The sequence below is a fragment of the Streptosporangium sp. NPDC004379 genome (assembly GCF_042873875.1).
GTDB lineage: Bacteria > Actinomycetota > Actinomycetes > Streptosporangiales > Streptosporangiaceae > Streptosporangium.
In genome coordinates this window covers 477,628-534,393 of the sequence record NZ_JBIAMC010000004.1, presented here as the reverse complement: position 1 = coordinate 534,393, position 56,766 = coordinate 477,628, and the positions used below count along the sequence as shown (strand labels likewise).

Genomic DNA, 56,766 nt, shown 5'->3' with positions numbered 1-56,766 from the left:
CCGTCACGGTCGGTCACAGCCGTGACGCCGTCTCGACGGCCGCCGCGGCGGCGTTCGCCGACGCCTGGGACGGGGAGATCCTCGCGGTGGTCGACTGGCCGGAGGAGGCCGCCTCCTGGCTGCGCCCGGCCCGGCGTTTCACCGAGGGCGCCCCGGACGCCTGGGTGGTGGCCGGCATCCCCCTCGGCTGGGCCCAGATGAGCCGCCGCCTGCGGCACAGCACCGGCTGGCGGCCGGAACGGACCTTCGGCTTCGCCTCCGTCACGCGAAGCGCGTCGCTCGCCGGTCCCGGAACGCTGCGGGGCCTGCGTGGTGCCGCGTTCGACGGCGGCACCTGGGAGATCGGTCTCGACCTGATCACTTTCTTCCCTCCGGAGACCGCGCGGTGACCGTGACACGACGCCCGCGCGGTCACCGTCACACAACACCCACTCGGTGACCGTCACACGACACCCACTCGGTGACCGTGACACGGCACCCGCGTGGTCACCGCCGTACGACGCCCGCGCCGTCACCGTCGTGCGGACCGCGCGGTGACCGGTTCCGCGGCGCCGGAGCCATAAACGCCTGGGTTCCCGGCCCGGGAGGGCGTTAGGATCCTTCCGTGCTCATGCTGATCGTTTCTCCGCCGACCGCCCGCTGACGCGGGCGGTTCCCTCTCCTGATGACCGGATCCGAGTGGTCCGGTGGGTGGCTGCCGCCCGCACACGTGCGGCTTGACGACCACCTTTTTCATTGGAGAGAACTCCATGACGCACGTCTCCGTACGGCGGGGCCTGCTGTACGTCTCCATCGCGGCGACCGCCTGGGGCACCGGCGGTGCGGCCGGTGCGCTGCTCCGCCTCTCGGGCGGGCTCGACCCCGTATCGATCTCTTTCTGGCGGTTCGCCGCCGGGGCGGCGACGCTCCTTCCGATCCTCCGTCTCCTCGGCCGGGACCGGAACCATGACCGGGACCAGAGCCGGGACCGGGACCAGAGCCGGGACCTGAGCCGGAGCCGGGACCGCGGGGCCCGGCGGTACGGCCGGATCGCGGCCACCGGCGTGGCGATGGCCGTCTGCCAGACGGCCTACTTCGCGGCCGTCGCCTCCACCGGCCTGGCCGTCGCCACCGTGGTGACGATAGGCGCGACCCCGGTGTTCGTGGCCGCCGCCGCGCGGCTGCTGCTGGGCGAACGGCTGGGCGCGGCCGGGCTCGGCTCCGCCGCGGTCGCCCTGGCGGGCCTGGTCATGTTGGTCCTCGACGGCGGCCCGGCGGCCTTCTCGGTGGCGGGCACCGGCTGGGCGCTGCTGTCCGCGGCCGCCTACGCGGCGGTGACCCTGCTCAACCGGGCCTTCTCCGCCGAGCCGTACGCCGCGACCTTCGGCGGCTTCGCCGTCGGCGGCCTGTGCCTGTTGCCCCTGGCGCTGTACGGCGGGCTGTTCCCGGCCGGTGACCCGCTCGTCTTCTGGGGGGCCGTCGCCTACCTGGGCGTCGTCCCGACGGCCCTGGCCTACGTCCTGTTCTTCACCGGACTGGGATCCGTACGGGCCACGACGGCCTCGGTGATCTCGCTCGTGGAGCCGGTCGGGGCGGCGGCCCTCGGGATCCTCGTGTTCGGCGAACGGTTCACCGCGCAGGGCGTGGCGGGCGCGGCCCTGCTGCTCGCCGCGGTGGCCCTCCTCGCCCTGCGGGAGAGGAGGGAACCGGCGCCGGTGACCGGCTGATCCCCGCTGCGGTCCCGCGCCCGCCGCCCGGCGGGCGCGGGACCGCACACCGGGACCGCACACCGGGACCGCACACCGGGACCGCACACCGGGACCGCACACCGGGACCGCACACCCGCACCGCACACCCGCACCGCGCGGGGCCTCCTCCGGCCGGTGTCAGCCGAACATCTCCGGCTCGGCCGCGCTGATCTGGTCGTAGAGGGGCTGGAAGTTGATCCAGCCGACCAGGTCGTTGCCGATCTGCCCGTGGGTGAGCTTGGCGTTCTCGTGCTCGATCGGGACGGTCGGCCCGGCGGCCTTGGCCAGCAGCTGCGCCTGGCACGAGCGCTCCAGGGTGATGAACCACCAGGCGGCGGCGTCCACGGTGTCCCCCACCGTCAGCAGACCGTGGTTGCGCAGGATGACCGCCTTGTTGGAGCCCAGCGCCGCCGCGATCCGGCGGCCCTCCTCCGCCTCCAGGACCACGCCGGTGTAGTCGTCGAACAGGCTGATGTCCTCGTAGAAGGCGCAGGCGTCCTGGGTCAGCGGCTCCAGCAGCGTGCCGAGCGACGACAGGGCCTTGCCGTACACCGAGTGGCTGTGGGCGGCGGCGACCGCGTCCGGCCGGGCCTGGTGGATCATCGCGTGGATCGCGAACGCCGCCTGGTTGACGTGGTAGCGGCCCTCGACGACCTGGCCCTCGTGGTTGACGAGGATCAGGTCGCTGACCTTGATCCGCTTGAACGACATGCCGAACGGGTTCACCCAGAAGTGGTCGGGGTGCTCGGGGTCGCGGGCGGTGATGTGCCCGGCGACGCCCTCCTCGAAGCCGAACCGGCCGAACAGCCGCAGCGCCGCCACCAGGCGCTCCTGGCGGTGGCGGCGCTCGTCGGCCACGTTCTCGAACTTCTGCGGCAGCCGGAAGGTGAGCTGGTCGGTGGGGACCGGCTTGAGGTCGGACAGACTCATCGTGCCTCCAGGGCGGGCGCGTCGGGATGGGCGGGAACGGGGCGGGGGGAGATCATCGGGCCGCCGGGGCGGACCGGCCGGAGTGCGGGGTCCTCGTCGCGGCGGGTCACCGGGCCGGCGAGGCCCGGATCACCGCGGATCCCCAAGGCTTCGGGGCCCGGATCGCGACGGGTCACCGGGCCGCCAGGACCGACGGGTCGAGGTCGGCGGGCGTGCGGTGTCCCGCGAGGCCGAGCGTGAGGTCGAGTTCGGCGAGCAGGCTCCGCACCACGTGGCGCACGCCGTCCTCGCCGCCGGCGGCCAGCCCCCAGACGTACGGCCTGCCCAGCAGCACGGCGCGCGCCCCGAGGGCCAGGGCCTTGAAGATGTCGGCCCCGGTGCGGACTCCGGAGTCGAACAGCACGGTGAGCCGGTCGCCCACGGCGTCGGCGATGCCGGGGAGGGTGTCCAGCGCCGCCACGGCGCCGTCGATCTGCCGGCCGCCGTGGTTGGAGACGACGATCCCGTCCATCCCGGCGTCGGCGGCGCGCAGGGCGTCGTCGGCGTGCTGGATGCCCTTCAGGACGATCGGTCCGTCCCAGTTGTCGCGCAGCAGCGGCAGCTGGTCCCAGGTGTGGGAGCGGCCGTTGAACATCGGCGCCCACTGCATGATCGCCGCGTTCAGGTCCTCCTCCACCGGGCGCGCCAGCCGGGAGCGGAAGGCCGGGTCCGACAGCGGGATCGCCAGGCCGGTGCCGCGCAGGAACGGCAGGTACGCCTGGTCGAGGTCGTTGGGCCGCCAGGCAAGGGTCCAGGTGTCCAGGGTGACGACCAGGGTGTCGTAGCCGCCGCGGGTCGCCCGGTCGAGCAGGCTGAGCGTGACCTCGTCGTCGTGCGGCCAGTAGAGCTGGAACCACCGCGGGCCTTCGGGGCCGGCGGCCTCGGCGACCTCCTCCAGCGTGTGGGAGGAGGCGGTGCTCAGAACCGTGGGGACGCCGAGGGACGCCGCCGCCCTGGCGGTCGCGAGCTCTCCGTCCGGGTGGACGATCGACTGCACACCCACCGGGGCGAGCGCGACGGGGGCGGGGTAGGTCCTGCCGAACAGCTCGGTGCGCAGGTCCCTGACCGAGGCGTCGCGCAGCATCCGCGGCACGACGCGCCACCGGTCGAACGCCTCGCGGTTGGCCCGGTCGGTCGCCCCGGTGCCGGCCGAACCGGCGACGTACCAGTAGGGGCCGGGATCGAGCTTCTCCCTGACGGCCTGTTCGAGCCTGCCGACGTCGGTCGAGTACGGCGGGAGCTGCCCGGCCAGCCCGTTCAGGTAGATCTCGTACTGGTAGTCAGAGAAGTTCACGGGCCAAGCCTGTCCCTGAAAGAGGCGGATGTCCATATTCGCCGCGGGTCTACGACCTCCTGCGTTCACCGTGGGCCCACGGCCCTCCACCGGAGCGGGGAGCCGGGAAACCGGCTTCGCTAAAGCTGCTTCAAGAACCGGAAAGCGGGTGATTCGGTCCATCGCTCCGGACGTTCGCCTTCTTAGCGTGGTCGCCGAATACGGCCGCCGGGCGACCTTCGCCCGCGGCCCGATCACGGGGAGGAACCCATGTACGGCAAGAGAGAACTGACGGCGCTCGGCGCGACGCTCCTCGCCTCGCTCGCCATCGGGGCGGTCTCGGTCTCGCCGGCCTCGGCCGCGCCGGCCCCCGCGGACGCCGCGAGCGCGTCGCAGGGCGCGGTGCGGTCCGCGGTCGCACCCAACAGCGACGAGTACTGGCGGGGCTACCGGGACGGCTACCGCGCCGCAGGCCAGGACTGCGCGTCGGCCCGTGCGAACGCGCTCAGGTCGACGGCGACGCCCTTCGGCATGACCCGGATGAGCGACTACGACAGGGGCTGGCTGGACGGCTACGACGACGGCTTCGCCCGCTTCTGCAGGGTGCCCCCGAGGTAGCCGGCTCCCGCCCCGGCGAGAGGGGCGGTCCCCGCGACCGCCCCTCTCCCGGCCCGCCGGACCCCGTCCGGTCGTCCCTCCCCGGCGCGGCGCGCGGTGGTCGCCGTTCTCCGGCACGGCGGCACGGCGAGCGGCCGCATCGAGCCTCACTACAAATCACGAAAAAGCGGCTTAATGGCCTATTTGGAGCGTTCCTCCGCGACAGGTGATCCATCCCCTGGGTACGGTGAGGCGACAGCGGAACCATGGCCCCGGAAGCGGGCGTTGGAGGGAACGTGGCCTCGATAACCGCACGCATCAGACGATTCCTGGAGCGCCCCGGCTCGATCGACCTCGCCCCCTTCCAGCGGGTCGTCGCGGCGGCCGGGGAACGCGAGGACGAGTTGCGGGCGACGGACGAGCTGCCCAGGCCCTCCACCGACGACCTGGCCGGGTTCTGCGCGATCATGCGCGAGGCGGCGCGCCGTACGCTGGGGCTGCGGCCGTACGACGTGCAGCTCGTCGGCACCCTCGCCATGCTGTCCGGCAACGTCGCGGAGATGGCCACCGGCGAGGGCAAGACCCTGTCCGGGGCGATGGCCGCCGCCGGGTACGCCCTGCAGGGCAAGCACGTCCACGTGATCTCCGTCAACGACTACCTCGCCCGGCGCGACGCCGAGTGGATGGGCCCGCTGTACGAGGCGGTGGGCGTGTCGGTCGGCTGGATCTCGGAGTCCGCCACCCCGGACGAGCGCCGCGCCGCCTACGCCGCGGACGTCACCTACGGCTCGGTGAGCGAGATCGGCTTCGACGTGCTGCGCGACCGGATCGTCACCGACGTGGCCGACCTGGTCGTGCCCGAGCCGGACGTGGCGCTGGTCGACGAGGCCGACTCGGTTCTGGTGGACGAGGCCCGGGTGCCGCTGGTGCTGGCCGGGGCCGCCGACCCGGGCGACGCCGCGCCGGAGACGGCGGCGCTGGTCCGCCGGCTCGTCAAGGGCTACCACTACGAGATCGACGACTCCGAGCGCAACGTCCACCTGACGTCCAAGGGCATCGACACCGTCGAGGAGGCCCTCGGCGTCGACCTGTACGACACCCCCGCCACGCTCACCGAGGTCAACCTCGCCCTGCACGCCCACGCGCTGCTGACCAGGGACGTCGACTACATCGTCCGCGACGGCCGGGTCCACCTGATCAACCCCTCCCGGGGCCGGGTGGCGATGCTCCAGCGCTGGCCGGACGGCCTGCAGGCCGCGGTCGAGGCCAAGGAGGCGCTCGCCCCCTCCGAGACCGGCGAGGTCCTCGACTCCATCACCGTCCAGGGGCTGATCACCCGTTACCCGCAGCGGTGCGGCATGACCGGCACCGCCGTCGCGGTCGGCGACCAGCTCCGGGAGTTCTACGACCTCAAGGTGGCCGCCGTCCCGCCCAACCGCCCGTGTGTGCGGACCGACGAGCCGGACCGGTTGTTCGAGTACGCGATGGAGCGGGACCACGCCCTGGTCGACGAGATCGCCGAGGTGCACGCCACCGGGCGGCCGATCCTGGTCGGCACGCTCGACGTCGCCGAGTCCGAGCGGCTGGCCGGCAACCTCGCCGGCCGCGGCCTGGACTGCGTGGTCCTCAACGCCAAGAACGACGCCGAGGAGGCCGCGATCATCGCCCGCGCCGGGGAGCGCGGCGCGATCACCGTCTCCACCCAGATGGCCGGGCGCGGCACCGACATCCGCCTCGGCGAGGGCGTGGAGGAGCTCGGCGGCCTCTACGTCATCGGCTCCGGCCGGCACGCCAGCAGCCGCCTGGACGACCAGCTCCGCGGGCGCGCCGGCCGCCAGGGCGACCCGGGCGGGTCGGTCTTCCTCGTCAGCGGCGAGGACGACCTGATCACCCACTACGTGGCCGACGAGTACGCCAGGGGCGTGCCCGACCGCGACCTGGTGGGCCACGCCCAGCGCGTCGCCGAGGGCGTGGACATGGAGATCCACCGCAACACCTGGCGCTACACCCGGCTGCTCGAACAGCACCGCGCCATGGTCCTGGGACTGCGGGAGAAGGTGCTGCGCGGCCGTTCGGCGAGCGACGCCCTCGCGGGGGCCGCCCCGGAGCGGTGGACGGAGCTGTCGGAGCGCGTCGGCGAGGACGTGCTCGACGAGGCCGCCCGGCAGATCGTCCTGTTCCACCTCGACCGCTGCTGGGCCGACCACCTGGCCTACCTCGGCGACCTGCGCGAGGGCATCCACCTGCGCGCGCTGGGCCGGCTGAGCCCGATCGAGGAGTTCAACAAGGAGGCCAAGCCGGCCTACGAGCGGATGCTGGCCGAGATCGAGTCCCGCTCGGTCGAGGCGTTCGAGGCCGCCGAGATCACCGAGGACGGCCTCGACCTCGACGGCGCGGGCCTGAAGCGGCCCACCGCCACCTGGACCTACCTCGTCCAGGAGAACCCCTTCGGCACCGAGTGGGAGCGCATCCTCAACCGCCTGGCCACCAAGGTCCGCGGCCGCCGCTGACCCTCGCGCCGCCCGCTGGTCTCCACGCGCCCGCGCCCGCACCCACGGCCGGGCGCCCCGGCGCACCCGGGGGCCGGCGTTCCGGCCCGGCGGCGCCCGGCAGCGGTCACGGCACCCTGCGGCGGCCACGGCCGCCCCGCGGCCCCTACGGGTTCCACGCCTCCGGCTCGGCCACCCAGCCGGCCGCCAGCACCAGGCCGCTCACCCGGTCCGCGGCGAGGAATCCGAAGGGCCGGGTGAGATCGACCTCGACCCTCCGCACCCGGTGGGCGGGCCGGGTCACCGCCGCGGCCGTGACCATGCCGAAGGCGGTGACGGCCGCCGCCTCGAACCCGGTGGCGGAGAACGTCGCGACCGCGTCCTGCCTGGCCTGCCCGACGGCGAGCGGCTCGTCGCCGATGCCGGGGAAGTGCCCGCGGCTCGTGTCGGTCACCGTACCCAGGCCGAACACCTCCGGCAGCGCCGTCAGGTCGTGCGAGGAGGCGACGGCGAACCGCGGCACCGTGACGGCCAGCAGGTCGCCCGGCTCGTGGGAGCGTTCGCGGGAGACGGTGACGCCCGGCCCCGCGTCCCCGTCCGCCAGGGCGTCGCCGTCCACCGCCGCGTGCCGCCCGGCCAGGACGCCGACCCCCGCCGCGAGGACCTCGCCGGCCGTGCGGGACTCCTCGCCGAGGAGGAGGTGCACGTCGGCCTCTCCGTCCCCCTCGATCCGGAGCACGGTCAGCGGCCCGGCCGGGGTGCCGGCGACCCGGACCGGCTCGGGCGCCCGGGTGGTACGGCGCAGCACCGCGATCGTCCGGCCGGCCCACGGACCGGAGGAGGGCTCGGCCCCCTCGTCGAGGAACGGGTGACGCCAGGCGGTGCGGACGGTGAGCGCGCCGGCCAGCACCAGGCGCGTGTCCCCGGTCACGGACACGGGCAGGGACCGGACGAGCCCGCCGGTCCGGTCCGCGGCCCAGGCGTCCAGCGCGGCCCGGTCGTCCTCCGGGACGCCGGTCAGCTCGCCGCGCAGGTGCTGCGGCAGCGCGGCGGTCCACGACGGCCGCAGCCGCAGCCCGTGCCCCGTCCACAGCCCGAGCGCCGCGCGGACGGCCGGCGAGCGGTCCAGGATCGCCAGGACCTCCCCCGCCGCCCGGGCCGCGCCACCGGCGTCCACCCCGACGGCCCGTTCCAGCTCCCCGCGCCCCGGCCCGTCGGCGGCCGAGGCGAGATACGCCAGCAGCGGCCAGACGCCCGCCCCCGCCAGCACGGTCGACGGCTCCCCGGAACAGGCGGCGGCCCAGCGCGCGGTCAGCGCGTTCACCGCCGCGACGAGTTCCCCCTGCGATCCGCCGAGCACCATGCCCACCTCCGAGCTGAGAGACCGTCGGAAGGCGCGATCATCTCACCACCTCCCATACCGGGCAATGCCCCCGGAGGCCACCACCCCACCCGTGACACACCGCCGGGCCATGCACACTCACGAGGAGATCGATGCGATTTCTCACGCGCTCAGTTGATCGACCCGGGACTTCGACAGTTCGAGCAGGGCCGCGCTGTCCCGGACCGAGATGCCCGCCGCTCGGAGAGCGGCCACAGCCTCTCTGGCGCTCTCTCCCAGTCTGGTGGTCACCTGATCGCGCTGAGCGCGAAGCTCTCGGTAGGTCTCGAGCACCGTGGGAGGAACGCCGTCCACCTCATACAGATAGGTCACGACTATCTCGGCCTCGGCTGGAGCGTCGAGGATGAAGTGCTTGGCCGCTTCCACCTCTTCGTACAGTTCCACCAGCGTGTCACCGGAGACGCCCCCCCTGATGGGGGCGTCCACCGGAAGTGCGATCCAGTAGTCGGACTTGCGTACGGCCCGCATGGTGAGCTGCAGAGGTGTGGAGTTCATCAATCCATCCGTCCCTTTCCGAACACCCCCTCCAGGTCATAGGCGAGGGCTGCGAGCAGGTCGGGGTCCATATGCCGCAAGGGGACCCTGGAGCGGGCCACCACCATCTGCTCCGAGTTGTGGAGGAGAAGGGATCGCATGGTCCGCCCTGCATCGACCCAATCGGGCCGTAAAGAATGCCGGCGCGCGAGCTCGTAGATCCGATCGCGGATCTCCTGGTAGGTCTGAAGCACGCACGGAAGTTAGCGTACTGGACAGGGGGTGTCCAGCGAACTGGACATCTTATCGACGACTTGTAAAGGTATGGCCGGATAATTCTTCAGCCCGCCCCTTCATGGAGGTCATACGGCCCGCGCCCACACTTACCGCCTCCCTCCGCAGGAGCGGCACTTCACCGGAGCCGTGATAGCTGAGCGTCCGCCGGCCTCGCGGACAGGCCCTCCCCGGCGAGGCGTGCGGGCGGGGGACCGTTACGGTGGGGCGGTGCAGGCGGTGATCGCGGCGTTCGCCCCCATCTGGCTCATCGGCGCCCTCGGCTGGCTGGCCGCCCGGTCCGGGTGGGCGGGTGAGGAGTTCCAGCGGACGCTCACCCGGTTCGCGTTCAACCTCGCGATGCCGGCCGTGCTGTTCGGCACGCTGAGCCGTACGCCGCTGGACCGGATCCAGCCGCGCCCGCTGCTGGCCTTCGCCGTCAGCACGCTCGTCGTCGGCCTGGCCGCGTTCGCGCTGTGGCGCGGCAAGCCGCCCGAACGGATGGTCGCCGCGATGTCGTCGGCCTACGTCAACTCCGGTAACCTCGGCATCCCCGTCGGCCTGTACGTCCTGCACGACGCGACGTTCGTGGTGTCGGTGATCGTCTTCCAGGTCACGCTGATCGCGCCGCTGGTCGTCCTCTGCATCGGAGCGGAGCGTCCGTCCCTGCTCACGCCGCTGCGCACCCCCATCGTGATGGCCTCGCTCCTCGGCCTGGGCGTGTCCGCCCTCGGCCTGCACCCGCCCGGGCTCGTGGCGAAGCCCCTGGAGGTCCTCGGCGGGGCCGCCGTGCCGCTGGCGCTCTTCTCGCTCGGCATGTCGCTGAACGGCTCGGCCGTCGCCTGGCGGGACACGTCTCCGGTGGTGGCGCTCAAGCTGCTCGCCCAGCCGCTCGCGGCCTTCCTCGCCGGGCGCTTCCTCCTCCACCTCGACGGCCACGCGCTCTTCGCGGCCGTCCTGTTCGCGGGACTGCCCACCGCGCAGAACACCTACGTCTACGCCGTCGAGTCCGGCCGCGCCGCCGACCTCCCGCGCGACGCCATCCTCCTCTCCAGCGCCCTGTCCCCCCTCACCCTCGCCGCCATCGTCCTCACCGCGTCCCCCTGATCCGTCGCCTGGCCCCGGAGTCCCGGCCGACTCGGATCGGCGGTTCACAGGCGGCCGATCCGGCGTAGTTCAGCCTCCACTTCGGCCTTCGGGGTAGGTGCCTCCCACTTCCAGGTCGGCCAGCCCCTCGCGGATGGCCTCCACCGCCTCCGCCGAGGAGAGGATGCCGAGCATCTCGCGCATCGTCTCGTAGTCGTCGGCGGCCAACAGCACGACTGCGGGCATACCGTCACGGGTGATCACGAATCGTTCACGCGTGCGGACGGCGGACTCGACGATGCGGGACAGTCGCGCACGAGCCTCGGCCAGAGGAAGAACCGTCACATGAATGATTACGCCACGGCTCTTCACCGGAGACGGGTGAAATCGCCGACTCCGGCAATTGGAGACGGCCGGGATCCGGAGGGAGCGACGTCGGAGAAGCACGCGGTGACGGCCGTTCGGGTCCCGGGCGTGGCGGTGACTTCAAGGTCACGATTACGCTCCTGGTAATGGTTTCGCCTACGGGGCCGGGACTATCGTGTGATCGTGACCACCACCAGCGCGTCCCGGCCGGTCGGCGAGCTGCTGCGCCAGTGGCGGGAACGCCGGCGGATGAGTCAGATGGACCTCGCCCTGCAGGCCGACATCTCCACCCGGCACCTGAGCTTCGTGGAGACCGGGCGGTCCAATCCGAGCCGCGACATGATCCTGCGGCTGGCCGAGGAGCTGGACCTCCCGCTGCGTGAGCGCAACCACCTCCTGCTGGCCGGGGGTTTCGCGCCGGTCTACTCCGAGACGCCGCTCAACTCCCCGCACATGACCTCGGTGCGGGAGGCGCTCGGCCAGGTGCTGCACGGCCACGAGCCGTACCCGGCGGTGGTCGTGGACCAGCGGTGGAACCTCGTGGACCGCAACGCCGCCACCGGCGTGCTGCTGCGCGGCGTCGCGCCGGAGCTGCTCGACCCGCCGGTCAACGTGCTGCGGCTGAGCCTGCACCCCAAGGGGATGGCCCAGCGGATCATCAATCTCGGCGAGTGGCGGGCCCACCTGCTGCACCGGCTGCGCCGCCAGATCAGCCTCACCGCCGACTCCGACCTGGCCGCGCTCTGGCGGGAGCTCGACGGCTACCCCTGCGACCAGCCCGAGCCGGAGATCGAACGGCCCGGCCCCGGTGACATCGTGGTCCCCCTGCGGCTGCGCCGCGGCTACCGCGAGCTCGTCTTCTTCAGCACGATGGCCACCTTCGGCACCCCGCTGGACATCACCGTCGCCGAGCTGGCCATCGAGGCGTACTTCCCGGCCAGCCCCGAGACCGCCGCCTACCTGCAGCACCAGCACCACCCCGACTGACGCCCCGTACGGCGGTCGACCCCCGCCCCGTACGGCGGGACCCGGGTGCGGACCGGTGCCCGCTCTCAGCCGGTGACCGGGACGATCCGCGCCTCGGCCAGCGCACCGTCCTCGACCCGCAGCAGCCCGATGGTCCCGTACGGCTGGCGGCGCCGGTCGGTCGGCGAGCCGGGGTTGAAGATCCGCAGACCGCCCACGTCCGCGCCGCCGCTCTCGTCGAGCGGGATGTGGGAGTGGCCGAAGACGACCAGACCGGCGCCGGGGAACCGGCGGCGCATCCGGGCCAGGCGGCCCTTCGCCGCCCCGCTGTCGTGGATCATCGCCACGCGCAGTCCGTCGAGGTCGAGTTCCAGGGTCTCGGGCGCCACCACGTCCGGCCCGTCGTTGTTGCCCTTGACCGCGCGCACCGGCGCGTAGCCGGCCAGTTCCTCCAGCACCTCGGGGACGCAGACGTCCCCGGCGTGCAGGATCAGGTCGGCGTCGCGCAGGTGCCCGGCCACCCGCGGCGGGCACGACTTCCACCGCCGCGGCGCGTGCGTGTCGGACAGGACCACGACCTTCATCCCCCCATCCTCCCCGCGGGGGCCCGCCGCATGCCCGCCGCCCGGTGAGCGTGCGGCCCCCGTACGGTTCCCGCCCGCAGGAGGCCCGGAACCCGCGCCGGGCGGATCCGGGCAGGGACGGAATGGACGAGCGGGAAACAGCTCACAGGAAACGAGTCCCCATCAGACGGGAAAAGGCCGATCGTTCACCACGTGTTTCATGACGAGGGTGGAATTCAGGCGCTGCACACCGGGGAGCGCGGACAGGACGTCGTCCTCCAGTTCCTGGTATGCGGTCAGGTCGGCGGTGACGATGCGCAGCAGGTAGTCGGGGTCGCCGAACAGCCGTTGCGCCTGCACCACCTCGGGTATCCGTGCGACGGCGTCCTCGAAGCCCAGGAGGGTGTCGCGGTCCTCCTGGCGCATGGTGACGAAGACGAGGGCCTGGAACCCCAGGCCGAGGGCGCCCGCGTCGACGACCGCGCGGTAGCCGCGGATCGTCCCGCTGCGTTCCAGCTCCCGCAGCCGGCGGTGACACGGCGAGACGCTCAGCCCCACCCGCGCGGCGAGTTCGGTGATCGTCAGGCGGCCGTCCTCCTGGAGCACGGCAAGAATTTTGCGGTCGATTCCGTCCACCCGGGAAATCCTTCCACGAATACCGCCGCGTGGAGAGATATACGCAAACACATTCGTTCATATCCATCGTATTCTTCCCGCATCCGCTGTTCAGCCGAGAGGAACTCATCAATGGCCGCCGGTTCCCTGCTCGCTTTCTGGGTGGTCGCGTTCCTGCTCATCGCCGTCCCGGGTGCGGACTGGGCGTTCACCATCGGCGCCGGACTCCGGGACCGGTCCGTGTACCCGGCGGTGGGCGGCCTGGTCGTCGGCTACGCCGTGATCACGCTCGTCGTCGCGGCCGGGGTCGGGACGCTGGTCGCCCGGTCACCGGCCGTCCTGACCGGACTCACCCTCGTCGGCGGTCTCTACCTGGTGTGGCACGGCGTGACGACCTTCGCCCGCCCCGCCGCACCGGCCGTATCGACCTCACCGGCCGACGGGCCGGACGGCACCGGCTGGGGGACCTTCCTGCGCGGCATCGGCGTCAGCGGCCTCAACCCCAAGGGCCTGCTGATCTTCCTCGCCCTGCTCCCGCAGTTCACCGATCCGCGGGCCGCCTGGCCCGTCGCCGGGCAGATCGGCGCCCTCGGCCTGGCCTTCATGGTCACCTGCGCCCTGTTCTACCTCTGCCTGGGCACCCTGACCCGTACCGTCCTGCACGCCCGCCCCACCCTGGCCCGCCACGTCAGCCGGCTGTCGGGGGCCGCCATGGCCGGCGTCGGCGCCTGGCTGCTCATCGATCACCTCGTGAGCTGAGGCGCACCGGACACGGGAGTTCCACCCTCACGGTGGATCGGCGGACCGGGCGACTCGGCGGCGAGGCCCGTCAGGGTGCCGGTGATGCCGAAGACCGGCCAAGAATGACGTATGGTCAGGCCGGCCCGAAGGTCACTGCACCGGCCCCGCCGGTTCATGCGCCTGTTCCCGCCTTTCGCGACCCCATGTAGTACATAGGTAGTACAATCGAGGCATGGAAACCACGGCGCGCGAGTTCAACCAGCAGTCCGCCCGGATCCTCGCGGCGGCCGAAAACGGGGAGACGGTGGCGGTGACAAAGAACGGACGTCATATCGCCACGCTCGTTCCCGTCGACAAGGCGGAACTCCCGCCCCCGTTCCCCACCGATCCGATGGGAGACGAGGACCTGCCTCTGTTCGACGGGCCGCCCGACCTCTCGGCTCGCACGGAGGCGCTTCTGGCCGAGGGTTTCGGCCGGTGAGCACGACGGTCGCCATCGCGGGCACTTCCGCGTTGCTGGCACTCTTCAACCGCCGGGACATGGAACACCCGGCCTGTGTCAAGGCCCGCGCCCAGGTGGCCCACCTGGTCATCTCCCCATTGGTGCTGGCCGAGCTGGACTATCTCCTCAACAGCAGGATCGGACAGCACGCCGCGTTCATGGTCCTCGACCACATCATGAGCAAGATCGATGTGAAGCGGTACGAGATCCCGGAGGTATCGCCGCACCTGCGCACCGCCCGCGCCCTCATGGAACGTTACAGAACGATGGACATCGGACTGACCGACGCCATGAACGCGGCACTGGCCGCCGAATTCCGCACGGACGCCGTTTTCACTCTGGACCGCGATCACTTCCGGGCCATCCGCCCGTTGACCGGCCACGCCTGCTTCCGTCTGCTCCCGGATGACCTCTGACACGGGAAACATGGTCACGAGACCGGTCCACCATACGTAGTGATCGGACCACGGAGCCCGTGACGCGACAACCTTCAGGACGAAGCCGTACGGCCCGGCCGGGACGGGGGGTCGCCGCCCGGGTGGCTCCCGTGTACCCGGGCGGCGGGCGTCACCGGGACGCCGGGCGGGGGACGCGCAGTGTCGGCAGGCCGGGGGGCGCGGGGTCCGCGAAGCCCTCGGTGAGCATCGTGGAGACCGTGTAGAGATGCCAGGCGGCGTCCACCCGCCGGGCGGGGAAGGCCGCCGACAGCGTGGCCGCCCCGGCCTCGTCGAAGATCCCGGTGAGCTGTTCGGCCACCACCTCGCCGCGCGCGTCCGCGATGCCCGTTCCGAGGAGTTCGGCCAGCTCGCCGGTGGGGTTCAGCCGCCAGTTCCACGCCTTCGCGGCCGGTGCCCGGGAGACGTCTCCCCCTGGCCCGTTCCCGGGACGCCCGCCCGGGGCCGGGGGACGGAGGCGGCGGCGGACGCGGTCCAGCAGCGTGGTCTCGGTGCGTTCGGCCTCGAAGCGCCACGGCTTGCCCTCGATCGGGACGTCCCGCAGCCGCGGCGCGAAGACGCCGATCACCCCGTGGACGACCTCCTCGGAGCGCCGCCACACCGGGTCGATGGACAGCGCCGTCCGGACGACGCGGTTGTCCAGGAAGGGCGGGACGGGCGTGCCGGTGCGCAGCAGCGACGCGCGTGACGCGGCGTGCCATCGTCCGACCCGGTACATGAGGTAGAAGTGGTCGAGCGTCCGGGGGCCGTCGGCGCGGCAGCGTTCCCGCCAGGGGGCGGCCAGGATCTCGGCGTGCTCCCTGCCCTCCCGGGTCAGCAGGTCGGCGTTCCTGGTGAAGAAGCCGTCCACCCTGCGCCGCAGGGCCCTGGGCTCCAGGTCCTCCTGGTTCTGCAGGAACCCGCCCCGCAGGATCTCCCCGCCGTGCCCGGACATCCGGGGGACGGGGTCGAACCGCGTGGCGGCGGGGACGTTCTCGTACGCCGAGAGCATCCCCTCGCAGGCGGACAGCACGTTGCGGGTCCGCGTGAGCGGATGGGGCACGACCAGGTCCGCGCCGTCCTCGGAGCGTTTGGGACGGGTCACGCGGTGCTCGACGCCGAGGGCGGAGGCGACGCGGCGGGCCAGCACCACGTCGGGGTGGTCGTCCTCGCCGGCGGTCGCCGCGGTGAACGGGATGCCCGCCCGGTGCAGCAGCGCGGCGAGCAGGCGGCTGTCGCGGCCCCCGGTGAGCGACAGCCGTACCGGCTCGGTCGTGCCCCGCAGCGGCTCCACCGCGGCGAGCAGCGCGTCGGCCAGCTCGTTGACCTGGGCGCGCATCGCCCGCCTGGACGCGGGTCTGGGACGCGCCTCGGGCAGGGGCGCCACGGTCACGGTACGGCGGCCGGCCGCGACCCTGATCTCGGCGGCCGGCGGCAGCGCGCCGACCCCGTCGAACGGGGTCTCGTCGGACAGGAAGTAGCCGATCCGCACCATCGACTCCAGCGCCGGCACGTCCCAGACGATCCCGGGACGCTCCGACCCGGTCTCGGCGGCCCGCGCGGCGAGGTGGACGAGCAGGGCCCGGCTGCCGAACACGTGGACCTCCGAGGTCTCGGCGAAGAAGACCGGGCAGGCCCGGGTGAGGCCGGTGGCCGCGCCCACCTCCTCGTCGGAGGCCCGGAAGACCGAGAAGCAGCCTCCCGCATGGGCGGCCACCTCCCCCAGCCGGGGCGCGGCCAGCAGCCGGTCGGCGTCGGCCGGGTCGGCCAGGTGGCCGGTGAGGCCCGCCACCCGGCCGCCCCCGGCGCACATGACCGGCGTTCCGTGGCCCTCGGGCTCGTTGGACCACGAGAGCAGCGCCGCGTCGCCTCTGGCCGAGAGCCACTCGCGCGCGGTCACGGTGGCGGGCGGCACGGGGAAGGCGCAGGTGATCCCCTCGCGTGCCGCGGCGAGCACCGCGGGGGGCAGCGGGACCCCCGGGCGCCTGGCCGCGACCACTAGATGTACGCGCAATGGAAACTCCGGATGGGTGGGAGAAGGGCGGCGGCCGTTCCGCCGTCCGTGATCTCATACACATCCCGGTCCCGCGGGGTTGCCCGGGGATGTCGTGCCGGGTCGGGTGGGGGCGTCATGTAGCGGATGTCCTTTCTGCGGCCCATACCCCTTGCTCCGCCGATCCCGCGATTCCCTTTCACGCTCCCGGCGCGTCTCCCGCGGGCGCGTCCTCCCGCCGAGTACGGTCAGGCCCCGTACGTACGGGTTCGCCCCCCGCGGAAGGGACCTCGCATGTCGTCCACGGCACCGGCCGGATCGGGAGACCGGGCCCCCGCCGGGCGACGGATCGTCGCGTGGCTGATCGACTGGCTGTGCGTCCTGGTCCTGCCGCTGCTCCATGCCGCCGTCGGCGTCGCCGCCGGCGGCATGGGGCTCCGGCTTCCCGCATGGGGGTGGAACGTCGTCTCGTTCCTGATCCTGATCGTGCCGGTCACCGTGTGGGCGGCCCGGCGCGAGTCCGGCCCGCTCCAGGCGACCCCGGGCAAGCGGCGCATGAGGCTGGCCGTCGCCGACGCGTGGTCCGGACGGCCGGTGAGGTTCGGCCCCGCGCTGCTGCGCAACACCCTCAAGATCGCCGTCCCCTGGGAGCTGGGACACACGGTCGCCTTCGCCTTCGTCTCGCAGGCGGGAGGCGAGGTCCCCGGACCCGTCGTCGCGCTGACGGTCGTCACCTACGCCGTCATGTTCTGCTGGCTCGGCTCCCTGTTCCTGCCCTCGGCCCGGACGCCGTACGACCTGGCCGGCGGCACCCGGGTCGTACGGCGGACCCCGTAGGGGCCGCCGGGCTGCCCGGGCGGGCGGCTGCACAGCCGGGCGGGCCGGGCGGGCCGGGCGGGCCGGGCGGGCCGGGCGGGCCGGTTCGCCGCGACGTCCGGCGTCGCGGGCAGCCGCCCGGAAGATCGTCCTCCCGACGGCGGGAGCGGCCACCGGGGACCGGTCCCCGGTGGCGGAAACGGCCCCCGGAGGGCCGGTCCCCGGTGACGGGAGTGTCTTCTGAAGATCGACCCCGGATGGGGGACCGGCTTCCGCCCGGGAGACACTCGCGTCGACGCGACACCTCATCCGGGCCTTTGCATCCGAAGGAGAGCGGAACATGATCTTGGTAACCGGCGCCACCGGAAACGTCGGCCGCAACGTCGTGCGGCAGCTCCTCGACGCGGGCGAGAAGGTCCGCGCGATCACCCGTGATCCCGCCCGCGCCGATCTGCCGGGCGACGTCGAGGTGCTGCCGGGCGACCTGACCCGCCCCGAGACGCTGCCGGTCGCGCTGCGCGGCGTCGACAAGGCGTTCCTCTTCCCGGTGTTCGGCTCGCTCGGCGACTTCCTGCGGATCGGCGCGGAGGCCGGGCTGCGGCACGTGACGCTGCTGTCCTCCTCCGCGGTGACGATCCCCGAGCCGAACTGGATCGGCGAGCAGCACATCGCGTGCGAGCGAGCGGTGCAGGACTCCGGCCTGGCGTGGACGTTCGTCCGGCCGGGCGCGTTCATGACCAACGACCTGAACTGGGCCCCGCAGATCCGGCACGGCGACGTGGTGCGCGTGCCGTACGGGGAGGCGGCCATGGCGCCGATCGACGAGCGCGACATCGCCGCGGTCGCGGTCCGCTCCCTGCTCGACGAGCACGCCGGCCGGTCGCACGTGCTCACCGGGCCGCGGTCGCTGACCCAGGCCGAGCGGGTACGGATCATCGGCGAGGCGATCGGCCGGCCGCTGCGGCTGGAGGAGCAGCCGAGGGAGGAGGCCAGGGAGCACCTGGTCCGGCGCATGCCCGCGCAGGGAGTCGACTTCCTGCTCGACGCGCTCGCCGCGTCGGTGGGCCGGGAGGCGCAGGTGCTGCCGACCGTGGAGGAGGTCACGGGGCGCCCGGCGCACACCTACGAGGAGTGGGCCGCCCACCACGCCGGCGACTTCCGCGCCGCCCCGGCCTGACGGGCGGGCCGTACGGCTCCGGCGGCGACCTCGCGCACGGGCCGTACGGCCGGTTCCTCCCCGGGCGGATCGGTCCGTGCCGTACGGCGGGGCCGCCGGTCCGGCGGCCCGTACGGTCTCGGCCCGGCGGGTACGCGAGTCCTACAAGACCACGGCCGGCGCGGTGAAGGGCATCGAGTCCGTCCGCACCAACGCCCCCTCCCCCGTCGACGACCAGACCGAGAACTGAGCCCCCGCCCTTCGACGGCCCCTGGACCCGGGCGACGACACCCGGGTCCGGGGGCCGGTCGCGGCCCCGCCCCCGCGGCACCGCCGTACGACTCCACGCGGCTCCGCCGTACCGGTTCCACGTGACGCCGCCGTACCGGCGGCACCGACCACCGGATCGTGAACCACGGCCTCGAACCCGGCAGCCAGTACCGCGCCTACCGGCCGATCACGATCCGGGACGGCTCGCTCCGAGAGGCCACCCCACGCCGTAGCGAGCGGTCGCTCCCTCCTGGTTCCCCCTTCACCCGTGGCCCGGGAGACATGGCGAGGATCGCGACCCCAAGCGAGGATCTTTCGGGGGTTTTGTTCAAGATTTGAGTAAAAAGTCCGAGTGTGATGGCTCACTCTGTTGACGACGCCATCCACATGGACGCATACTCGCCCTCATGAGCCCACAGAAGTCCACAGAAGCGGGCAAGCATGCTGCCCGCTGAGCGGCACTCGCGGATCGGCGAGGCGCTGCGGACCTCCCGTGTGGTCAGCACGGAGGAGCTCGCCCGCGCGCTCACCGTGTCGGCGGAGACGATCCGCCGCGATCTCGTGCTCCTCGAACGCCAGGGGAAGCTGGTTCGCGTCCACGGAGGCGCGACGATCGCGCTCGGGCGGCCCGCCGGCGAGGAGGCGCCGTTCGCCGAGCGGTCGGTGACCGCCGCGGAGGCGAAGAGGAGCATCGGGCACGCCGCCGCCGCGCTCATGCGGCCCGGCCAGACGATCGTGATAGACGTGGGGACCACCGCCGTCGAGGTGGCCCGCGCCCTGCCGATGGACTTCTCCGGCACCGTCGCCACGTGCTCCCTGCTGGTCGCGGCGGAGCTCGCCGAACGTCCGGGCGTCGAGATCCTCGTCTGCGGAGGTAGGCTCCGCAAAGGAGACCTCGCCCTGTCGGGGCCGGTCGCCCAGTCGTTCTTCGACGACCTGAACCCGGACCTCGCCTTCCTCGGGTCCGGCGGCATCGACGCCGCGGCGGGCCTGACCGACTACTACCTGGACGAGATCGCGGTCCGCAGGATCATCCTGCGGAACGCGGCGCGATCGTACGTGCTGGCCGACTCCGGCAAGTTCGGCCGGATCGCCCGCCACCGGGTCGCGGGCGTGGAGGAGTTCACCGGCCTCATCACGGAGGCGGAGCCGCCGCCGAGCGTCCGGGACGCCGTCACCCGCGCGGGCGGGGTGATAGCGCTGCCCTGAGACGTCTCCCCGATGGTTCGAAGGCCGGGCGGCGCGGCAACGCCACCCGGCTGGGACCCCCCACGATGCGCCATCTCACAGGAAACACAGAAGTCGAGGATCCATGTCCCAGTATTCACCATCCGCACCCCCGCCCGGTGATCGGGCGACCGCCGGGGGCGTCGAGGAGTTCGGCTACCAGCAGGCGATGAAGCGCGGCACCGGCCGCTTCGCCTCGTTCGCGGTGGCGTTCGCCTTCGTCTCCATCGCCACCGGCATCTTCACCACCTACGGCTCGGTGCTGAACAGCTCAGGACCGGCGGGCATCTGGACCTGGCCGATCGTGATCGTCGGGCAGCTGGCCGTCGCGTTCATCTTCGGTTCCCTGGCGGCCCGCATCCCGGTGACCGGCTACTCCTACCAGTGGACGTCCCGGCTGGCGAACCCCGTGCTCGGCTGGATCATCGGCTGGATCTCGTTCACCTTCCTGGCGATCGTCGTCGTGGCGGTCGACTACACCATCGCCTCCACCGTCCTGCCCGTGCTGCTGCGGTACGAGGGGACAGCGCTGAACGCGTGGGTGATCACCGGCGTGGTCATCCTGGCCCAGGCCCTCCTGGTGGCGCTCTCCACGAAGTGGACCGAGCGGGTCAACAACTTCGCGGTGACGGCCGAGCTCATCGGCATGATCGCCCTCGTCCTGCTGCTGCTCGGCGTGGGCTTCGTCGCCCGCGAGGTCGACTTCGCGAACCTGTTCAGCACCGGCGCCGTCCCGTCCGAGGGCTATCTCGACTTCGGGACCCTCACGTCCGCGGGCCCGTGGATGCTGGGCTTCCTGCTCGGCGCGTTCACGATCGTCGGGTTCGAGTCGGCGGCCAACCTCGCGGAGGAGACGAAGGACCCGGCGCGGGTCGTCCCCCGCGCGATGTGGCAGGCGGTCCTCGCCTCCGGCGTGCTCGGCTTCCTGTTCCTCGTCGCGGTGACCCTGCTCGCCGGCGACCCGGTCGAGCTGGCGAAGTCGGCGACGCCGATCGCGGACGTGATCACCCGGGTGCTGGGCCCGTTCGTGGGCACCGCGCTGCTGGTGCTGGTGGTCATCGCGATCTTCGCCTGCGGCATGGTGATCCTCATGACCGGGGTGCGCCTGGTGTGGGCGATGTCCCGCGACGAGAGGTTCCCCGGCTGGCAGGCGTGGCGGAAGGTCTCGCCGCGGTTCGGCACGCCGCTGAACGCCACCGTGTTCATGTGCGTCATCGGAGAGCTGATCCTGGCGGTCTTCTCCACCCGGACCGACGCGCTGTTCGGCCTGTTCGCCGCCGCCACCCTGCTGCCCGCCATCATCTACACCGCGACCGTCGTGCTGTACGTGGTCAAGCGCAGGACGCTGCCGCCGAGCAGGGGGTTCGCCCTGGGACGGTGGGAGATCCCGGTGATCGTCGTGGCACTGGCCTGGCTCATCTTCGAGCTGCTGCTGTTCCGGGACTCCTCGTTCACCGACCCGTGGACCTACGTGCTGGTCATGCTCGTCCTGGGCGCCCTCTACCTGGGGTATCTCCTCCTCTCCCGGGGCGGGGCGGCGGGCCTGGCGATGCCGACGATGCGCTCCATCGACGCGGAGCTGGACGCCGACGCGGCGGACGCGACCGCACACGGGCACGGGCACGCCGAAGCCGCCGGGCGCACCTCCGGGCACGCCGACGCGGCGGACGCGACCGCACACGGGCACGCCGAGGCGGCCGGACCCACGGCCGGGCACACCGAGACCGCGCGCGAGCCCGGCGCGCACCGGAGCCGGGAACGATGACGACCGTACTCGCCATCGACCAGGGCACCTCCGGCACCAAGGCCGTCGTCGTCGACGGCGACGACACGGTGCTCGGCCTCGCTGAGCTGCCCGTCCGGCCCGCCTACCTGCCCGGGGGCGGGGTCGAGCAGGACCCCCGCGAACTGCTCGACTCCGTCCTCGGCGCCGGACGCCGGGCCGTCGAGCAGGCGGGCGTCCCCATCGACGCCGTGACACTGGCGAACCAGGGCGAGACCGTCCTGGCGTGGGACCCCGCCACCGGCGAGCCCCTCTCCACCGCCGTCGTGTGGCAGGACCGCCGCGCGGAGGACCTCTGCGCGGAGCTGGCCGGGCACGCCGGCCGGATCGCGGAGATCACCGGGCTGGTCCTGGACCCGTACTTCTCCGCGCCGAAGATGGCGTGGCTGCGCCGGAACGTGACCGCCGAGGGGGTCGTCACCACCTCCGACTCCTGGCTCGTCCACCACCTGACCGGGGAGTTCGTCACCGACGCCGCCACCGCCAGCCGGTCGCTGGTCACGCGGCTCGACGACGCCGAATGGGACGCCGGGCTGCTCGACCTGTTCGGGCTCGGCGGGGAGCGGCTGCCGCGCGTCGTCTCCTGCGACGAGGTGGTCGGCCACACCTCCGCCTTCGGCGGGAACGTCCCCGTCGGCGGGCTCGTGGTCGACCAGCAGGCGGCATTGCTCGCCCAGAACTGCCTGACGGCCGGCCAGGCCAAGTGCACCTTCGGCACCGGGGCGTTCCTGCTGGCCAACACCGGGACCTCGGCCGCCCGCTCCACGGCGGGACTGGCCGCCTCCGTCGCCTGGCGGGCCAGGGGGGAGACCTCCTACTGCCTCGACGGCCAGGTCTACACGGCCGCCTCCGCCGTACGGTGGATCCAGGACCTGGGCCTCGTCCGCGACGCCGCCGACCTCGACGCGGTCGCCGCCGGCGACTCCGAGGGGGTCATGTTCGTCCCGGCGCTGGCCGGGCTGGCCGCCCCCTGGTGGCGTCCCGACGCCAGGGCCGCGTTCACCGGGATGACGCTGTCCACCGGCCCGCAGCACCTCGTGCTGGCCGTACTGCAGGGGATCGCGGCGCAGGTCGCCGGGCTCGGCGAGCTCGTCGCCGCCGACCTCGGGCGGCCGTTGACCGCCATGTGCGTCGACGGCGGGCTCACCCGGAGCCGGGTCCTCATGCAGGCGGTCGCCGACCTGACGCAGATCCCGATCGGCGTCTACCCGTCCCAGCACGCCACGCCGCTCGGCGCGGTGGCGCTGGCCCGCGCTGCACTGGACCCCTCACTCCCCCTCCGGGAGGCGGTGCCGGCGTGGGAACCCGCCATGACATACGAACCTCGATGGTCCGCCGACCAGGCGGCCGGCTTCCGCTCCCGCTGGGAGAACGCGGTGGCCGGCGTCCTGGCGCGGGAGGGGAACCGGTGAGCACCACGGACAGGAACACGAAGGCGAACGGCAGCGCTCCGGCCACGTTCGACGTGGTGGTGATCGGCGCGGGCATCGTCGGCTCCGCCATCGCCAGGAAGCTGGCCGGCCACGATCTGGACGTCGCGCTGCTGGACGCGCGCGGCGACGTCGGCGACGGCACGAGCAAGGCGAACACCGCGATCCTGCACACCGGCTTCGACGCGAAACCGGGCACGCTGGAGTCCCGCCTGGTGCGCGAGGGCTACCGCCTGCTGTCCGGCTACGCCGCGCGGACCGGCATCCCGGTCGAACGCACCGGCGCCCTGCTGGTCGCCTGGACCGACGAGGAGCTGGAGGCACTGCCCGGCCTGAAGGAGAAGGCCGCGCTGAACGGCTACGACCGTACGGAGATCGTCGGCCCCGCCGAGGTCTACCGGCAGGTCCCCCACCTCGGGGAGGGCGCGCTGGGCGGCCTGACCGTCCCCGACGAGTCCATCATCTGCACCTGGACCACCAATCTGGCCCTGGCCACCGACGCCGTACGGCGCGGCACGACGCTGCTGCTGGACCGCAGGGTCGAGGCGGTCGAGGAACGCGACGGGACGACCGTGCTGCGCACCACCGGCGGGGACGTGACCACCCGCTGGGTCGTCAACGCCGCCGGTCTCGGCGCCGACGTCATCGACCGGATGTTCGGCCACGACCGCTTCACGGTCACGCCCCGCCGCGGCGAGCTGCTGGTCTATGACAAGCTCGCCCGCCCGCTGGCGAACAGGATCATCCTCCCGGTGCCCACCTCGCGCGGCAAGGGGGTGCTGATCAGCCCGACCGTCTACGGCAACGTCCTGCTCGGCCCCACCGCCGAGGACCTCACCGACCGCACCGACACCGGCACCTCGGAGAAGGGCATCGCCTTCCTCCTCGAAAAGGGGCGCAAGCTCATGCCGGAACTGCTTGAGGAGGAGGTGACTGCGACCTACGCGGGCCTGCGCGCGGCCAGCGACCACTCCGACTACGTCATCGAGGCCGACGCGCGGCGGCGCTACGTCCTCGCCGGCGGGATCCGCTCGACCGGCCTCACCGCCGGCATCGCGATCGCCGAGCACGTCGCCGGGCTCGCCGGGGAGGCCGGCCTGGAACTGGTGCCGCGCGAGGACCTGCCGGAGCCGCCCCGCATGCCCAACCTCGGGGAGGCGTTCACGCGCCCCTACCAGGACGCCGCCCGGATCGCCGCCGACCCCGCCTACGGCAGGGTGGTCTGCTTCTGCGAGCGGGTCACCGCCGGGGAGATCCGCGACGCCTTCCGCTCGCCGATCCCCCCGTCCGGGCTGGAGGGGCTGCGCCGCCGTACCCGGGCGATGAACGGGCGCTGCCAGGGGTTCTACTGCGGCGCCGAGGTGGGGAGACTGCTGGAGAGCCGGGGCGCCTGCGCCCCCGGTGACCTCGATGAGAACCGCGGGGACGTCGGGGACCGCCGTTCGCCGGAGGCCCGCCGATGAGCACCGACACCATGCCGGCGAGCACCGGCGTCGCCACCCTCTCACCGGAGGTCCGCCGATGAGCACCGACACCGCGCCGGCGGACACCGGCGTCACCACCCTCACCCCGGCCGTCGTCATCGTCGGCGCGGGACCGTCCGGGCTGAGCGCCGCCCGCGAGCTCGCGCCGCGGGTCGACGGCGAGGTCCTCGTCCTGGACCGGGAGAGCGCCGCCGGAGGCATCCCCCGGCACAGCGACCACCCCGGCTACGGGATCAGGGACATGCGTCGCTTCGTCAGCGGCCCCGCCTACGCCCGGCGGCTCGTCGAGCAGGCCAGCGCCGCCGGCGCGACGATCCGGACGAACGCGACCGTGACCGGCTGGGCCGGCGAGCGCACGCTGGAGGTCACCACCCCGCAGGGCCGCCTCCTGGTCGAGGCGGGAGCCGTCGTCCTCGCCACCGGCGCCCGCGAGCGCCCGCGTCCGGGCCGACTCATCCCCGGCGACCGCGGTCGCGGCGTCTACACCACCGGCCACCTGCAGAACATCGTCCACCTTCAGCACGGCGAGGTCGGCAGGAGGGCCGTCATCGCCGGCGCGGAGCTGGTGAGCTGGTCGGCCGCACTGACCCTGCGCGAGGCCGGCTGCGCGACCGTGCTGATGACCACCGAGTACCCCCGTCCCGACTCCTACGCCCTGTTCAACCTCGGCGGCCGGGCGCTCTTCCGGCCCCGGATCGCCACCCGCACCCGGGTGTCGAGGATCATCGGCAAGCCGGATCTGCGGGCGGTCGAGATCGAGAACCTCGACACCGGCGCGCGGCGGATCGTCGAGTGCGACACGCTCGTCCTCACCGGCGACTGGATCCCCGACCACGAGCTCGCCCGCGCCGCCGGGATCACCCTCGACCCGGGGACGAAGGGGCCGCTGGTCGACAGCGCGTTCCGGACGGACCGGCCCGGCGTGTTCGCCGTGGGCAACCTGCTCCACCCGGTGGACACGGCCGACATCGCGGCGATCGACGGCGCCCGCGCCGCCCGTTCCGTCCTTGCCTGGCTGAACGGCGGGAGCCCGCCGGCCGGGCAGGTGCGCCTCGTCGCCGACGCGCCCTTCCGGTGGGTGACGCCCGAGATCATCCGGCACGGCGACCTCGCCCCGGCCCGCCGCCGGCTGCTGCTGTGGAGCGACCGGTTCGTCCCGTTCCCCCGGGTCGTCCTACGGCAGGACGGGATGGTGATCGCCCGGAGGCGGCTGTGGTGGCCGGCGGCCCCGGGCCGGGTGTTCCGCGTCCCGTCGGGCATGCTGGCCGCGGTGAACCACGCGGGCGGGCCGGTGCACATCGGCGTGGAGACCTGACGGCGTGCCGGAGGCCCCCGCCCTCCCCTGACCTCCGGCGGACGGCACACGGCCGTCCCCGCGCGGCTCCCCCGCGCGCGGGGACTCCCCCGCGTGCGGGGTTCCGCCCGCCGCCGTCCCTGCACCGACGGCGGCGGGACGCGCGGGGGCGTCAGGCGCAGTGCCGATTCATCTGATAATCCATCGCCCGGTCGCTGAAGGCGGCGCCGATTCTTCCCATGAGAGTCGACTTCCCGGCATGTCGCCGCCCGACGAACCGCATTTCGCCGTAGAAGTCGATACAGCTCCCTTTGGCGTACACGTAGACCGGTCCCGCGTAGTAGGTGTAATTGCTCGGGCTGGACGTCAGGTTCGCGTTGTATCCGTCCCATTCCCAATGGGACGTCCCGCTCCTGCGCAGCCCGGCCTGGATGCGGTCGAACGTGCCGTGCGGATAGCCGGCGTTCGGGCGCACGATGACGCAGTTCTGGCCGGTGGCGCCGCTGTAGTAGACGTCGATGCCGCCGGCTTCGGTCCCCTGGTACCGGATCGGCCAGGTCTTGAGGAGGGCGAAGGAACCACCGCAGCCGTTCGGCGCGGCGGCGTCCGCCCCGGCTGGGAAGAGCGCGACCAGGCCGGCGGCCAGCACGACCGTCTGGGCCAGGAGCGCGACGCGGCGCGACAGGACGCGGGCGCGGCGCCCACCCGGGGCCCGGCGGTTCGGGAAGGAAGGGATCACAACAACCTCCAGGGGGTCGGGGAACCTGTGGAGACCACGCTGCGCCCGCCCATGATTTTCCAGCAAGGCATCCGTTCCGAATCCCCCGCGAAGAGCGGACAATGCGTTTTCCGCGGACAATGAACGCGGACGGAAACGAGTGTCCGGAAGGGGCGGAGGAAATGGGTGGTCCAGGACGTCCGCAAGGAGGCTTGAGGGGTGAGACGGAAGAGGCCAACGCTCTGGCGGCTTTCCTGCGCTCACTCACCGAGGGCGTCACCATTCGCGAGCTGAGTGAACGGTACGTGGGCAGGAAGACCCTCTGGGGGGAATACCGGTCCGGCGCCAAGATGATCCCGCTCCACCTGCTGGAGCGGATCGTCCATGACCGCGAGCCCGGTCCTGACGCCCGCTCCCGCCTGCTGGAACGGGCCCGCTCCCTGCACGAGAGGGCCGAGACGGCCGCGGCGCGGAGACCTCACCGAACCGGCCGGGAAGCCCACCCCGAGCCCGGAACCCGCCCCACGCCCGGAACCCCGCACACGGTGGAAGCCCAGACCGAACTCGGAGCCGGCGCCGAACCCCGGCCCCGCCTTGAGCCGGAAGCGCGTCCGGCGGAAGACCCGCCACCCGGTCACCGGGCCGTGCCCGCCGTACGGCGGCCCGGGCGGCGGACTCTCCTGCTGGCGGCGGGGTCCGTGCTGGCGGCCACCGCCATCGTGACGTTCGGCCGCCCCGCCGCGGACACCACCGTTCCAGCCACGGTGAGCACCTCCGCGAGCGCCTCGATGACCGGTGTCCCGGGCTTCTCGAGGGAGGCGCTCCGGCCGGACGGCGGGAGTCGTCTGTACCGGCTCGGTGACCGCGGGATCGTGGAGGAGTGGAGCGGTTCCGGCACCCGCTGGACGAGGATCGGCGGGCCGGCCCGGCGTCTCTACGCGGGAGACGCCGGGCTCTTCGCGGTGTTCCCCGGTACCGGCGTTCTCCGGAGATACGAGGGCCGGCCGGGGCGCTGGTCCTCCGTCGGCGGACCCGGCGCCGAATTCGCCGTCAACGACCACCTCTACCGCCTCACCGAAGACCGCCGCAGCGTCTGGCAATGGAACGGCACCCAAAGCCAATGGACCGAAATCGGCGGACCCGCCCAGCACATCTACGCGGGAGACGCCGGACTCTTCGCCACCAACCCCGACCCCGGCGCCCTCTACAAATACGAAGGCCGACCCGGACACTGGTCCCCCATCAGCGGACCCGGCGCCGAATTCGCCGTCAACGACCACCTCTACCGCCTCACCGAAGACCGCCGCAGCGTCTGGCAATGGAACGGCACCCAAAGCCAATGGACCGAAATCGGCGGACCCGCCCAGCACATCTACGCGGGAGACGCCGGACTCTTCGCCACCAACCCCGACCCCGGCGCCCTCTACAAATACGAAGGCCGACCCGGACACTGGTCCCCCATCAGCGGACCCGGCGCCGAATTCGCCGTCAACGACCACCTCTACCGCCTCACCGAAGACCGCCGCAGCGTCTGGCAATGGAACGGCACCCAAGACCGATGGACCGAAATCGGCGGGCCGGCGACCGGCATCGAGGCCGGCGGACGCCCGCCCACCGGCTTCCTCCGCGGTTCCCCGGAGAAGGAGAACCGGTAGCCTCACCGGAACCGAAGGAGAGTGGTCATGCCTCGTTCCCCCGAAGGCCCGCCGGAGTACCGCGACCGGGTGCGCGGCTGCCTGCTGGGCGGCGCGCTCGGCGACGCGCTGGGCGCCGTCATCGAGTTCGACCCGATCGACGCGATCCGCCACCGGTACGGCCCCGCGGGTGTGACCGGGTTCGTCCCCGACGGGTCCGGCAGGACCGGTCTGATCACCGACGACACGCAGATGACGCTGTTCACCGTGGAGGGGCTGCTCCGCGGGGGCGACGTCACCGCCGTCCACCACGCCTACCTGCGCTGGCTGGACACCCAGCGGCACCCCGCCCCTCCCCCGGCGGACGGCGCCGCGTTCCGCACCGGCGCGCTGCGCGAGCAGACGTGGCTCTACTCCCGGCGCGCCCCCGGCAACGCCTGCCTGTCCGGCCTGAGCCGGGACCGGGCCGCGTCGCTCCCCGGCGATCAGGGAACGGCCGGCCCCGGGTTCGGGCCCTCCGGCGGGCCCGGAGCGGTGGCCCCCGGCTCCGCGTCCGGACCGGACGGCCCCGCCTCCGGGACCTCCGCCGGCTCCCGGCCGGACGGCCGCGGCCTCACGTTCCCTGGCGGCCCCGGACCGGTCAACCCCGACTCCAAGGGCTGCGGGACGGTCATGCGCTCGGCCCCCTTCGGCCTGAACGCGCCGAGTCCCCGGCACGCCTTCGACCTGGCCGCCGCGTGTGCCCGGCTCACCCACGGCCACCCCACCGGATACCTCGCCGCCGGGGCCTTCGCCGCCGCCGTTCACCTGGTGGTGGCCGGGGAACCGCTCGTGCCCGCCGTACGGCTGGCGATGGACCTGCTGGCGACCTACCCCGCCCACAAGGAGACCACCAGGGCGCTGCGCGCCGCCGTGTCCCTGGCGGCCGAGGGCGGCCCGGGCCCGGAGAGGGTCGAGTCGCTCGGCGGGGCGTGGGTCGCCGAGGAGGCGCTGGCCATCGCGGTCTACTGCGCGCTGTCCCACCCGGACCCCGGCGACCTGGGGCGGGCGCTGCTGCTCGCGGTCAACCACTCCGGCGACAGCGACTCGACCGGCGCCGTCTGCGGCAACCTCCTGGGCGCCCTGCACGGCGAGTCCGCGCTCCCCGCCGGCTGGCTCGCCGATCTGGAGGGCCGCGACGCCGTCGCGGCCCTCGCCGACGACTTCGCCACCCGGTTCGGCGACGGCCACGGGGCCGCCGGGGAACCGGACGCCGGCCGCGGTCACCGTTAGGCGTCCTCCGGAGGATCGATCGCCCGGCCCACCGGCGCCGGGCGCGGGCGAGGGCACCGCCTCACCGTACGGCCCGTCACGGCACGCGGAGGCGTACCCCGGCATCCGTCAGCCGTTCGCGGTGCGCGCGGTTGTCCTCGGCGAGCCGGTCGAGGGCGTCGCGGGCCTGGAGAAGCTCCCCGATGTGCCGGTCGATGCGGTCCCGCTCCCGCATCAATCGGTCGAACGCCTCGTCGGAGTTGTACTCGCTGGGAGCGTCGAGGCACGGCAGCATCGTGGCGATCGTACGGCTGGACAGCCCGGCGGCGTACAGGCGCTGGATGAACGCCACCCGGTCGACATCGTCGTCGGTGTAGTGGCGCTGGCCGCTGGCACTGCGCGTACTGGTGAGCAGTCCCTGCTCCTCGTAGTAGCGCAGCGAGCGGACGCTGACCCCGGCCCGCGCCGCCAGTTCCCCGATCCGCATCGCTCCTCCTCCTCGCGCTCCTCGCGGGCCTCCACCCGCGGGGGACCGCGGTCTCCGGAGGCCGCCGCCCTCGGAAGGCTCCAGCCCGGAGGCCACTTTCGCCGAAGGCCCGGCCCGCCGGGGACCGCGGTCTCCGGGAGTCTCCTCCGAACGCTTGCCTCTGACGTCAATGTCAGGTCTTAGCGTAGTCGCAGCGTCCAGCCGGCGGACGTGTCCATCCGAGGGAACCTCCGAAAGGCACGCGACAATGACGACCCTGTTCGACCGCTACCGGCTCGGCGCGCTGACCCTGCCCAACCGCGTGGTGATGGCCCCGATGACCCGGGCCCGCGCGGGCGCGGGCGGCCTGGCGACGCCGTCGATGGCGGCCTACTACGCCCAGCGCGCCACCGCCGGGCTCATCGTGACCGAGGGCGTCCAGCCGAGCCTCGTCGGGCAGTCCAGTCCGGGCACCCCCGGCCTGCACACCGACGAGCAGACCGCCTCCTGGCTGCCGGTCACCGACGCGGTCCACGCCAACGGCGGGCGTGTCTTCGCCCAGCTCATGCACGGGGGGCGGGTCTCCCATCCCGACACCATCGGGACCCTGCCGGTCGGCCCGTCGGCCGTCCCCGCCACCGGGCAGGTGTTCACCCCGTCGGGCCTCAAGCCGGCGCCCGTGCCGCGGGCGCTGAACACCGCCGAGGTGCCCGAACACGCGCGGTCCTACGCCGAAGCCGCCCGCCGCGCCGTCGACGCTGGCTTCGACGGCGTGGAACTGCACGGCGCGAACGGCTACCTCATCGCCCAGTTCCTCTCCAGCAGCGCCAACCTGCGCACCGACGCCTACGGCGGGTCGATCGCCGGCCGGATCCGGTTCGCCGTGGAGGCGGTGTCCGCGACCGTCGAGGCGGTGGGAGGCCACCGTACGGGCATCCGGCTCTCGCCCGGCGCGGGACTCTGGGGAGCGGAGGACGCCGACGTGCCCGCCCTGTACGGCGCGCTGCTCGCCGAACTGGCCCCCCTGGACCTGGCGTACGTCCATCTGGAGGCCAGCACCGACGAGGACGTGCTCGTCGGGCTGCGCAAGGAGTGGCCCGGCACGCTCATCGTCAACCCGGTCTTCCCGCTGGGCCCCCGGCAGACGGATCGTGCCGCCGCCGACCACTGGCTGGGGCTCGGCGCCGACCTGATCAGCTTCGGCCGCGCCTACATCGCCAACCCCGACCTCGTGGAACGACTGCGCCAGGGGCTCCCGATCGCGCCGCACGACATGTCCACCTGGTACCAGGGCGGCGACGCCGGCTATCTCACCTACACCGCCTACCGGCACACGGCCTGAGCCCGTACGGGCCTCCGCAGTGACCGGCGCACGGCCCGCCCCGGACGCACCGGGGGCGGGGTCAGAGGGACCGGGTCATGAACACGCTGTTGGGATCGGGGCGGTAGCCGGCGAACGGCTCGCAGTAGGTGAACCCGTGCTTCTCGTACAGCCTCCTGGCGGGCAGGAAGAACCCGGCCGACCCGGTCTCCAGGCTCAGCCGGGTGAAGCCCATGGCCCCGGCCTCGGCGATGATGTGCTCCAGCAGCCGGGACGCGATGCCGCTCCGGGCGCGTTCCGGCGCGGTGCGCATCGACTTCAGCTCGGCGTGGCCCGCGTCCAGCCTCTTGATCGCCCCGCAGCCCACCGGGTCCTCACCGTCCAGGACCGACCAGAACGTGACCCCTGGCGCGCGGAGCCCGTCGAGGTCGAGGGCGTGCTTGCTCTCCGGCGGGGTGATGGACCGCATCTGCCGGACGTGCTCCCGGAGGAACTCGATGATCCGCGGACCGGACAGGTCGTCCACCAGGATCCTCAACTCGCTCAACTCACTCAACTCACGTGCTCCGCGTCGTGGAGGGCCGCGTCGCCGGACCCCGGACCCGTCGATGTGCCGGGAGAGGCATCCCGCACCCGGCCGTGAGGGGCGTCCCGGTACGGCCGGGCCGTACCGGGCGCGCCCCCGCCCGGATCGATCCGAGCCTGCTCCAGGTTTGTTCCGGACCCGTTCCGGGCCTGTTCCAGACCTGTTACGGGCCCGTTCCGGCGCCGTCCGGCCAGGTCGTCGGCGGTGAGCCGGTTCGGCCGGCGGAGCCTGCGGGTGTGTCCCTCCGGGGTCCGTCAGGAGGCGGCCGCCGGATGCGGGTCGCCGAGGTACGGGAATCGGTCCAGGGTGTCGGTGTGCGGCCTCAGCCCGGTGGGCGGGGCCTCGTTCTTGGTGAGGAACGCGACGCGGATGTCGATGACGTCTTCGGTGAAGGTCCGGCCGTTGGGGTAGGCGGCCGGCTTGGACGGGTCGAAGCTCAGCACGTCCGGCAGGAGGCCGTGCTCGTCGATCGCGGCGATGGCCTCCTCGCGCGAGTAGCCACCGGTGTGGCCCAGCAGGTGAACGAACTGATCCGTCCATCTGTCGCGGTCGTCGACCGGCTCGCCGGCGTTGTAGTCCTCTTTGGTGTCGTCGGTGTTGAAGAAGCTGCTCATGGACGGGTGTCCGGCCCGGTCGGCGTGGACGAGTCGGCCGTCGCGCATGACGCTGCACCGGCCCCAGATGTGCAGTTCGGGGTCGGGTGCCAGCTCCGCGGTCGGCAGTTCGATGGCCATGGAGAAGACGTTGGCCGTGAGGTTGGAGTCGACGCCGGTCCAGGGGGACCGCCCGCCCAGGTGCGGGGCGGTGAAGTTCCGATTGCCGCCGGTGTCGAACAGGTTCTTGATGCCGTCGAAGTCGAAGAAGAAGGCGTCGCTGCGGCTGCCGGCGGCCACCTGGTAGTCGCCGCTGCCGACCACGTTGGCCCGCGGACCGAAGGAGACGGCGGCATCCGACACGATCTCGGTGCCGACCGCCCCGGGCTCGCGGGCCTGCGCACCAGTGGCCATGAACACGCTGTAGGTCTGGGAGCCGTCGGAGGCCGGTGGGCTGAAGACCCAGCTGAAGGCGACGTCGGTCAGGTAGTCGCCGTCGTTGTCGATGTTCAGGCGGTAGATCGCGTCGGGGTGCAGCGCGTCGGCGTTGGGATTGGCGTTGAGGATGAGAACGGTCCTGCTCGGATCCCCGGGCGCCGTGAAGGCGTACAGGTCGCACAGATCGAGGCGCTGGTCTCCGAGTGGCGGCCCGAGGCTGAGGCCGGTGAAGTGGTTGGACATGTCAGGCCCTTTCCTCGCTCGTTCACCGGACAACCGCCGGAATGCTCCAAGAGCCGTCCTGGGGCGTGGTCACGTCCTGCCGATCTGCACTTGATCCTGTTTCCGCAGGTTAAGCCCTATCTGCCGAAACGAACGAGAGGCATCGGCGGACGGCGGGTCGCCCGGTTCGTCCATTCACCCGATGAAGGAGGCGTAGGCGTCCACGGAGACGGTCACCGGCGAGGCGCCCTGGTTCTTCAGCACGATCGTCCCGTCCGGGCGGAGCGCCGCGGTCGCGAAACCGGCCGTGTCCTTGCCCGCCGTGTAGGCCACCGTCCGTACGGTGACCCCGCCGCCGGCCGGGACGATCTCGACGGTGCCGCCCGCGACGCCGCGGGCGGTGACGGCGAGGCCGAGTGCCCGGACACGGGAGGCGGGGACGCCCTCCACGTCACCGGGCCGCAGGACGTGCGTGCCGCCGGCCGCGATCGTCACCCCGGTGGCCAGCGGGAGCGGGTCGGTCGCCCTGGTCACCGAGCCGCGCCGGGCGGTGGTGTAGTAGCCGCTCACTTCGATCGACACCTCCGCCGCACCGGCGCCCAGGTTGTGCACGTTGACCTTGCCATCGGTGCCGGGCTTGACGATGGTGAAGAACTGGGTGGGCGTGTTGGCCGGGTAGTCGACGTTGGCGTCGGGTGGGAAGGGGTCGCCGGCCGCGTAGACGCGCATCGTGCCGGTGGAGGGGCTCTTGACCAGCACCGTCAGTGCGAGGCTCTGCAGTTCCTCCGGCGGGATCTCGGGGATGGCGGACGTCGGAAGCCGCAGTTCGCCCATGGCCGGGACCGGGACCCTGTCGGCGATCCGTACCGGGGTGATCGGCAGATAGGTGCCCGCGACGGTGGCCGCGGCGTGGTCGAGGGTGTAGCCGTGGACGTCGAGGTAGACGCGGACGGGCTGGCCGCTGTGGTTCTCCACCTTGATCGCGCCGTCGGCCCCGACCTTGGCCAGGATCATCGTGGAGGCGTAACGGGTGGCGTCGTAGAAGACCGTTCCTCCGTTCGGCCCGACAGTGTCCGAGGGGTGGACCGCCAGCGAGCCGGTGTTGAACAGGTCGCCCTTGGCGGCCACGTTGAGGGCGACGGCGGCGACGCCCCGCCCGGGCAGCCCGGCGGCGCCGGCGACCTTGACGGTCAGGGTGGAACTGCCGCCGATCGTGACGTTGTCCAGGAGGCGGGCCCGGGTCTGGAAGAGCTGGTCGGGTCCCGGTCTCGGCGCGGCGCCCAGGGCCGCGTCGTCCAGTTGCAGGCGCGGGATCGTGACGCCCTCGTGGATGATGTCCTTGCCGGTGGCCTTGATCTTCGCTTCCAGCTCGGCCGGGGTGGCGCCGGGGAACGCCTGGCGCAGCACCGCCAGCGCGCCGGCGACGTGCGGGGCGGCCATGGAGGTGCCGCTCTTGGACGCCCACTGCCCGTTGGGCACCGAGGAGACGATGTCGGAGCCCGGCGCGAACACGTCGAGCAGCGGCCCCGCGTTGCTGAAGCCGGACACCTCGTCCTGGTCGGTGGTGCTGCCCACGGCGATGGCGGAGGAGACGCAGGCGGGAGCGCTGACCGCGTCGGGGTAACCCTGGTTGCCCGCGGCCACGACGGTGGCCACGCCCGCGGCCAGCAGCCTGTCGACGGCCACCTTGCGCGGGTCGTTGTCGCAGGCCGCGGTGTAGCGGCCGGAGCCCAGGCTGAGGTTGACCGCGGCCACGGGAAGGCCCCCTTCCGCCAGCTCCAGCACCTTCTCCATCCCGGCGATCTGGGCGCTGACGAAGCTCAGCAGGCAGGGCGTCCCCGCGGCCCCGCAGTAGGCGACGGAGTCGAACCTGCTGTAGACCTGGACGGCGGCCAGGGCGGCACCGGGAGCGACGCCGCTGCCGTCGGCGTCGCTCAGGCCCTCGCCGTCGCCCGCCACGATCCCCGCCACGTGGGTGCCGTGGGCGCAGTCCAGGTTCGCGCACGGACCGCTCTCCGAGTCGGCGGCCCCCGGCCCCTCCTGCCGCTCCGCGCCGTCGGGGCACAGGCTGGTGGCCGCGTAGCCGGGATCGCTGGGAGAGAAGCATGCCTCGGCGACGACCCGGCCCCCGAGGAAGGGATGGTGGACCGCGACCCCGGAGTCCAGGACGGCGACCACGCTCCCTTCGCCGGTCAGCCCGGCCTCCCGGGTGCGGTCGCCACCGATCAGCGGCACACTCCGGGCGAGCGCCGGGGCGACGGGGACGTCCTCGGACACGCTGAGCACGCCGGGCTGCCGCGCCAGCCGTTCCACGGCCGCCTCGTCGGCCCGCAGCGTGACCACCGGTAACCGGGACAGCTTCTGGACGACCTGCGCGGCGTCGACGGCGGAGGCCGCGCTCGCCAGGGCAGTGCGGTCGCGCGTCACCACGTTCACCCTCACCAGGCCGTCACCGCCGGCGGCGAGCCTGTGTGCCAGCCCGGCGTCCACCTTCTGTGACGGCTCCGGGTCCGCCCAGACGGCGTCCGCCGTGCTCGCCCAGGCGGCGTCCGCCGTACCAGCCGCCGTCAGCGGCGCCGTCACCAGCGCGGCCACGGCGACGAGGCGGCGCACCAGACGGTGCTTCATGAATACCTCCGCATCGGCTTCGACTCCTTGCCACTTCGGCCGTGGACGTGCGCTGTCCGGCCCCCGCGCCGGGGACGCGGGGGCCGGACAGGGCCGTGACCACGGTTCACCGCGTCACCGTGTCGCCAGTACCGCCTCGGCGCGCCGCACCCAGCCGTCGAAGACCTGCCTCGATTCGGTCAGCGCCGGCCTCCGGTCGGCCACCATGATCTCTTCGTAGGCCCGTTTGGCCGCCCGGTAGGTCGCGAGCAGGCCGGTGCTCTGGGCGCAGGCGGCGTCGGCGGCGGCCACCTGCTTCTCCGCCGCCGTGGCGGGCTCGTCGGCCGCCCGTTCGGCCCACCGCATGTCGTTGCGCGCGCTCATCGGGCTGTCGTAGCCGTAGCCCTTGCCGCTCATGCACGTCGTCCATCCGGCCAGGGCCTGCTTGACGGCGCTGTGCTCAAGGGCCAGGAAGCTCGCGTCGTCGGCCAGCAACCGCGGGTCGGCGACCAGCGCCGGGTCCCCGTCGAGCACCTCGGCCGCGCCACTCGCCTCGCAGCCGCCCTCGGGGATGTCCGCGCCCGAGGCGGTCCTGTCCAGGGTGCCGTCGTATGCCTCCATCTCCTCCGGCGTGGCGGCGCGCTGGTCCTCGGGCTGCTCCGCCTGCGCGGCCACCGCGGGGTCGGGTCCGGTGCGCGGGTACCCGGTCCGGGTCGTCGCGGTCGCGTCGAGGGGCTCGATCAGGTCCGCCTCGATGTAGTCCTCGGGGTTCCAGTTCCGCACGACCCCGTCCGTCCAGGCGGAGAACCCGAGCGAGCGCATGCACCGCGCCGCCGCGGCGTCCTTCGCCAGGTCGATGGTGTGGATGTCGTCCATGGACGTCATGAACGGGTCGAGTGGCATGGGGAGGCCCGGATCCGAGGGGGCGGCGGTGAGAGCGGGCTCCGGGATCGGGGACGGCTCCGGTCCGAGCGACTCCGTGGGCATGGGGGTCGGCAGGACGTCGCCCGTGGTGGGAAGGGGGTCGGGATCGAGGGTCAGACCGGGGGCGGGAGCCGGGGAGGCGGCGGCCATGGCGCTCTGCGCGGCCGGCGTGACGTTGACGGCGGCGGCGACGCCCGCGGTGACGGCGAGAACGGCCCCGGCGGCCAGCAGGGCGGGAGTGTGCTTTCTCATTTTCCGTTCTTCCTCCAGTAGCACTCACCCTTGCTTATCCATTTGCCCTCGGTGCAGTAGCTCCGGGTGTAGAGGATGATGTTGGAGTATTTGAAGGGATTGAGAACGCCCAGGGTGTCGTGCCACCTGTCGTTCAGGCAGCCCTGCCAGTTGTACCAGATGAAGAAGCGGCGATTGTATCCGTTGCTCCAGACGCTGCGCCTCTTCCAGTGCTGCTGGTTTCCTCCCCACCAGCTCCACTGCGTCACGTCGCATGCGGCGCCGTGGTAGTCGGGCGAGAAACGCCGGTTCCAGCGGTCCATCGACTTTCCGCTGTTCACGTTGCGCACCCGGTAGTAACCGGCGCTGCTCTTGGTCTCCTTCCACAGCTGGCTCTTGGAACCGGTGGACGGCCAGGAGACCACGATGCCGCCGTTGGCCTTCGACTTCTTGTAGACGTCCAGGTATTGGCGGGTGAACTGGTTCTGCCACCGGTACGTGCCGTCCGCGTGCGCGACGCCTGGGAAGAGCCCTGCGGCCAGGGCCGCGGCGACGAGCACCGTCGCGCCCCGCGTGGCCGTGCGGACGGCAGGACGAGAGTGTCCCATCCTGTGCGTCCTCCTTTCTGAGTGGGCGGTGCAAAGGATTCGGCCGGCGATTTCTTTTCGGGCCGGCGTGGACGTGATCCACCCTTCGCCTGGTCGGCCTCGGGAGTCGGGCGGAGCGTAAACGAGCGCGAACGGGCGCCACAATGCCGAATCCGTAGCGCGCCGGTGACAGCCGGTCTTCGTCCGGCCCGTCATCGCAGGCGGCCGCCTTTCCGGGGCCACCGGAAATTCATCCGGAAACGCGCGCATGCGCGGCGCAAGCGCGGCGCAAGCCACACGCAAGGAGGGGGCCTACTCTTCACTCTGGCGCATTCCACGAAAAACCGTTCAAATGCATTGCCGGAGGAGTGGGTTGTTGATTTCATGGCGTCGCGCGAGTGCTTTCGCGCTGGCCGCGGGATTGGTCATGTCGTTGTCCGCGATCCCTCCGGCGAAGGCCGCTCCTCAGCCCGCGCCGCCGGCCGCCCAGCAGGACCTGGCCGCGCCCGCGCGTCCCGCGGACCGACCGGCCGCGCTGGCGGAGGACCGGCGGGACGCGCTGCTGGGCGGCGGCTGGCGGCGGTCGGCGGACCTGGCCTGGACGACCTCCGGCGACGGTGACGGCCTCCACGTCCTGGTCGCCGGGGAGAGGGACGGCTACGCCTGGCGAACCGTGGCCACGCTGTCGGAGCCGGGCTTCGAGGCCGACCAGTGGATCGGCAACGCCTGCCTGACCGGCTCGGGGCGCAGGATCGTCGTGGTCTACGCGCCCAGGACGTTCACCAACAAGGAGAACCTGTCGGCGCGCGGGGGCTTCACCGCCGTGGTCGACCTGGAGACCGGGGCGGTCCGCAAGCTGGCCGCGCGGACCTCGCTGGCCTACTTCAATCCCGGCTGCGGAGCCGGGGAGAGCGCCGTACTCGCCCAGGAGGGCGTGGAGGACCAGGCGGCCACCCGCGGCAGGACCCGGCTGCTGCGGGTCGACGCCGCCGCCGGCCGTGTCGGCGCGGCGATCGAACTGAAGGGTCAGGTGACCTCACCCGTCCCGGTCGAGGGCGGGGTGGTGGCGGCCGACGGCAGGCGATTGGTCCTGGTACGCGACGGCGGCGAGCGGGTGCCGCTGCTGCGGACGCGCGACGTGCCCATGCGGCTCCGGGCCGACGCCGACGGCGGCGTGGTGTTCATGGACCACACCGCGGACGAGGCCGTCGTCCGCCACGCCGCGATCCCGAGCCGGCCGCGCCCGCTCAGGGCGTCGGAGGTGAAGGACCTGGGCAGGGGCCGGCTGGGCTCCGTCGGCATCGCCTCCGGCGCCGGCGGCCGGGTGTTCGTGACCGGAGAGCTCACCGGCGCCGCTCCCCTTCCCCCCACGGTGACCAGGCTCGCCGTACCCGCGAACGCGCAGCCCAGCACGTACGGCAGGGCCGCGCTGACCGCCGTGGACTGGGCGGGCGCCGCCGATCCCCGCGCCCCCGTGGCCGCGCCGGCGGCGGCCCGCCCGGTGAACGTCTCGATGCGGCTCACCGCCACCGGCCGGAACCTGGACCTCACCGCCGCCACCGACCGCGCGATGAGCGCCGAGGCCGGCTCGGGCCGCGCGCTCAGTCCCGCCCTCGCGCCGGACACCGGCACATCGCTCACGGCGGCTTCCACCGGGTCTCCCCACGATCCGGTGGAGGCCGAGCGGAGCTGCTCGGTGCCCCGCAACGACCCGGCCAGCCAGGCGTTGCAGCCCAAGCCGCGCCAGGTCGAATGGGCCGTCGACCAGGCCGTGCGCGGCGCGCTGCTGGACGACCACGGCATGGGCTCGCCGCAGACGCTGTTCCCCAGGCACGGGCTGGTCACCGGCGGTTTCATCCCGGCCCAGGTGATGCTGGGCGTGACCGCGCAGGAGTCCAACATGTGGCAGGCCAGCCGCCTGGTGGTGCCCGGGGAGAGCGGCAACCCGCTCATCGGCAACTTCTACGGACTGCAGATCTACAACGCCACCCCCTCCGACGACTGGGACGTGTGGTGGAGCGAGGCGGACTGCGGTTACGGCGTCACGCAGGTGACCGACGGGATGCGCCTGGCCGGCCGGGAGAAGGAGCACGAGACGGCGCTGCCGTACCGCGTGCAGCGGGCGGTCGCGCTGGACTTCAACGTCAACATCGCCGCCGGCGTTCGCATCCTGGAGGACAAGTGGAACGCCACCATGAACAACGGCATGAAGATCAACAACGGTGACCCGGCGAAGCTGGAGAACTGGTTCTTCGCCCTGTGGGCCTACAACAGCGGTTTCTACCCCGACACGGGCGGCGGCTTCTGGGGCGTCGGCTGGGCCAACAACCCGATCAACCCCCGCTACCCCGCCGACCGCGCGCCCTTCCTCGAGTCCGGTTACTCCGACGCCAAGGTGCCGCAGCAGTGGCCCTACCCCGAGAAGGTGCTGGGCTGGGCCGGCCACCCCCTCGAAGCGCTGGAGTCACCCGGCACGTACGTGGTGGGTTTCCGGCCCGCCTGGTGGAACGGCACCGACACCGGCTCCATCGTGAACCGGCGCAACGTCAAGCCGCCGCTCACACTGTTCTGCAACGACTCCAACGAGTGCCACCCGGGCGAGAGGTTCCCCAACGACCTCGGCGAGCCCGCCGGGCCGTGCGGCCGGGGCGACCTGCGCTGCTGGTTCCACCAGCCCGCGACCTGGAAGAGCGACTGCGGCTACAGCTGCGGCAACGAGGTTCTGCGCTTCGACCCCGGCTACCCCTACCAGGGCAACGGCACCGCCTACCCGCCCACGTGCGGCACGGGCGGACTGCCGCCCGGCTCCCTGGTGATCGACGACCTGCCCGGCGGCACACCGACGCCCCGCTGCGGCACCACCGGAGGAAGCCAGGGCACGTTCGGCCTCACCTTCGCCCAGGACGGCCAGGGCATGTACCCGTCGAAGATCGACCTGCACCAGATCGACGGCGGTTACGCGGGCCACTACTACTTCGGCCACACCCGGGACCCGGGACGCCCGTCGATGGCGGTCGAGGGCACCTGGACGCTCGGCAGGTCGATCAGCCAGCCCGCGCAGATCCTCGTCCACCTGCCGGACCACTACGGCTACACCCACGAGGCCACGTACGAGATCGAGACCGCGCACGGCGTGCGGAAACGCACCGTCTCCCAGCGCGTGGGCGGCAACCAGTGGAAATCGCTCGGCGCGTTCATGTTCGACGGCGTGCCCAGGATCAGGCTGAGCACGAAGGTCGGCGACGCGAGCGGGGACGAGACCGTCGTCTTCGACGCCGTCGCCGTCCGGCCCGTCCAGGGCACCTACGCCGAGCACACCGTCGAGGCCGTCGCGTTGTTCGACGAGGACCAGGACATCGACAGCGACACCCTCAGCACCTGGATGATGAACACGCCGCTCAAGAACCGCGACGCGCTCCACGACTGGGGGCTGAAGATCTCGGGCGACGTGGCGGCGCTGCCCACCTGCACCTCGAAACCCGATCGCGGCTGCGCCATGCCGAAGATCAAGGCGGCCATGCAGGAGTGGAACCAGCAGGTCAGAGAGGCGGGTACGTCCCCGGACCAGCATCCGCCGGGCAAGGGCATCACGAACTGGATCCACTTCTCCAACCCCTACGACGACCGGCCCACCGGCTCGTCCAAGCCGTCCTGGTTCGACACGGAGGACGACAGCTACAAGACCAGGGCGAAGGCCACCGTCTCCTTCGTCAGGACCGGCGACGGCCTGATCGTGGACGGCAGCCAGTACGCCGACTACGACGACCGCACCGGTAACACGGTCCTGCCGCGGTTCGTGATGAACACCATCCGGGCGTTGGAGGACGACTACGGGATCAGCCCTCCCGACCTGACCTACAGCACCGCGGACCTCAACGAGCACGACGGAAGGATCAGGACCGCCCGCCCCAACACCACCGGCGTCCTGCCGGGACGGGCCCTGCTGCCCGTACGCAAGGCGGCCGCGCTCGTGGACGGCGGCGCCTGCGTGGCGGCCGAGTCGGTCTCGGGCGGCATGATCGGCTACCGCCCGATGCTGGGCGCGTCGAACCCCTCCCTCGAAGCCGCCACCTGGCAGGTCAGGGTGTCCACCGACACCCGTCTCCCGGGTGAGGTCGCCCAGGTGGTCATCGAGATCAACAACGCCTTCTTCGCCGACGGCGGGGTCACCAAGCTGGACGGGTCGATCTTCAACAACGCGCCGCCGATCTGGCAGCAGCTCGACTTCAAGGTCTGCGCGGACGGCAGCGTGCGGCGGAACGGCGCCGCTCCGGTGCTGCGCTCCAGCTTCATGCCCGACCAGTACCTCTACCACAACGGCCAGGCCATCGACCTGGACGGAAACCGGTCGGGGAGCCGCTCGCCGGTCATGCGGGGGGACTTCAGGATGTTCAGCCGGCTGCCGCGCACCGGCGGCCTGCTGGACAGCCCGTACGGCGACTGCACCGGCTCCGGTCAGGTCGGCAACCCCTGGGGCCTGTCGGCGCCCGCCGGCGCGGGAGCCAACCCGGGCAGCGCCCACCTGTGCGAGTGACCGTCCGAATCGCCGGCGTGGCGCGCCGGGAGGTCCGCCTCCGGCGCGCCGTCGCCGACGACCCGGCGCCGGTCGACCGCCCAGCGCGCCACCTCGGCGGCGTGGCCGTGGTCGCCGTGCGCGGACAGCTGCGCGGCGATCTCCGCGAGGGTGCGGGCGGCCCGGCCGCTGTGGGGTATCTCCCGCGCCCTGGCGGCGGCCCGGCGCAGCGCGTGACGCGCCTTGTCCCGCTCGCCCACCATCAGGTGGCCGCGGGCCAGCCCCTGCAGCGCCGACACCTCGGCGCGTACGTCCCCGGTGGGCGCCAGCAGGCCGGCCGAGGCGGAGAGCGACCAGGTGGCCGCCGCGTGGTCGCACGCGTGCAGCTGCGCCATGCCCAGCCAGTAGTGCACGTAGCCCTCGACCGGCCCGCTGCCGACCCGGCCGGCGATTTCCAGGGCCCACCGCAGGACCTTGGCCGCCTGGGCCGTCGCGCCCAGCATGAGCTGGGTCTGCCCGGTCTGCAGCAGCACGTGCGCCTCCGCCAGATGGTCACCGGTGCCGCTGATCAGGTCACAGGCGGCACGGAAGTGCCGCAGCGTCGTGGGAAGGTCTCCGCGCCCGCGTTCCGCGATGCCCATGCCGATGCGGCACAACGCCTGCGCCCGCCCGTCTCCCAGCTCGGTCAGCTCCGCCATGGCCTCCGACAGACAGGAGAGCGCGTCCTCATAACGCCGCTGGTAGATGCGCAGCGCACCCAGGTGGCTGAGCACGATGGCCGCGCCGCGGCGGTTCCCCCCGTCCGTCGTGGCGGTCAGGGCGGCCTCGTGGGTGAGCTGCCAGTCGTCCAGGTGGCCGTAGGTGCCGAACAGCGTCGTCCCGGTGACGGCCAGATCCCAGCACGCCTCGTGGAAACCCTCGTCCGCCGCCTGCGTGATGACGGCGACGAGGTTGCCGCGCTCGGCTCCCCACCAGGCCCAGGGGTCGGCCAGCAGCCGATCGCGGTAGGCGGGCTCCAACGGCCAGCGGGGGAACTCGCCGTGGTTGAGCAGGAAGTTCGCCCCGTAGGCGGCCTCGTGGGCCTGGTCGGCCAGTGCCAGCCACGCGCCCAGCACCCGCGACAGGGCCGCCGCGCGCTCCCCCGGCGCGATCTGGGAGGCGGCCAGTTCCCTGCTGTAGAGGTGGATCAGGTCGTGGAAGCGGTAGCGCAGGGCGCCCATCCTGTCGCGGCCCGCGACCTGCAGAAGCTGGTTCTCCACGAGCAGTTCGACGTGCTCCTCGGCCTCGCGCACGGGCACGTCCAGCAACGGAGCGGCCAGCCAGGCGGCGAAGTCGGACACCCGCAACAGCCCCAGCAGGCGGAACAGCCGCCGGGTGCCCGGCGGAAGCGCCTGGTAGCTCAGGTTGAAGCTGGCGCGCACGTCGGTGGAACGGTACTCCAGCTCGGCGAGCCTGTTGCGCTCGTCGGCCAGCCGGTCGGCCAGGGTGGCGGCGGTCCAGTGGGGCTTGGCCGACAACCGGGTCGCGCAGATGCGCAGCGACAGCGGGTGGTGACCGCACAGGGCGGCGAGCCGGCGTACGGCCCGCCATGTCTCAGTCGTACGTTCCAGCTCGACGGCGGAGGTCAGCAACTCGACCGACTCCTCCTCGGTGAGCAGGCCCAGCTCCACGTGGTGCGCGCCCACCAGCCCCGACAGCCTCCTGCGGCTGGTCACCAGCACCGCGCAGGCGTGGCCGCCCGGCAGCAGCGGTTCCACCTGCGGCTCGGCGGCGGCATTGTCGAGCACCACCAGCATGCGGCGTCCGGCCAGCACACTGCGGTACATCGCCGCGCGTTCCTCGGCCCCGGCCGGGATGTCCTGTCCGGAAACGCCCACCGAGCGCAGGAAACGCAACAGCACCTCCTCCGGTTCGAGGGGCTCGGCCCCGGCGGCGTGCAGGTCCACGAAGAGCTGCCCGTCGGGAAAGCCGTGGCGCAGACTGTGGGCCAGGCGCAGCGCGAAGGCCGTCTTCCCGATCCCCGCCATGCCGGAGACGACGACCATCGCGGCCCTGTCACGGCTCCCGGACAACCGCAGCGCCTCGTGCGCCGCCGCGAGCCGTTCCTGCCTGCCCACGAAGCAGACCGGGTCCGGCGGCAACTGGCCGGGCAGGACGGCGACGGGCTCACGGACGGCCTCAGGCGCGGGTCCGCGGACAGCCTCGGGTACGGGCTCTCGAACGGCCTCGGGCTCCGGGTCTCCCTCCTGCCCCGGCACGTCACCGGTGAGGATGTGAGCATGCAGTCGTCGCAGCCCGGCACCGGGCCCGACGCCGATCTCGGTGTCCAGCAGACCACTGATCTGCGCGTACGCCTTCAACGCCTCGCTACGGCGTCCGCCGCGGTAGAGGGCGAGCATGAGCTGCTCCCACAGGCGTTCACGCAGCGGTTGCTCGGCCAGCAGGGCACGGTGACCGGTGACGACCTCCTCATAGGCGCCGGCGGCGAGCCGGAGATCGGCGCGCAGCTCCCGCAGTTGCAGACGTGCCTCCTCCAGCCTGGCGACCTCCGCCGAGATGGCCGGCGTCGCCGGGACGTCGCCGAAGGCGGGGCCGCGCCACAGACCCAGCGCCCGTTCCACCCGCTCCGCGAGGTCCTCACCGGTCCCCGCGCGGACGCTGGTCACCGCGTCGTCGAAGATTCGCATATCGAACGCGGCGGGGTCGGTCAGCCTCAGCTCGTACCCGGCCGACCGGCCCACCAGCGCTCCCGGCTCGGCCAGCGAACATCTGAGCCGCGAGACGAGCGACTGCAGGGTCTGCCGGGCGGAGACCGGCGGCTCTTCGCCCCACAACTCGTCGATCAACCGGTCGGCCGACACCACCTGGTTCGACCTGCTGAGCAGGAGGGCGAGAAGCGCACGCTGCTTGGGCGCGTTGACGGGGATCACCTTCTGACCGGCGAGTACCCGTAACGAACCGAGAACCTGGAACCTCAGCATCGTCTCCCTCTCCGGTGGAACACGGCCGTATGCCCTCCCCAATTGAAGAGGCTGCGCCGATAGCGATCAAGATCGCGTCCGGCGTCCGCCGGGCGGGGGTCGGAGGACCTTCGCCCTCGCGTGCGGCTCGTCTCCGGGGCGCGGCACGAGGCCGCGGACCGGCGGAAGGCTCATGAACCCTCGGGCAGGCATCCGGAGGCCGGGCACGAGGAACCCGTCCCACCAGCCGGACGGCGGCCCTAAACGACAGGATCTCCGAGGCCGGGGCATCACCATCTGTCGAGGGAACCGAGCAGCATCCAGGCGGGAACGCCGACGAAGAGGGCGCACACCACGATGTCGACGACCAGGGCGACCCCGGTGTCCATGCCGTAGGCCAGGACGCCCGTCGCCATCTGCACCGGCACGATGCTCATGAACGTCCAGACGAAGGCGCGCCAGAAGAGCATGAAGAACCCGTCCCACCAGCCGAACAGCAGCCCCCACAGCAGGATCCCGAGGCCGAAAAAGGCCAGGATCAGCCAGTTGCCGAGCGTTCCGCTCGCCTCCGGCGCGAACCGCGCCGTCTCGCCCGACGCGTCCACGCCGACGACCTGCCCGCGCCAGAGACGCAGCGTGGCCGGCTGTCCCTCCTTCGCCTTCTCGTAGAGGCCCGGCGACACGTCGCGGCTCTGCCGGGAGCCTCCGGCCCGCCGCCAGGTGACCTCGAAGTGGGTGGTCGTGTCCGTACTCGTGGTGCCGTCGCCGTTGGTGCGCGTCGTCGTCGTGGTGTAGGTGCGCCGGCCGACGATGGAGACCGGCTCCCTGGCGAAACAGGCGCCGCCCCTCTCCTCGCACGCCACGACCTCGCGGAACTCCCGGGTCTGCCGGTACGGCCCGCCGGCCGCGGTGAGCGCCGCCACGACCACCCCCAGCCCCAGCAGGACCACGAGCCATCGCGCGGGAGAACGTCCGGGCGGCGAGACGCGAGCCGACGGTCGTCTGTAGCGACGGAACCTCATGTGCGATCCCCATGGTCGTCATTCACGGATGGTGTCCGATCCCGCTCTCCAGGGTGCTCTCTCACGACTCGCGGCGGGGCGATTCGGGAAAGGAAGCCGCCCGGCGGGCAGTGAGTTCGCATCATTCACCCTCAGCCCACCTTTATCGAGTTAAGGTGAAAAATCCGAAATAAAGGGATGAGCGGGAGGGCCGATGGCGTCCGGAACGGGGCCCCTGTCACCGGACTTCACCGGAATCGACCCCGAGCTGATGGAGGGCTTCGTCACCGCGCTGGAACGCGGCCGGGACGTCATCGGCGAGCAGTCCGAACGGATCCACCGGCTCCTCGTCACGGCGCAGGTACCCGCCGCCGGCCTCCAGCCGATCAGGGAGATCGGCGGCTGGATCGACGACGAACTGCCGAAGCTGCGCAAGCGCAACGAGACCATCAAGGCGAGCGACGCCTTCGCCCCCTGGCTGCCCGGCGCGCGGACGCCCGGCTCCAAACTGGTCGGCTACGACGAGGGGAAGATCCTCTCCCCCGCGGAGGCACAGAAGCAGGGGACGGCGCTGGGCAAGCGCTTCCTGGCCATCGAGCCGCGAAGTTTCTTCTCGTTCGGCAACCCCTCCTCCAACGCGTACATGAAGGCCGTCAAGGAACTGGCCGACCACAAGGACGACGCCGACTACACCGCCGCGTTCTTCGCCGCTCTCGGCACGGAGGGCACCGTACGGCTGCCCGCCCTGCTGCGGGAGAACCTGGACACCGCCGACTTCCAGGCGCCCGCCGGCCCTCCCCGCCCCGACGACGAGGTGCTCCGGACGGTGAGTCAGGCATTCGGCACCGCGGTCACCGGAGGATCACGCGTCCCGGGCTTCGCGAAGATCAAAGAGGAGATCCGCAGCACCGCCGCCGGGGCCGGAGCGGGCCTGATACTGAGCGCGGGGAAGTTTCCCGCCGAGTGGCTCCGGGACGTGGTGCTGAATCACGGCTTCGCCGACCCCAAGAAGATCAACACCGGGTTCCTCTACGCCCTGGGCAACAACCCGGCCGCGGCGCGGCAGGCCGTCGCGGCGGTGACCGGGCCGTACGGAAAGGACCAGACGAAGCTCAAGACGTTCCTGAAGTCACTGAACGAGCGCGCCGGCGGCCTGTACGCCGGTGGAGAGGACAGAGCCGACGCCTTCGGACGCATGCTGGCCGCCGCCTCGGGCGCCTACGACGAGGAGGACGGCAGGCACAGCCAGGAGTCGGCGGCGTTCGCCTACACCGTGATGACGATGCTCGACGATCTCAAGCTCGGTGACGGAGCCCGCGTCCACCTGGCCGAGATCGCCGGCGCGTACCCCACCGAGATCACCGAGGGCGCGAACATCGGCGACGCGAACATGGCGGAGCCCAGCGCGCTGAAGCCCTCGACCTCGGTCTTCGGCCTGAAGTCCGCCTTCACACTGAGCCCGAAGGACACCCACCGCTTCCTCAAGCTCTTCGCCGACTCCCCGGAGAACCTCAAACCGTTCGACGAGGGCATGGGACGGTTCTCCCAGAAGGTGATCGCCGACGCCTCGGCGAAGACCCGGAAGACCGGGGACGTCGAGCACCTGGACCGGGTGTTCACCACCCTGGGCAACGTGCGCGGCTTCGAACTGGCGGCCGTCGAGAAGGTCCAGGGCAACCTCGACACGATCGACAAGCAGCGGGACGACCTGGTTGGGTTCATCCGCGACACCGCCATCGGGACGACGAGCATCTTCGCCGCGCCCACTCTGACCGCCGACTTCGCCTGGCTGGCCCTGAGCACCACGTTCGCCGCCGACGGCGCCTTCGGCGACGAGGACGAGACCCGGGTCGATAAGGCCGACAAGCAGGACGCCATCGACACCCTCGGCCGCCAGCACACCTACGCGCAGATCCTGATGGCGAACGGCTTCACACCGAAGGTGACACCGGGCGAGTACCAGGCGCAGTGCCCGCCGGGGGTGGCGATCGCGGACAGGGACGGGGAACTGAGACCGTTCGAGGACCTGATGAAGCAGGGGAACAAGGGGCTGGAGGCGTTCGAGAAGTGGGCCGTCGCCAACGGCATGGGAAGCAAGGACGAATCTTCGTTGGGTCAGTTGTCCAGCCGGTATGCGGACGCGTTCGAGAGCCGCAACAAACGGGGCCGGGAACGCGCTCTTGCCTTCGACGGCTGATTCATGAGGTTGGAAGGCACTCTGTTTCGCCTCGCACCCCGTACTGTCCGCTACCCGGGGACTCCAGGATGATCATGGTCTTGTACTTATCGTTGGCGAGGCGGATGGGGGCATCACCATGGTCTTCGACAATGCGATAGGAGGCGACCCGGGATAGAGCCCCCAGCAAAAGGTCGTTGAGCATATCTGACCCCGTCCTCTCCACCGGATCCCTGCCAATGGCAGCGAACGTCCTCTTCGCTTTTTCCTCACCACAGGGAATATCGCGCCCACCCGAATCAGTGATTTTGACGTCCAAAGCATGGCGTTCCTTCATCAACTCCGTGATGTGGTTCTTGAGTGTCTCCCCCGCCTCCGCCGCCGTAGGCCCGCTCTCCCCGCACCCCGAAACCGTCACCAGCACCGTCACCGCGCACACCGCGACGCCGCGCCGTACAGAAAACGCCATTGATTCCTCCGGGGCTGGCCGATGTGCCGTAGATCCAATAATGTCCAATGAGGCCGCCGCCGTGTCCACGATCCACAAAGGGGATGTATGAATCCTCAAACCGGGGATCTGGTGCCCAACCCGCGGCGCCAGGTGCTGGAGCAGGCGCTGACCGAGGTCAGGGCGCGGGTCGCCATCCTGGAGGCGGCACTCGATCCGGCGCACGGGCAGTTCACCGGGCAGCCCGTGTGGGTGGGGCCGACGGCCCGGCGGTTCGCCGAGGACCTCACCGCCCGCCGGGTACGGCTCCGCCAGGCGGCCAGGGCGCTCCTCGAAGCACTCGAGGACGAGCTCCGTTCCGTCCCGGAGAAGGTCCCGCCCTCAGCTCTGCGGCACTGACGACCCATCAGACCGGAGTCCCCCGGTGTGCGGCGAGGAAGAGCAGCGTTCCGGCGGCTGAACCTTTTCGACCGCCATGACGATCATGTCGCTGTATGGAGCGCATCCGATGTTCTTCGAGCGCTGCGCTCGCTTCCTCTTCGCGGCTGGAGCCGCGTAAGGGACCAGCCCATTCACGGTCAGCCGCCATACGCCGGAGCGCCGCTGGCTGGCTTCACTACACATTCCTGACAGATTGCGGGCGATCAACTCCTTACGCTTCTCGATCCTCGACTCGCCGGACAGAAGGAATACCGCGACCCTGGCCCTGAGATACGCCTCGTATTCGTGCGGGCGCTCAAAGATACGGATGTCACACGCGATCACCAACCAGCCTCGCTGCCCGACCAGAGGCAACCAGCGCTCATCGGGAGCACCGAGCGCCTCATCACGCGAGCCGAACAGTTCCGCGGGAGTGTGAACCGGATAGCCCAGCCCGGCCAGCAGCTTACGGACGCTGCGACTGACGCTGTTCTCGTCGAGGTAGAACTCAGGCGGCGTGGCCCAGGAGGATGCGGGTGGCGGTCCTGACGTCGTCGAGGGTGACTCCGAGCTCATCGGCAATCACCTCTGGCTCCTCTCCGGCCTTCATCATCGCCGCCACCTCGGAGACCCGCGTGCGCGTCTCCGCGAACATCGGCTGCCCGAACGCCCGGAGCGGATCGATCACCACGTTCGACGGAAGACAGCTCCGCAGCCGCAGGCTCGCCGGGAACCCGTCCTCCGCGCGGACCACATAGTCCAGGTAGTCGGTGACGATCTCCCTGATGACGTGCTGACCCGTCCGAGCCTCGATGAGCCCCGCACCGGCCTTCGTACGCGAGAAGTCCCACAGCACGTCGATGCCATCCGTCGCCAGCTCGGGGGCGAGCAGGACGTACTCGTGACCGAACTCCCGCTGAAGTCGCTGAAGCGCGGGCCTGATCCTGTTCGGCTTCACGCCGGCCCGTTTGAGGGCATCCAGCACATACGCCTCGGCCATGGCGACGAACGGCACCGTCGCCTGCCGCGAGCCCCCGGAAGGAAGAATGTGCAGAAGCGGACGCCCTCGCTCGTAACCTCGGGCCCAGCGGTTGAAGGTCCGTTGCCGAATGTCGAGGAAGCGAGCGGCGTCGCTCTGGTTCAGCAGGCCTGTTCGAGTCCTGACGTCGTCCATGTCGCGCGCCTCCTCTCATCACTGTGCCTGTTGTCATCATCGCCGATCGGCCCATCATCGGACAGGGCGCCTCGCCATGGGACACGTGGAGACGAGAGGGAGGTGGAAGGACACTCGCCGTCCGGCCGCCGCGGACCCACGGCCCCGTGTGGGTCGCGAACGAGGCTTGCCAGGGGATCGTACTCGGCTTCACTCCTGGCAGGCGGCTGTTTCTCGCGAGGGCCGATCAGGAAAGCCCCGCCGCTCGTCTGATCTCACCGGAAGATGGCTGTAATGGCCCGGCCGAGACGGCATCGCATCCTGCTCCACTTCGACGGCCCGTCGTGGACGTACGAGAAGGCGCCCTGGGAGAACAACGACCCTGAGGTCATCGACATGGCCCGGGTCCCCGGGAGCGGCCGGTTGACCGCGGTCGGCGGGAACCCCTCCTTCGACGAGGACAGCGCCGGGTGGATCTGGATGAGGCACTGACCGGCCGTTCCGGACGGAGACGGCCCCGGCCGCAGGAGCTCACTCGGGGAGCAGCGGTCGCATGAAGGTGCGTTCGTAGCGGAGCACGCACCCGCTCTCGTCCCTGATCCGGTCCGCCTCGACGAAGTCGGGGTGGACGCCGAAGAGACCCCGGTACTCCTCGTACGCGGCGAGACTGGGGAAGCTGAACAGGGCGAGGGCCTTGTCGCTGGCGCCCTCCGACGGCAGGAAGTAGCCGTGGTGCGTGCCGCCGTGGAGATTGACCAGCTCGATCCAGCGGCGACCGAAACGCTCGAACGCGTCGATCTTCCGGGGGTCGATGACGTACTCGACGACACAGGTGATCATAAGACCATTTCTATCCTGCGCGACGGCCCGCCTCGGCGGCACGCGGAGCGGAACAGGCCGAAACCGACACCGTCGAAGGAGGAGGCCGTCCGTCACCGAGGACGAAAAAGGAAGGGAGGTCGAACACTCCCTTCCACTTTCAACTTATAGCTCAGCGGGGGGCTTGCGGCAAGACCCGGGTCATGCCGCAGAATCTCCGTCCGAAGCCATGACCCGCGGAAACAGGGCCCACCGAGTACGTGTGCTCCTGCCGGCCTCCGGGTCACGCGGCATGCCGGACCGGCGGTGGAACCGACGCCGCGGTCGCGGGGCTCCGGTGCGCGTACCTCCGGACCGTGCGGAGCGACTGGCTGAGATGCGACTTCGAATGGGGGATTTCGTGATCGATGTGATCATCGCCGGCGGTGGACCGACCGGTCTGATGCTGGCCGCCGAGTTGCGGCTGCACGGTGTACGCGTGGTCGTGGTGGAGAAGGAGCCGGAACCGGCGAAGTACGTCCGCGCGCTCGGTCTCCATGTGCGCAGCATCGAGGTGATGGACCAGCGCGGCCTGCTGGAGCGGTTCCTCGCGCACGGCAAGCAGTTCAGGATCGGCGGCTACTTCGCCGGGATCACCAAAGAGTGGCCGGATGGGCTGGACACCGCGCACTCGTACATCCTCGGCATCCCGCAGCCCGTCACCGAACGCCTGCTGACCGAGCGCGCCGCCGAGGTCGGCGTCGAGATCCGGCGCGGCTGCGAGCTGGTCGGGCTGAGCCAGGACGAGGACGGGGTGACCGCCGAACTGGCCGACGGCACGCGGCTGCGCTCGCGCTACCTCGTCGGCTGCGACGGCGGCCGCAGCACAGTGCGCAGACTGCTCGGCGTCGGCTTCCCCGGCGAGCCCTCCGAGAACGAGACGCTGCTGGGCGAGATGGAGCTGACCGAGGATCCGGAGACCATCGCCGCCGTCACGGCGGAGGTCCGCAAGACCCAGCTGCGGTTCGGCGCCGGGTTCCTCAAGGACAGCGGGGTGTACCGCGTCATCGTGCCCGCCGAGAAGGTGGCCGAGGACCGTACGGTCCCGCCGACCCTGGAGGAGTTCAAGCGGCAGCTGCGGGCCTTCGCCGGCACCGACTTCGGCGCGCACTCGCCGCGCTGGCTCTCCCGGTTCGGCGACGCCACCCGGCTGGCCGAGCGCTACCGGGTCGGCCGGGTGCTGCTGGCCGGCGACGCGGCGCACGTCCACCCCCCGATGGGCGGGCAGGGGCTCAACCTCGGCATCCAGGACGCGTTCAACCTCGGCTGGAAACTGGCCGCCCAGGTCAACGGCTGGGCGCCGGAAGACCTGCTGGACAGCTACCACGCCGAACGGCACCCGGTCGCCGCCGACGTGCTGGAGAACACCCGCGCGCAGGCCGTACTGATGTCCACCGAGCCGGGGCCCCAGGCACTGCGCCGGCTGCTGTCGGAGCTGATGGACTTCGAGGAGGTGAACCGGCGCATGATCGAGAAGATCACCGCGATCGGGGTCCGCTACGACTTCGGCGAGGGCCACGAGCTGCTCGGCCGCCGGCTGCGGGACGTGGAGCTGAAGCAAGGGCGTCTCTACGAGCTGATGCGCGGCGGCCGCGGACTGCTGCTCGACCGCACCGGCCGGCTCTCGGTCGCCGGGTGGGCGGACCGGGTCGACCACGTCATCGACGACGGTGAGGAGCCGGACGTGCCCGCGGCGCTGCTGCGACCGGACGGGCACGTGGCGTGGGTCGGCGAGGACCAGGAGGAGCTGTCCGCCCGGCTGTCCAGGTGGTTCGGCGCACCCGTCGGGTGAGACCGGGCGCTCACGGTTCAGTCCCGATGCGGGGGATGATCCGGCCGGGCAGTCATCGACGTCAACCCTGGCCGTGTCCGTTGATCAGCCAGCGGCCACCGGTTCGCTCCAGGAAGAACCGCTCGCTGTAGGGGCCGTCCTCCGTCGTGTAGAACTCGCACTGCTCGAAGGTGTAGCTCACCGGCACCCGCACACACCGCCGTATGTCCCCGCAACTCTCCACCTCGGGCTCGCCGACCTCCACGTCGGTCAGGCTGGTCCAGTTGGTGAAGCCGCTGTCCACACTCCCGAACTCGGCCTCGTACTGCGGACTGCGGACTGCGACGATCCCACATGGTCCGGCCGGTCCTGTCGTCATGGCCCGCCACGGCCTCCAGGTATCTCCGGACCACCTCGGCCGGAGATGCCTCCTCGGGTGGCGGCGCCACGCGATGCACCTCGGCCTTCCCCCCGCATGTTCCGCATCCGGACACCAAGCCGGAACCGAGCACGACGCAAACCGCGAGCGGCAACCCGATCCTCTTCATCACAACCCCCGGTCGTCGGCGGGCCCCCGGACGGCGTCCGCCGACGACCACTCTCGACAACCCCATTCCGGCGGCCCTGGCACTCGCCGGCCGGATCACCGGCGTCATCATCGGCCCGCACCATCTCAGCCGCCCTGTTCTGGGCGCCGCCATACCTGGTGCCTCCTCCTGACCCCGGCCGCTACGTCCGCCTCGGTGAGATCTCCGCCCGAAGACCAACGCCGGTCGGGGCTTCGCGGGCGATCGATCCCGCGAGCCGTTCGACGGCCGAGAGCAGCCCGATCGGCGGCAGGGTCAGGTCGAGGGCGTGCCGGACGATCTCGATGCCCGTGCCGCGCACCACGTGCCGGTGCGGCTCGGCCTCCCCCTCGGCGTACACCAGGTGGCCCCGGTCGAGGCCGAGCACCGTGCAGTACGCCAGCATCTGGTACAGGTCGGCGTTGTGGCCGTCGGGGCCGGTGGAGATCTTGTACTTGGCGTCCACCACCCCCGCCGGGACCTCCCGCCCGTCGGGACCGGCGGCGTAGCGCACCAGGTCGGGCCTGAGGCGGACCCGCTCGCCGTGGTCCAGGTGGTGACGGCGGTCCTGCGGATCGCAGCGCCCGCCGTACGGCCGCAGCGCCTCGGTCAGGGCCACCGTCACGAAGTCCTCGAACACCCGCCACATCTCCACGAGCAGGCCGTCCACCCGGACGGCGGTGCCGTCGTCGAGTTCGTAGGAGGCGCCGCGCAGTACGAGCTCTGCCAGCCCGAGCGCGGTGTGGTAGCGGGTGTTGAGCCGGCTGGGCCGCCAGACCGGCGCGGGCCGCCCCGGCACCGGCGGGGTGACGCCCGCCAGCCTGGCGATGACGTGCCGCAGCGTCCTGCGGGTCGGTACGGCGAGGCCCGGCAGCCGCAGCAGCCGCGCCGAGGCGGCCAGCAGCAGCCGGTTCTCGGCGATGTCGACGGTGTAGTCGTCGTAGCGGACCTCGACCGGCAGCGGCAGGCCGTACCGGCGGCGGAGCTGGTCGGCCTCGCGGATCCGGCCGCGGACGACCGGCAGCGCCTCCTCCGCCTCCCGGTATCCCTGGAGCACGCCCTGCCGCAGGGCGCGGTCGGCGGCCCTGGCGTAGGCGTGCGCCAGCGCGGGGAGCAGGTCGGGGTGCTCCCCGGCGTCCACCTCCTCCTGCCGCCAGCCGCCGAGCCGGCGGGCATATCCGAGGAGGAAGAAGACGCGGTCCACCGGGACCTTCGGGGCGATCCGCACCTCCACCCCGCCGATGACGGCCGCGCCGACGTAGCCGTTGTCGCGGACCCGCCACAGCCCGGCGTGCGGGCCAGGGGTCACCCGGACGGCCTTCGCCGCCGCCAAAGCCGCCGCCTGCCCGGCCGTCAGCTCGCACTCGACGGGTGGGTCCCCTTCCACCAGGCTGATCACGAAGCGGGCTCCCCCGCCGCCTCTCCCGGCTCCTGGTCGAGTCTGAGGGCCTTCCGCAGCGCGGGCAGGCCGTACCGCTGGGAGACGTCGACGCCGTCGCCGTAGTGGTGCTCCTCCAGCAGCGGCAGGATCTGCGTCCGCCAGACCCGCTCGAAGCCCCTGCCGTCCCGATGGATGCCCTCCCGCATGAGGTAGGAGGGGCCGATCTTGAAGTCGCGGTCGTCGATGCGGGCGTTGAGCTCGGCCAGGAGGCGGGCCGCGTCGTCCGGCAGGTCCCGCTCCCCGAGCCACCGGCCGAGCATCTCCCGGGTCGGCGTCTCCTCCGGATGCAGCTCGACGAACGCGAACCGGCGCCGCATGGCCGCGTCGACCAGGGCGATCGACCGGTCAGCGGTGTTCATCGTGCCGAGGATGACGAGGTTCTCCGGCAGGGTGAACGCCTGGCCTGTCCCCTCGGCGGAGGAGTAGAGCAGGTCGATGGCCCTCCTGCGGTACTCCAGCAGGAAGTACAGCTCCCCGAATATCTTCGCCAGGTTGCCGCGGTTGATCTCGTCGATGATCAGGACGTACGGTTCCTCGGGCCGCTGCCGGGCGGCGTCCACCAGGCGCAGCAGCGGTCCGGGCAGCGGCTTGAAGGTCACCCCCTGCCCGTCGGGGGTCTGCACCGGCCGGAACCCCTCGAAGAAGTCCTCGTAGGAGTAGGCCGGGTGGAACTGCACGAGCTTGACGTTCTCCGGCCTGCCGCCCGCCAGGAAGTGCGCGAGCTCCTGGGCGAGATAGGTCTTGCCGGTGCCAGGCGGCCCGTAGAAGACCAGCTGCGGACGGTCGCGGAGCAGCTCGACGCACTCCTGCAGCCAGTCACGGTCGACGAGCAGCGTCCTGGCCAGCTCGTCGTCGGCGTCGGGAAGCGTCATCCTCCGGGCGACCGGGGGTCTCGGCAGTTCCGGCCTGCTCAGCCGTTCCAGTTCCTCGGCGAACTCCGTCAGGTTCAGCACGTCATGCTGGGTCGCGAACTTCGCCGATATCTCGGCCCGCAGGTCGTCGGCGCGGTTCAGCGGCGACTCCGCGTTCAGCCAGGTGACCGTACGCCGCAGGTCGGAAAAACCGTCATCGTCGGGTTCGAACACCGGGCCTCCGGTGAGGTGACCCAGGTAGATCCTGTCCCCGTCCTCGGTGAGCACCAGGTCGTCCTCCCGCATCCGCGACAGGAACGCGTAGAACTCGGCCGTTTTCTTCACCCGCTCTCCGTAGGAGGCGTCCTCATAGTCCTCGTCCACGGCCGCCCGGACCGCTTCCTGGCTCACGCCCGGCGGCAGCTCACGCAGCCTGGCAGCCGGAAGCGAACAGTAGCCCTCCGCCAGCCAGTCCGGCACCAGGTTCCCGCCCCGCACGTTGGAGCCCCGGACGAACCAGGCGCGGCGCGAGCGCTCTGAGCCACCGGAATCCGCATCCGGGTTCGTGTCCGCGTCCTCGTCGAGGAGCTGGCGCAGGTCGGCGCCGGAGATCCGCCGCCCCGCCGGTGCCATGCCGAGTACGGCGTGCAGCCCCTCCTCGTCGAGCATCTTCTGCCAGGTCCTGCGCAGACGCTCGTCGGCGTGGGCGTCTTCCGGAATGCCGCCGTCCCGATCGAGCACTCGGTGCCAGCCCTCGGGCCGCTCCCCCTGAAGCCACCCGACCAGGTGGGGAGCGTCCACACCCGTCTGGGCCGCCAGGTCCTCGGCCGGGACCCAGTGCCCTACGGGTACGGCCTCCAGCAGGCGCTCGACAGCCTCGAATCTCTTCCTGTTCTTCTCCCAGTAGACATATCCGGTATGCGACTCGGCGACGAAAGAGGAAACGTCCCTATGCCGCTCGAGGGCGAGACTGCCGAGCGGGGTCAGGTACCAGCGGCCATGCGCCTTGGTGATCCAACCGGACTTCCCCAGGCCACCGCTCTTCCATCGGAGAGCCAGTTCCGGCGTATTACTCGCCACCCCTCCCTTGCTCCACTCCT

At 71.9% G+C, this 56,766-nt stretch carries 50 protein-coding genes (2 of these 50 cut by a window edge); 25 read left to right on the top strand and 25 right to left on the bottom strand.

The genetic code is table 11. From position 1 onward, the window contains the following. Positions 1-389, top strand: partial view of a hypothetical protein gene (locus tag ACFYSC_RS12270; RefSeq protein ID WP_389960279.1) — the 3' portion only. It extends 94 nt beyond the left edge of the window; 389 of the gene's 483 nt are visible here — the last part of the coding sequence; the start codon falls outside the window, past its left edge; the stop codon is at positions 387-389. A gap of 360 nt (positions 390-749) precedes the next feature. Continuing rightward, positions 750-1,706, top strand: coding sequence for a DMT family transporter (locus tag ACFYSC_RS12265; protein ID WP_389960277.1), 957 nt, complete (start codon positions 750-752; stop codon positions 1,704-1,706). Positions 1,707-1,865: 159 nt separating this feature from the next. Here the strand turns inward: ACFYSC_RS12265 and ACFYSC_RS12260 are convergent, their stop codons facing one another. After that, a complete protein-coding gene (locus tag ACFYSC_RS12260; protein ID WP_362932197.1) occupies positions 1,866-2,657 on the bottom strand; it encodes a class II aldolase/adducin family protein in 792 nt (263 codons plus the stop codon). A 172-nt stretch (positions 2,658-2,829) separates the two neighbouring features. After that, positions 2,830-3,990, bottom strand: coding sequence for a lactate 2-monooxygenase (locus tag ACFYSC_RS12255; RefSeq protein ID WP_389960274.1), 1,161 nt, complete (start codon positions 3,988-3,990; stop codon positions 2,830-2,832). Positions 3,991-4,239: 249 nt separating this feature from the next. Here ACFYSC_RS12255 and ACFYSC_RS12250 point away from each other — a divergent pair, with 249 nt between their 5' ends. After that, on the top strand, positions 4,240-4,587 hold the full coding sequence (locus ACFYSC_RS12250) for a hypothetical protein (protein WP_389960272.1): 348 nt from the start codon (positions 4,240-4,242) through the stop codon (positions 4,585-4,587). A 275-nt stretch (positions 4,588-4,862) separates the two neighbouring features. Next, on the top strand, positions 4,863-7,076 hold the full coding sequence (gene secA2, locus ACFYSC_RS12245) for an accessory Sec system translocase SecA2 (protein WP_389960270.1): 2,214 nt from the start codon (positions 4,863-4,865) through the stop codon (positions 7,074-7,076). A 145-nt stretch (positions 7,077-7,221) separates the two neighbouring features. Here secA2 and ACFYSC_RS12240 read toward each other — a convergent pair whose 3' ends face one another. The 3 genes from ACFYSC_RS12240 to ACFYSC_RS12230 form a co-directional block, all read right to left on the bottom strand. After that, entirely contained in the window at positions 7,222-8,418 is a 1,197-nt protein-coding gene (locus ACFYSC_RS12240; protein WP_389960268.1) for a serpin family protein, read from the bottom strand. Between the two features lie 141 nt (positions 8,419-8,559). Then, a complete protein-coding gene (locus tag ACFYSC_RS12235) occupies positions 8,560-8,952 on the bottom strand; it encodes a hypothetical protein (RefSeq protein WP_389960266.1) in 393 nt (130 codons plus the stop codon). Next, positions 8,952-9,185 (bottom strand): hypothetical protein, encoded by a 234-nt coding sequence (locus ACFYSC_RS12230; RefSeq protein WP_389960264.1) that lies wholly within the window; start codon positions 9,183-9,185, stop codon positions 8,952-8,954. The genes ACFYSC_RS12235 and ACFYSC_RS12230 overlap by 1 nt, the downstream gene beginning before the upstream one ends. A 250-nt stretch (positions 9,186-9,435) precedes the next feature. Here ACFYSC_RS12230 and ACFYSC_RS12225 point away from each other — a divergent pair, with 250 nt between their 5' ends. Further along, a complete protein-coding gene (locus tag ACFYSC_RS12225) occupies positions 9,436-10,311 on the top strand; it encodes an AEC family transporter (protein WP_389960262.1) in 876 nt (291 codons plus the stop codon). Between the two features lie 69 nt (positions 10,312-10,380). On the opposite strand, the gene ACFYSC_RS12220 is transcribed toward ACFYSC_RS12225, so the two are convergent. Then, positions 10,381-10,635: a type II toxin-antitoxin system Phd/YefM family antitoxin gene (locus ACFYSC_RS12220; RefSeq protein WP_389960260.1), complete on the bottom strand. Its 255-nt coding sequence runs from the start codon at positions 10,633-10,635 to the stop codon at positions 10,381-10,383. A 204-nt stretch (positions 10,636-10,839) separates the two neighbouring features. Between ACFYSC_RS12220 and ACFYSC_RS12215 the strand changes: the two genes are divergently transcribed. Continuing rightward, positions 10,840-11,643, top strand: a complete 804-nt coding sequence (locus ACFYSC_RS12215; RefSeq protein WP_362932217.1) for a helix-turn-helix transcriptional regulator — start codon at positions 10,840-10,842, stop codon at positions 11,641-11,643. 65 nt (positions 11,644-11,708) lie between these two features. Here ACFYSC_RS12215 and ACFYSC_RS12210 read toward each other — a convergent pair whose 3' ends face one another. After that, entirely contained in the window at positions 11,709-12,206 is a 498-nt protein-coding gene (locus ACFYSC_RS12210; RefSeq protein WP_389960257.1) for a metallophosphoesterase family protein, read from the bottom strand. 162 nt (positions 12,207-12,368) lie between these two features. Continuing rightward, the gene (locus ACFYSC_RS12205; RefSeq protein ID WP_389960255.1) at positions 12,369-12,821 is read right to left on the bottom strand and encodes an Lrp/AsnC family transcriptional regulator; all 453 of its coding nucleotides are present in this window, start codon (positions 12,819-12,821) and stop codon (positions 12,369-12,371) included. A 111-nt stretch (positions 12,822-12,932) separates the two neighbouring features. On the opposite strand from ACFYSC_RS12205, the gene ACFYSC_RS12200 reads away from it, so the two are divergent. The 3 genes from ACFYSC_RS12200 to ACFYSC_RS12190 all read left to right on the top strand — a co-directional run bounded on the left by ACFYSC_RS12200 (position 12,933) and on the right by ACFYSC_RS12190 (position 14,459). After that, on the top strand, positions 12,933-13,559 hold the full coding sequence (locus ACFYSC_RS12200; RefSeq protein ID WP_389960253.1) for a LysE family translocator: 627 nt from the start codon (positions 12,933-12,935) through the stop codon (positions 13,557-13,559). Between the two features lie 214 nt (positions 13,560-13,773). After that, positions 13,774-14,022 carry a type II toxin-antitoxin system Phd/YefM family antitoxin gene (locus tag ACFYSC_RS12195; RefSeq protein WP_389960251.1) on the top strand — a complete coding sequence of 83 codons (249 nt, stop codon included), beginning with the start codon at positions 13,774-13,776 and terminating at the stop codon, positions 14,020-14,022. Beyond that, entirely contained in the window at positions 14,019-14,459 is a 441-nt protein-coding gene (locus tag ACFYSC_RS12190) for a PIN domain-containing protein (RefSeq protein ID WP_389960249.1), read from the top strand. Before ACFYSC_RS12195 ends, ACFYSC_RS12190 begins: the two co-directional genes overlap by 4 nt. 151 nt (positions 14,460-14,610) lie before the next feature. On the opposite strand, the gene ACFYSC_RS12185 is transcribed toward ACFYSC_RS12190, so the two are convergent. Next, positions 14,611-16,491 carry an asparagine synthase-related protein gene (locus tag ACFYSC_RS12185; RefSeq protein ID WP_389960247.1) on the bottom strand — a complete coding sequence of 627 codons (1,881 nt, stop codon included), beginning with the start codon at positions 16,489-16,491 and terminating at the stop codon, positions 14,611-14,613. A gap of 273 nt (positions 16,492-16,764) precedes the next feature. Between ACFYSC_RS12185 and ACFYSC_RS12180 the strand changes: the two genes are divergently transcribed. The 8 genes from ACFYSC_RS12180 to ACFYSC_RS12145 all read left to right on the top strand — a co-directional run bounded on the left by ACFYSC_RS12180 (position 16,765) and on the right by ACFYSC_RS12145 (position 25,951). Continuing rightward, positions 16,765-17,307, top strand: coding sequence for an RDD family protein (locus tag ACFYSC_RS12180; protein ID WP_389960245.1), 543 nt, complete (start codon positions 16,765-16,767; stop codon positions 17,305-17,307). A gap of 319 nt (positions 17,308-17,626) precedes the next feature. After that, complete coding sequence (locus tag ACFYSC_RS12175) at positions 17,627-18,463, top strand: NAD(P)H-binding protein (protein ID WP_389960243.1); 837 nt, start codon at positions 17,627-17,629, stop codon at positions 18,461-18,463. A gap of 76 nt (positions 18,464-18,539) precedes the next feature. Then, positions 18,540-18,692, top strand: a complete 153-nt coding sequence (locus ACFYSC_RS12170) for a DUF1508 domain-containing protein (protein WP_362932233.1) — start codon at positions 18,540-18,542, stop codon at positions 18,690-18,692. 461 nt (positions 18,693-19,153) lie between these two features. Further along, positions 19,154-19,921 carry a DeoR/GlpR family DNA-binding transcription regulator gene (locus ACFYSC_RS12165; RefSeq protein ID WP_389960241.1) on the top strand — a complete coding sequence of 256 codons (768 nt, stop codon included), beginning with the start codon at positions 19,154-19,156 and terminating at the stop codon, positions 19,919-19,921. Between the two features lie 103 nt (positions 19,922-20,024). Continuing rightward, positions 20,025-21,704 carry an amino acid permease gene (locus ACFYSC_RS12160; protein WP_389960239.1) on the top strand — a complete coding sequence of 560 codons (1,680 nt, stop codon included), beginning with the start codon at positions 20,025-20,027 and terminating at the stop codon, positions 21,702-21,704. Continuing rightward, the gene (locus ACFYSC_RS12155; RefSeq protein ID WP_389960237.1) at positions 21,701-23,134 is read left to right on the top strand and encodes an FGGY family carbohydrate kinase; all 1,434 of its coding nucleotides are present in this window, start codon (positions 21,701-21,703) and stop codon (positions 23,132-23,134) included. The genes ACFYSC_RS12160 and ACFYSC_RS12155 overlap by 4 nt, the downstream gene beginning before the upstream one ends. Next, a complete protein-coding gene (locus ACFYSC_RS12150; protein WP_389960235.1) occupies positions 23,131-24,615 on the top strand; it encodes an NAD(P)/FAD-dependent oxidoreductase in 1,485 nt (494 codons plus the stop codon). Before ACFYSC_RS12155 ends, ACFYSC_RS12150 begins: the two co-directional genes overlap by 4 nt. A gap of 58 nt (positions 24,616-24,673) precedes the next feature. After that, positions 24,674-25,951 carry an NAD(P)/FAD-dependent oxidoreductase gene (locus ACFYSC_RS12145; protein WP_389960233.1) on the top strand — a complete coding sequence of 426 codons (1,278 nt, stop codon included), beginning with the start codon at positions 24,674-24,676 and terminating at the stop codon, positions 25,949-25,951. 151 nt (positions 25,952-26,102) lie between these two features. On the opposite strand, the gene ACFYSC_RS12140 is transcribed toward ACFYSC_RS12145, so the two are convergent. Then, positions 26,103-26,669, bottom strand: a complete 567-nt coding sequence (locus tag ACFYSC_RS12140) for a hypothetical protein (protein ID WP_389960231.1) — start codon at positions 26,667-26,669, stop codon at positions 26,103-26,105. 677 nt (positions 26,670-27,346) lie between these two features. On the opposite strand from ACFYSC_RS12140, the gene ACFYSC_RS12135 reads away from it, so the two are divergent. Both ACFYSC_RS12135 and ACFYSC_RS12130 read left to right on the top strand, forming a co-directional pair. Then, a complete protein-coding gene (locus tag ACFYSC_RS12135; RefSeq protein WP_389960229.1) occupies positions 27,347-28,303 on the top strand; it encodes a hypothetical protein in 957 nt (318 codons plus the stop codon). A 27-nt stretch (positions 28,304-28,330) separates the two neighbouring features. Further along, positions 28,331-29,554 carry an ADP-ribosylglycohydrolase family protein gene (locus tag ACFYSC_RS12130; protein WP_389960227.1) on the top strand — a complete coding sequence of 408 codons (1,224 nt, stop codon included), beginning with the start codon at positions 28,331-28,333 and terminating at the stop codon, positions 29,552-29,554. A gap of 76 nt (positions 29,555-29,630) precedes the next feature. Here ACFYSC_RS12130 and ACFYSC_RS12125 read toward each other — a convergent pair whose 3' ends face one another. Next, positions 29,631-30,020 (bottom strand): MerR family transcriptional regulator, encoded by a 390-nt coding sequence (locus tag ACFYSC_RS12125; RefSeq protein WP_389960225.1) that lies wholly within the window; start codon positions 30,018-30,020, stop codon positions 29,631-29,633. A 247-nt stretch (positions 30,021-30,267) separates the two neighbouring features. Between ACFYSC_RS12125 and ACFYSC_RS12120 the strand changes: the two genes are divergently transcribed. Beyond that, positions 30,268-31,341 (top strand): alkene reductase, encoded by a 1,074-nt coding sequence (locus ACFYSC_RS12120; RefSeq protein WP_389960223.1) that lies wholly within the window; start codon positions 30,268-30,270, stop codon positions 31,339-31,341. 61 nt (positions 31,342-31,402) lie between these two features. Here the strand turns inward: ACFYSC_RS12120 and ACFYSC_RS12115 are convergent, their stop codons facing one another. The 5 genes from ACFYSC_RS12115 to ACFYSC_RS12095 form a co-directional block, all read right to left on the bottom strand. Then, positions 31,403-31,867, bottom strand: coding sequence for a GNAT family N-acetyltransferase (locus ACFYSC_RS12115; protein ID WP_362932249.1), 465 nt, complete (start codon positions 31,865-31,867; stop codon positions 31,403-31,405). 293 nt (positions 31,868-32,160) lie between these two features. Continuing rightward, positions 32,161-33,180, bottom strand: coding sequence for a DUF4331 family protein (locus ACFYSC_RS12110; protein WP_389960221.1), 1,020 nt, complete (start codon positions 33,178-33,180; stop codon positions 32,161-32,163). 174 nt (positions 33,181-33,354) lie between these two features. Next, entirely contained in the window at positions 33,355-35,787 is a 2,433-nt protein-coding gene (locus ACFYSC_RS12105; protein ID WP_389960219.1) for a S8 family serine peptidase, read from the bottom strand. Between the two features lie 114 nt (positions 35,788-35,901). Beyond that, entirely contained in the window at positions 35,902-36,942 is a 1,041-nt protein-coding gene (locus ACFYSC_RS12100) for a hypothetical protein (RefSeq protein ID WP_389960217.1), read from the bottom strand. After that, the gene (locus tag ACFYSC_RS12095) at positions 36,939-37,529 is read right to left on the bottom strand and encodes an RICIN domain-containing protein (protein ID WP_389960215.1); all 591 of its coding nucleotides are present in this window, start codon (positions 37,527-37,529) and stop codon (positions 36,939-36,941) included. The genes ACFYSC_RS12100 and ACFYSC_RS12095 overlap by 4 nt, the downstream gene beginning before the upstream one ends. Before the next feature lie 406 nt (positions 37,530-37,935). Here ACFYSC_RS12095 and ACFYSC_RS12090 point away from each other — a divergent pair, with 406 nt between their 5' ends. Beyond that, the gene (locus tag ACFYSC_RS12090; protein WP_389960213.1) at positions 37,936-42,042 is read left to right on the top strand and encodes a hypothetical protein; all 4,107 of its coding nucleotides are present in this window, start codon (positions 37,936-37,938) and stop codon (positions 42,040-42,042) included. Here the strand turns inward: ACFYSC_RS12090 and ACFYSC_RS12085 are convergent. Next, complete coding sequence (locus ACFYSC_RS12085; RefSeq protein WP_389960211.1) at positions 41,964-45,002, bottom strand: BTAD domain-containing putative transcriptional regulator; 3,039 nt, start codon at positions 45,000-45,002, stop codon at positions 41,964-41,966. The two genes, ACFYSC_RS12090 and ACFYSC_RS12085, sit on opposite strands and share 79 nt — an antisense overlap. A 269-nt stretch (positions 45,003-45,271) precedes the next feature. Then, the gene (locus tag ACFYSC_RS12080) at positions 45,272-46,003 is read right to left on the bottom strand and encodes a hypothetical protein (protein ID WP_389960209.1); all 732 of its coding nucleotides are present in this window, start codon (positions 46,001-46,003) and stop codon (positions 45,272-45,274) included. Positions 46,004-46,196: 193 nt separating this feature from the next. Here ACFYSC_RS12080 and ACFYSC_RS12075 point away from each other — a divergent pair, with 193 nt between their 5' ends. Continuing rightward, the gene (locus ACFYSC_RS12075) at positions 46,197-48,179 is read left to right on the top strand and encodes a DUF6571 family protein (RefSeq protein ID WP_389960207.1); all 1,983 of its coding nucleotides are present in this window, start codon (positions 46,197-46,199) and stop codon (positions 48,177-48,179) included. A 1-nt stretch (position 48,180) separates the two neighbouring features. On the opposite strand, the gene ACFYSC_RS12070 is transcribed toward ACFYSC_RS12075, so the two are convergent. Further along, positions 48,181-48,588 (bottom strand): hypothetical protein, encoded by a 408-nt coding sequence (locus ACFYSC_RS12070; protein ID WP_389960205.1) that lies wholly within the window; start codon positions 48,586-48,588, stop codon positions 48,181-48,183. 126 nt (positions 48,589-48,714) lie between these two features. On the opposite strand from ACFYSC_RS12070, the gene ACFYSC_RS12065 reads away from it, so the two are divergent. Further along, positions 48,715-49,005: a hypothetical protein gene (locus ACFYSC_RS12065; RefSeq protein WP_389960203.1), complete on the top strand. Its 291-nt coding sequence runs from the start codon at positions 48,715-48,717 to the stop codon at positions 49,003-49,005. Here ACFYSC_RS12065 and ACFYSC_RS12060 read toward each other — a convergent pair. Both ACFYSC_RS12060 and ACFYSC_RS12055 read right to left on the bottom strand, forming a co-directional pair. Next, on the bottom strand, positions 48,988-49,602 hold the full coding sequence (locus tag ACFYSC_RS12060; protein ID WP_389960201.1) for a hypothetical protein: 615 nt from the start codon (positions 49,600-49,602) through the stop codon (positions 48,988-48,990). The two genes, ACFYSC_RS12065 and ACFYSC_RS12060, sit on opposite strands and share 18 nt — an antisense overlap. Next, a complete protein-coding gene (locus ACFYSC_RS12055) occupies positions 49,535-50,200 on the bottom strand; it encodes a DUF433 domain-containing protein (protein ID WP_362932277.1) in 666 nt (221 codons plus the stop codon). Before ACFYSC_RS12055 ends, ACFYSC_RS12060 begins: the two co-directional genes overlap by 68 nt. A 273-nt stretch (positions 50,201-50,473) precedes the next feature. Here ACFYSC_RS12055 and ACFYSC_RS12050 point away from each other — a divergent pair, with 273 nt between their 5' ends. Next, a complete protein-coding gene (locus ACFYSC_RS12050) occupies positions 50,474-50,671 on the top strand; it encodes a hypothetical protein (RefSeq protein ID WP_389960198.1) in 198 nt (65 codons plus the stop codon). A 39-nt stretch (positions 50,672-50,710) separates the two neighbouring features. Here ACFYSC_RS12050 and ACFYSC_RS12045 read toward each other — a convergent pair whose 3' ends face one another. Beyond that, the gene (locus tag ACFYSC_RS12045; RefSeq protein ID WP_179824508.1) at positions 50,711-51,019 is read right to left on the bottom strand and encodes an NIPSNAP family protein; all 309 of its coding nucleotides are present in this window, start codon (positions 51,017-51,019) and stop codon (positions 50,711-50,713) included. A 379-nt stretch (positions 51,020-51,398) separates the two neighbouring features. Between ACFYSC_RS12045 and rox the strand changes: the two genes are divergently transcribed. Beyond that, positions 51,399-52,829 carry a rifampin monooxygenase gene (gene rox, locus ACFYSC_RS12040; RefSeq protein WP_389960196.1) on the top strand — a complete coding sequence of 477 codons (1,431 nt, stop codon included), beginning with the start codon at positions 51,399-51,401 and terminating at the stop codon, positions 52,827-52,829. A 61-nt stretch (positions 52,830-52,890) separates the two neighbouring features. On the opposite strand, the gene ACFYSC_RS12035 is transcribed toward rox, so the two are convergent. From ACFYSC_RS12035 to ACFYSC_RS12025, 3 genes are all read right to left on the bottom strand, one after another. Then, complete coding sequence (locus ACFYSC_RS12035) at positions 52,891-53,187, bottom strand: hypothetical protein (protein WP_389960194.1); 297 nt, start codon at positions 53,185-53,187, stop codon at positions 52,891-52,893. Between the two features lie 350 nt (positions 53,188-53,537). Beyond that, entirely contained in the window at positions 53,538-54,773 is a 1,236-nt protein-coding gene (locus ACFYSC_RS12030; protein WP_389960192.1) for an McrC family protein, read from the bottom strand. Next, positions 54,770-56,766, bottom strand: the 3' portion of a protein-coding gene (locus ACFYSC_RS12025; RefSeq protein ID WP_389960190.1) for an AAA family ATPase. It continues 16 nt past the right edge of the window; the window shows 1,997 of its 2,013 coding nt (coding positions 17-2,013); its start codon lies beyond the right edge, outside the window — the gene reads right to left on this strand; it ends in the stop codon at positions 54,770-54,772. Before ACFYSC_RS12025 ends, ACFYSC_RS12030 begins: the two co-directional genes overlap by 4 nt.

Bases quoted from the DNA above. Each gene is read 5' to 3' on its own strand.
- ACFYSC_RS12265 (WP_389960277.1), top strand. From the start codon at position 750: ATGACGCACGTCTCCGTACGGCGGGGCCTGCTGTACGTCTCCATCGCG.
- ACFYSC_RS12260 (WP_362932197.1), bottom strand. From the start codon at position 2,657: ATGAGTCTGTCCGACCTCAAGCCGGTCCCCACCGACCAGCTCACCTTC.
- ACFYSC_RS12250 (WP_389960272.1), top strand. From the start codon at position 4,240: ATGTACGGCAAGAGAGAACTGACGGCGCTCGGCGCGACGCTCCTCGCC.
- ACFYSC_RS12240 (WP_389960268.1), bottom strand. From the start codon at position 8,418: ATGGTGCTCGGCGGATCGCAGGGGGAACTCGTCGCGGCGGTGAACGCG.
- ACFYSC_RS12235 (WP_389960266.1), bottom strand. From the start codon at position 8,952: ATGAACTCCACACCTCTGCAGCTCACCATGCGGGCCGTACGCAAGTCC.
- ACFYSC_RS12210 (WP_389960257.1), bottom strand. From the start codon at position 12,206: ATGAAGGTCGTGGTCCTGTCCGACACGCACGCGCCGCGGCGGTGGAAG.
- ACFYSC_RS12200 (WP_389960253.1), top strand. From the start codon at position 12,933: ATGGCCGCCGGTTCCCTGCTCGCTTTCTGGGTGGTCGCGTTCCTGCTC.
- ACFYSC_RS12195 (WP_389960251.1), top strand. From the start codon at position 13,774: ATGGAAACCACGGCGCGCGAGTTCAACCAGCAGTCCGCCCGGATCCTC.
- ACFYSC_RS12180 (WP_389960245.1), top strand. From the start codon at position 16,765: ATGTCGTCCACGGCACCGGCCGGATCGGGAGACCGGGCCCCCGCCGGG.
- ACFYSC_RS12175 (WP_389960243.1), top strand. From the start codon at position 17,627: ATGATCTTGGTAACCGGCGCCACCGGAAACGTCGGCCGCAACGTCGTG.
- ACFYSC_RS12165 (WP_389960241.1), top strand. From the start codon at position 19,154: ATGCTGCCCGCTGAGCGGCACTCGCGGATCGGCGAGGCGCTGCGGACC.
- ACFYSC_RS12160 (WP_389960239.1), top strand. From the start codon at position 20,025: ATGTCCCAGTATTCACCATCCGCACCCCCGCCCGGTGATCGGGCGACC.
- ACFYSC_RS12155 (WP_389960237.1), top strand. From the start codon at position 21,701: ATGACGACCGTACTCGCCATCGACCAGGGCACCTCCGGCACCAAGGCC.
- ACFYSC_RS12145 (WP_389960233.1), top strand. From the start codon at position 24,674: ATGAGCACCGACACCGCGCCGGCGGACACCGGCGTCACCACCCTCACC.
- ACFYSC_RS12130 (WP_389960227.1), top strand. From the start codon at position 28,331: ATGCCTCGTTCCCCCGAAGGCCCGCCGGAGTACCGCGACCGGGTGCGC.
- ACFYSC_RS12125 (WP_389960225.1), bottom strand. From the start codon at position 30,020: ATGCGGATCGGGGAACTGGCGGCGCGGGCCGGGGTCAGCGTCCGCTCG.
- ACFYSC_RS12120 (WP_389960223.1), top strand. From the start codon at position 30,268: ATGACGACCCTGTTCGACCGCTACCGGCTCGGCGCGCTGACCCTGCCC.
- ACFYSC_RS12110 (WP_389960221.1), bottom strand. From the start codon at position 33,180: ATGTCCAACCACTTCACCGGCCTCAGCCTCGGGCCGCCACTCGGAGAC.
- ACFYSC_RS12105 (WP_389960219.1), bottom strand. From the start codon at position 35,787: ATGAAGCACCGTCTGGTGCGCCGCCTCGTCGCCGTGGCCGCGCTGGTG.
- ACFYSC_RS12100 (WP_389960217.1), bottom strand. From the start codon at position 36,942: ATGAGAAAGCACACTCCCGCCCTGCTGGCCGCCGGGGCCGTTCTCGCC.
- ACFYSC_RS12095 (WP_389960215.1), bottom strand. From the start codon at position 37,529: ATGGGACACTCTCGTCCTGCCGTCCGCACGGCCACGCGGGGCGCGACG.
- ACFYSC_RS12090 (WP_389960213.1), top strand. From the start codon at position 37,936: ATGTCGTTGTCCGCGATCCCTCCGGCGAAGGCCGCTCCTCAGCCCGCG.
- ACFYSC_RS12085 (WP_389960211.1), bottom strand. From the start codon at position 45,002: ATGCTGAGGTTCCAGGTTCTCGGTTCGTTACGGGTACTCGCCGGTCAG.
- ACFYSC_RS12080 (WP_389960209.1), bottom strand. From the start codon at position 46,003: ATGAGGTTCCGTCGCTACAGACGACCGTCGGCTCGCGTCTCGCCGCCC.
- ACFYSC_RS12075 (WP_389960207.1), top strand. From the start codon at position 46,197: ATGGCGTCCGGAACGGGGCCCCTGTCACCGGACTTCACCGGAATCGAC.
- ACFYSC_RS12065 (WP_389960203.1), top strand. From the start codon at position 48,715: ATGAATCCTCAAACCGGGGATCTGGTGCCCAACCCGCGGCGCCAGGTG.
- ACFYSC_RS12060 (WP_389960201.1), bottom strand. From the start codon at position 49,602: ATGAGCTCGGAGTCACCCTCGACGACGTCAGGACCGCCACCCGCATCC.
- ACFYSC_RS12055 (WP_362932277.1), bottom strand. From the start codon at position 50,200: ATGGACGACGTCAGGACTCGAACAGGCCTGCTGAACCAGAGCGACGCC.
- ACFYSC_RS12050 (WP_389960198.1), top strand. From the start codon at position 50,474: ATGGCCCGGCCGAGACGGCATCGCATCCTGCTCCACTTCGACGGCCCG.
- ACFYSC_RS12045 (WP_179824508.1), bottom strand. From the start codon at position 51,019: ATGATCACCTGTGTCGTCGAGTACGTCATCGACCCCCGGAAGATCGAC.
- ACFYSC_RS12035 (WP_389960194.1), bottom strand. From the start codon at position 53,187: ATGACGACAGGACCGGCCGGACCATGTGGGATCGTCGCAGTCCGCAGT.